The 57671-nt window shown below is 58.6% G+C and carries 55 protein-coding genes (2 of these 55 cut by a window edge); 40 read left to right on the top strand and 15 right to left on the bottom strand.

The annotated features are described in order from the left end of the window. The 12 genes from murD to CGERO_RS07190 all read left to right on the top strand — a co-directional run. Window positions 1-664, top strand: partial view of a UDP-N-acetylmuramoyl-L-alanine--D-glutamate ligase gene (murD, locus tag CGERO_RS07245; RefSeq protein WP_123934625.1) — the final stretch only. Its footprint begins 707 nt before the window's first position; only the last 664 of its 1371 coding nucleotides appear in the window; its start codon lies beyond the left edge, outside the window; its stop codon occupies window positions 662-664. A 9-nt stretch (window positions 665-673) separates the two neighbouring features. Beyond that, a complete protein-coding gene (locus tag CGERO_RS07240) occupies window positions 674-2098 on the top strand; it encodes an FtsW/RodA/SpoVE family cell cycle protein (RefSeq protein ID WP_123934623.1) in 1425 nt (474 codons plus the stop codon). After that, on the top strand, window positions 2099-3166 hold the full coding sequence (murG, locus tag CGERO_RS07235; RefSeq protein ID WP_123934621.1) for an undecaprenyldiphospho-muramoylpentapeptide beta-N-acetylglucosaminyltransferase: 1068 nt from the start codon (window positions 2099-2101) through the stop codon (window positions 3164-3166). It begins immediately after the preceding gene. A 57-nt stretch (window positions 3167-3223) separates the two neighbouring features. Further along, window positions 3224-4648, top strand: a complete 1425-nt coding sequence (gene murC, locus CGERO_RS07230; protein ID WP_123934619.1) for a UDP-N-acetylmuramate--L-alanine ligase — start codon at window positions 3224-3226, stop codon at window positions 4646-4648. Next, complete coding sequence (locus CGERO_RS07225) at window positions 4649-5296, top strand: cell division protein FtsQ/DivIB (RefSeq protein WP_123934617.1); 648 nt, start codon at window positions 4649-4651, stop codon at window positions 5294-5296. A 192-nt stretch (window positions 5297-5488) separates the two neighbouring features. Beyond that, on the top strand, window positions 5489-6715 hold the full coding sequence (gene ftsZ, locus CGERO_RS07220) for a cell division protein FtsZ (RefSeq protein WP_123934615.1): 1227 nt from the start codon (window positions 5489-5491) through the stop codon (window positions 6713-6715). A gap of 5 nt (window positions 6716-6720) precedes the next feature. Further along, complete coding sequence (gene pgeF / locus CGERO_RS07215) at window positions 6721-7440, top strand: peptidoglycan editing factor PgeF (RefSeq protein ID WP_123934613.1); 720 nt, start codon at window positions 6721-6723, stop codon at window positions 7438-7440. A gap of 173 nt (window positions 7441-7613) precedes the next feature. Then, the gene (locus CGERO_RS07210) at window positions 7614-8045 is read left to right on the top strand and encodes a cell division protein SepF (RefSeq protein WP_245998804.1); all 432 of its coding nucleotides are present in this window, start codon (window positions 7614-7616) and stop codon (window positions 8043-8045) included. Window positions 8046-8171: 126 nt separating this feature from the next. Further along, window positions 8172-8471: a YggT family protein gene (locus tag CGERO_RS07205; RefSeq protein ID WP_123934609.1), complete on the top strand. Its 300-nt coding sequence runs from the start codon at window positions 8172-8174 to the stop codon at window positions 8469-8471. 296 nt (window positions 8472-8767) lie between these two features. Continuing rightward, window positions 8768-9721 carry a DivIVA domain-containing protein gene (locus tag CGERO_RS07200; protein ID WP_123934607.1) on the top strand — a complete coding sequence of 318 codons (954 nt, stop codon included), beginning with the start codon at window positions 8768-8770 and terminating at the stop codon, window positions 9719-9721. 282 nt (window positions 9722-10003) lie between these two features. Next, window positions 10004-13150, top strand: coding sequence for an isoleucine--tRNA ligase (gene ileS, locus CGERO_RS07195; protein ID WP_164470317.1), 3147 nt, complete (start codon window positions 10004-10006; stop codon window positions 13148-13150). Between the two features lie 49 nt (window positions 13151-13199). Next, entirely contained in the window at window positions 13200-14540 is a 1341-nt protein-coding gene (locus CGERO_RS07190; protein WP_123934603.1) for a DNA polymerase IV, read from the top strand. Here the strand turns inward: CGERO_RS07190 and CGERO_RS07185 are convergent. Continuing rightward, complete coding sequence (locus CGERO_RS07185; RefSeq protein ID WP_123934601.1) at window positions 14537-15478, bottom strand: asparaginase; 942 nt, start codon at window positions 15476-15478, stop codon at window positions 14537-14539. The two genes, CGERO_RS07190 and CGERO_RS07185, sit on opposite strands and share 4 nt — an antisense overlap. 153 nt (window positions 15479-15631) lie before the next feature. On the opposite strand from CGERO_RS07185, the gene CGERO_RS07180 reads away from it, so the two are divergent. Further along, on the top strand, window positions 15632-16291 hold the full coding sequence (locus tag CGERO_RS07180) for a WKL family lipoprotein (protein ID WP_123934599.1): 660 nt from the start codon (window positions 15632-15634) through the stop codon (window positions 16289-16291). Window positions 16292-16368: 77 nt separating this feature from the next. Here CGERO_RS07180 and CGERO_RS07175 read toward each other — a convergent pair whose 3' ends face one another. Beyond that, a complete protein-coding gene (locus CGERO_RS07175) occupies window positions 16369-17301 on the bottom strand; it encodes a DUF6263 family protein (RefSeq protein WP_123934597.1) in 933 nt (310 codons plus the stop codon). Between the two features lie 126 nt (window positions 17302-17427). On the opposite strand from CGERO_RS07175, the gene lspA reads away from it, so the two are divergent. Genes lspA through CGERO_RS07155 form a run of 4 tightly spaced genes read left to right on the top strand, consistent with a single transcriptional unit; the run spans window position 17428 to window position 19687 of the window. Further along, window positions 17428-17940, top strand: a complete 513-nt coding sequence (gene lspA / locus CGERO_RS07170) for a signal peptidase II (protein ID WP_281271018.1) — start codon at window positions 17428-17430, stop codon at window positions 17938-17940. Then, on the top strand, window positions 17933-18856 hold the full coding sequence (locus CGERO_RS07165) for an RluA family pseudouridine synthase (RefSeq protein WP_123934595.1): 924 nt from the start codon (window positions 17933-17935) through the stop codon (window positions 18854-18856). Before lspA ends, CGERO_RS07165 begins: the two co-directional genes overlap by 8 nt. Window positions 18857-18913: 57 nt before the next feature. Then, window positions 18914-19123: a YgaP family membrane protein gene (locus tag CGERO_RS07160; RefSeq protein ID WP_123934593.1), complete on the top strand. Its 210-nt coding sequence runs from the start codon at window positions 18914-18916 to the stop codon at window positions 19121-19123. 24 nt (window positions 19124-19147) lie between these two features. Then, complete coding sequence (locus tag CGERO_RS07155) at window positions 19148-19687, top strand: hypothetical protein (RefSeq protein WP_123934591.1); 540 nt, start codon at window positions 19148-19150, stop codon at window positions 19685-19687. Here the strand turns inward: CGERO_RS07155 and rarD are convergent. Continuing rightward, a complete protein-coding gene (gene rarD, locus CGERO_RS07150; RefSeq protein ID WP_123934589.1) occupies window positions 19659-20519 on the bottom strand; it encodes an EamA family transporter RarD in 861 nt (286 codons plus the stop codon). The genes CGERO_RS07155 and rarD overlap by 29 nt on opposite strands. A gap of 109 nt (window positions 20520-20628) precedes the next feature. Between rarD and dnaE the strand changes: the two genes are divergently transcribed. Further along, window positions 20629-24189: a DNA polymerase III subunit alpha gene (gene dnaE / locus CGERO_RS07145; RefSeq protein ID WP_123934587.1), complete on the top strand. Its 3561-nt coding sequence runs from the start codon at window positions 20629-20631 to the stop codon at window positions 24187-24189. A 61-nt stretch (window positions 24190-24250) separates the two neighbouring features. Beyond that, the gene (gene ilvA, locus CGERO_RS07140; protein WP_123934585.1) at window positions 24251-25543 is read left to right on the top strand and encodes a threonine ammonia-lyase IlvA; all 1293 of its coding nucleotides are present in this window, start codon (window positions 24251-24253) and stop codon (window positions 25541-25543) included. Here ilvA and treZ read toward each other — a convergent pair. Further along, the gene (treZ, locus tag CGERO_RS07135; RefSeq protein WP_245998803.1) at window positions 25540-27219 is read right to left on the bottom strand and encodes a malto-oligosyltrehalose trehalohydrolase; all 1680 of its coding nucleotides are present in this window, start codon (window positions 27217-27219) and stop codon (window positions 25540-25542) included. The genes ilvA and treZ overlap by 4 nt on opposite strands. Window positions 27220-27259: 40 nt before the next feature. On the opposite strand from treZ, the gene CGERO_RS07130 reads away from it, so the two are divergent. The 3 genes from CGERO_RS07130 to CGERO_RS07120 are packed head-to-tail and all read left to right on the top strand — an operon-like array spanning window position 27260 to window position 28511. Beyond that, window positions 27260-27892, top strand: coding sequence for a YigZ family protein (locus CGERO_RS07130; protein ID WP_123934582.1), 633 nt, complete (start codon window positions 27260-27262; stop codon window positions 27890-27892). 20 nt (window positions 27893-27912) lie between these two features. Next, a complete protein-coding gene (locus CGERO_RS07125; protein ID WP_377017574.1) occupies window positions 27913-28140 on the top strand; it encodes a hypothetical protein in 228 nt (75 codons plus the stop codon). After that, window positions 28137-28511: an RNA-binding S4 domain-containing protein gene (locus CGERO_RS07120; RefSeq protein WP_123934578.1), complete on the top strand. Its 375-nt coding sequence runs from the start codon at window positions 28137-28139 to the stop codon at window positions 28509-28511. The genes CGERO_RS07125 and CGERO_RS07120 overlap by 4 nt, the downstream gene beginning before the upstream one ends. 4 nt (window positions 28512-28515) lie before the next feature. Here the strand turns inward: CGERO_RS07120 and CGERO_RS10810 are convergent, their stop codons facing one another. From CGERO_RS10810 to CGERO_RS07090, 7 genes are all read right to left on the bottom strand, one after another. Continuing rightward, window positions 28516-28638, bottom strand: coding sequence for a hypothetical protein (locus tag CGERO_RS10810; RefSeq protein ID WP_281271017.1), 123 nt, complete (start codon window positions 28636-28638; stop codon window positions 28516-28518). A gap of 64 nt (window positions 28639-28702) precedes the next feature. Beyond that, a complete protein-coding gene (locus tag CGERO_RS07115; protein ID WP_123934576.1) occupies window positions 28703-29722 on the bottom strand; it encodes a GTP pyrophosphokinase in 1020 nt (339 codons plus the stop codon). Window positions 29723-29737: 15 nt separating this feature from the next. Next, window positions 29738-32131, bottom strand: a complete 2394-nt coding sequence (gene treY, locus CGERO_RS07110) for a malto-oligosyltrehalose synthase (RefSeq protein WP_123934574.1) — start codon at window positions 32129-32131, stop codon at window positions 29738-29740. Between the two features lie 47 nt (window positions 32132-32178). After that, window positions 32179-32700, bottom strand: coding sequence for a hypothetical protein (locus CGERO_RS07105; RefSeq protein WP_123934572.1), 522 nt, complete (start codon window positions 32698-32700; stop codon window positions 32179-32181). A gap of 99 nt (window positions 32701-32799) precedes the next feature. Then, window positions 32800-34101 (bottom strand): 3'-5' exonuclease, encoded by a 1302-nt coding sequence (locus tag CGERO_RS07100; protein WP_123934570.1) that lies wholly within the window; start codon window positions 34099-34101, stop codon window positions 32800-32802. A 28-nt stretch (window positions 34102-34129) separates the two neighbouring features. Then, window positions 34130-36310 carry a glycogen debranching protein GlgX gene (gene glgX, locus CGERO_RS07095; protein ID WP_123934568.1) on the bottom strand — a complete coding sequence of 727 codons (2181 nt, stop codon included), beginning with the start codon at window positions 36308-36310 and terminating at the stop codon, window positions 34130-34132. Between the two features lie 3 nt (window positions 36311-36313). Next, complete coding sequence (locus tag CGERO_RS07090) at window positions 36314-36925, bottom strand: TetR family transcriptional regulator (protein WP_123934566.1); 612 nt, start codon at window positions 36923-36925, stop codon at window positions 36314-36316. 284 nt (window positions 36926-37209) lie between these two features. Between CGERO_RS07090 and CGERO_RS07085 the strand changes: the two genes are divergently transcribed. The 16 genes from CGERO_RS07085 to pyk all read left to right on the top strand — a co-directional run bounded on the left by CGERO_RS07085 (window position 37210) and on the right by pyk (window position 50753). Further along, window positions 37210-37887: an Rv0361 family membrane protein gene (locus tag CGERO_RS07085; protein ID WP_123934564.1), complete on the top strand. Its 678-nt coding sequence runs from the start codon at window positions 37210-37212 to the stop codon at window positions 37885-37887. Window positions 37888-38011: 124 nt separating this feature from the next. Beyond that, complete coding sequence (locus CGERO_RS07080) at window positions 38012-38530, top strand: hypothetical protein (RefSeq protein WP_123934562.1); 519 nt, start codon at window positions 38012-38014, stop codon at window positions 38528-38530. Window positions 38531-38633: 103 nt separating this feature from the next. Beyond that, the gene (gene hisD / locus CGERO_RS07075; RefSeq protein ID WP_123934560.1) at window positions 38634-39947 is read left to right on the top strand and encodes a histidinol dehydrogenase; all 1314 of its coding nucleotides are present in this window, start codon (window positions 38634-38636) and stop codon (window positions 39945-39947) included. Window positions 39948-39974: 27 nt separating this feature from the next. After that, the gene (locus CGERO_RS07070) at window positions 39975-41078 is read left to right on the top strand and encodes a histidinol-phosphate transaminase (protein WP_123934558.1); all 1104 of its coding nucleotides are present in this window, start codon (window positions 39975-39977) and stop codon (window positions 41076-41078) included. A 31-nt stretch (window positions 41079-41109) separates the two neighbouring features. Further along, window positions 41110-41709 (top strand): imidazoleglycerol-phosphate dehydratase HisB, encoded by a 600-nt coding sequence (gene hisB, locus CGERO_RS07065; RefSeq protein WP_123934556.1) that lies wholly within the window; start codon window positions 41110-41112, stop codon window positions 41707-41709. Further along, entirely contained in the window at window positions 41709-41912 is a 204-nt protein-coding gene (locus CGERO_RS07060) for a hypothetical protein (protein ID WP_206423889.1), read from the top strand. The genes hisB and CGERO_RS07060 overlap by 1 nt, the downstream gene beginning before the upstream one ends. Before the next feature lie 292 nt (window positions 41913-42204). Continuing rightward, on the top strand, window positions 42205-43437 hold the full coding sequence (locus CGERO_RS07055; RefSeq protein WP_342768161.1) for an MFS transporter: 1233 nt from the start codon (window positions 42205-42207) through the stop codon (window positions 43435-43437). Between the two features lie 27 nt (window positions 43438-43464). Further along, on the top strand, window positions 43465-44094 hold the full coding sequence (hisH, locus tag CGERO_RS07050) for an imidazole glycerol phosphate synthase subunit HisH (protein WP_123934552.1): 630 nt from the start codon (window positions 43465-43467) through the stop codon (window positions 44092-44094). A gap of 47 nt (window positions 44095-44141) precedes the next feature. Beyond that, window positions 44142-44870: a bifunctional 1-(5-phosphoribosyl)-5-((5-phosphoribosylamino)methylideneamino)imidazole-4-carboxamide isomerase/phosphoribosylanthranilate isomerase PriA gene (priA, locus tag CGERO_RS07045; protein WP_123934550.1), complete on the top strand. Its 729-nt coding sequence runs from the start codon at window positions 44142-44144 to the stop codon at window positions 44868-44870. Beyond that, the gene (locus CGERO_RS07040) at window positions 44867-45661 is read left to right on the top strand and encodes an inositol monophosphatase family protein (RefSeq protein ID WP_123934548.1); all 795 of its coding nucleotides are present in this window, start codon (window positions 44867-44869) and stop codon (window positions 45659-45661) included. The genes priA and CGERO_RS07040 overlap by 4 nt, the downstream gene beginning before the upstream one ends. Continuing rightward, window positions 45640-46416 (top strand): imidazole glycerol phosphate synthase subunit HisF, encoded by a 777-nt coding sequence (gene hisF / locus CGERO_RS07035; RefSeq protein WP_123934546.1) that lies wholly within the window; start codon window positions 45640-45642, stop codon window positions 46414-46416. The genes CGERO_RS07040 and hisF overlap by 22 nt, the downstream gene beginning before the upstream one ends. Beyond that, complete coding sequence (gene hisI, locus CGERO_RS07030; protein ID WP_123934544.1) at window positions 46413-46787, top strand: phosphoribosyl-AMP cyclohydrolase; 375 nt, start codon at window positions 46413-46415, stop codon at window positions 46785-46787. Before hisF ends, hisI begins: the two co-directional genes overlap by 4 nt. Beyond that, window positions 46784-47374, top strand: a complete 591-nt coding sequence (locus CGERO_RS07025; RefSeq protein WP_123934542.1) for a TIGR02234 family membrane protein — start codon at window positions 46784-46786, stop codon at window positions 47372-47374. The genes hisI and CGERO_RS07025 overlap by 4 nt, the downstream gene beginning before the upstream one ends. Window positions 47375-47453: 79 nt before the next feature. Beyond that, a complete protein-coding gene (gene trpC / locus CGERO_RS07020; RefSeq protein WP_123934540.1) occupies window positions 47454-48260 on the top strand; it encodes an indole-3-glycerol phosphate synthase TrpC in 807 nt (268 codons plus the stop codon). A gap of 43 nt (window positions 48261-48303) precedes the next feature. Continuing rightward, window positions 48304-49176, top strand: coding sequence for a prolipoprotein diacylglyceryl transferase (gene lgt / locus CGERO_RS07015; protein ID WP_123934538.1), 873 nt, complete (start codon window positions 48304-48306; stop codon window positions 49174-49176). Between the two features lie 158 nt (window positions 49177-49334). Continuing rightward, window positions 49335-50753 (top strand): pyruvate kinase, encoded by a 1419-nt coding sequence (gene pyk, locus CGERO_RS07010; RefSeq protein ID WP_123934536.1) that lies wholly within the window; start codon window positions 49335-49337, stop codon window positions 50751-50753. Between the two features lie 48 nt (window positions 50754-50801). On the opposite strand, the gene CGERO_RS07005 is transcribed toward pyk, so the two are convergent. From CGERO_RS07005 to CGERO_RS06995, 3 genes are all read right to left on the bottom strand, one after another. Beyond that, complete coding sequence (locus CGERO_RS07005) at window positions 50802-53174, bottom strand: glycogen/starch/alpha-glucan phosphorylase (protein ID WP_123934534.1); 2373 nt, start codon at window positions 53172-53174, stop codon at window positions 50802-50804. A 96-nt stretch (window positions 53175-53270) separates the two neighbouring features. Next, a complete protein-coding gene (locus CGERO_RS07000; RefSeq protein WP_123934532.1) occupies window positions 53271-54476 on the bottom strand; it encodes an amidohydrolase in 1206 nt (401 codons plus the stop codon). Window positions 54477-54548: 72 nt separating this feature from the next. After that, entirely contained in the window at window positions 54549-55853 is a 1305-nt protein-coding gene (locus CGERO_RS06995) for a DUF4921 family protein (protein ID WP_123934530.1), read from the bottom strand. Window positions 55854-55878: 25 nt separating this feature from the next. On the opposite strand from CGERO_RS06995, the gene CGERO_RS06990 reads away from it, so the two are divergent. Further along, window positions 55879-56262 (top strand): hypothetical protein, encoded by a 384-nt coding sequence (locus tag CGERO_RS06990; RefSeq protein ID WP_245998801.1) that lies wholly within the window; start codon window positions 55879-55881, stop codon window positions 56260-56262. On the opposite strand, the gene CGERO_RS06985 is transcribed toward CGERO_RS06990, so the two are convergent. Continuing rightward, window positions 56235-57320: a glycerate kinase gene (locus tag CGERO_RS06985; protein ID WP_123934528.1), complete on the bottom strand. Its 1086-nt coding sequence runs from the start codon at window positions 57318-57320 to the stop codon at window positions 56235-56237. The genes CGERO_RS06990 and CGERO_RS06985 overlap by 28 nt on opposite strands. A 149-nt stretch (window positions 57321-57469) precedes the next feature. Here CGERO_RS06985 and gdhA point away from each other — a divergent pair, with 149 nt between their 5' ends. Continuing rightward, window positions 57470-57671, top strand: the 5' portion of a protein-coding gene (gene gdhA, locus CGERO_RS06980; protein WP_123936024.1) for an NADP-specific glutamate dehydrogenase. 1142 nt of this gene lie beyond the right edge of the window; 202 of the gene's 1344 nt are visible here — the first part of the coding sequence; the start codon lies at window positions 57470-57472; the stop codon falls past the right edge of the window.

Here is a 57671-nt window from a genome sequence, read left to right as displayed (position 1 = left end):
ACCGGATGCTGGTGAGCTGGGGATCGCCGACGGTGCGCTGGTGAGCTGCGCTTTCGGTGATGAACACGTGTTTTTGGCGCCGGCGGAGGGCATTCAACCGGCTGGACCTGCGGGACTTTACGATGCCCTCGCCGCCGCAGCAGCGGCGCGCGCGATGGGCGTTGAGGCCGCTGCAATCGCGTCTGCCTTATCCGAATTCCAGGTCGCAGGGCACCGCGGCCAGCAGGTCGCAGGCTCAGCGCTGCGCGCGATAGACAACTCCAAGGCCACCAACCCTCACGCCGCTGACGCAGCACTTGCGGGCTTTTCGCGCCTCGTGTGGATTGCCGGTGGCCAGTTGAAGGGCGCGAGCGTGGATGAGTTGATCCGTACCCATGCGCACCGACTCAAAGCTGCCGCACTCTTGGGGCAGGATCGACGGATCATTGCTGATGCGTTGGCTCGATTGGCACCGCACGTCCAGGTGATGCTCAGTGATAGTGACGATCCTGATGTGGCGATGCGCGAAGTCACTCGATGGGCAGTCAAACAGGCAGGTTCAGACGATGCCATTGTGCTCGCTCCGGCAGCCGCAAGTTTGGATATGTACACCGGCATGGCACAGCGGGGAGATCTGTTCGCCCGATACATTGTTGAAGCACAAGGCGAATCCGCCGCAACTTAGGAGTTGGACATGGCACAGGCGCTGCAATCTATAGCCAAGCACGTTGGTCAACGCGTGGATGAAACGCGCCGTCGGCCGCTGGCGGATTACACCATCTTGGCAATCGTGGTTGGATTACTCACGATCATCGGCGTCACCCTTGTGGCCTCCAGCTCGATGACGTGGTCGATCTCCGCTGGCGGCAGCGCCTGGACTACGGCGGTGCGCCAGACCGTCATGGTGATTCTTGGTTTGGTCGCAGGCTGGTTCGCTCTGCGGATGCCTCTGCGCCTCCTGCGCAAAGCCTCTACCATCTTGCTGGGTTTTTCCATCTTCCTTCTTGTATTGGTGTTGTCTCCCTTAGGTACGGGTTACGAACAGGTTGGTTCGCAGTCATGGCTGGTACTTGGGCCTTTGTCTTTCCAACCATCTGAAATTGCACGCATCGCCATTGCTGTATGGGGCGCGAGTTATCTGGCTAACCGTGAGCCGGGCGAAAAGCTCCTGCCAAGGCACCTCTACATTTTCCTGGGAATCAGCGCGGTGATGTGCGCTTTGATCGCGGCGGAGCACGACACCGGCATGGCAGTGGCGTTTTTGATTGTCGTGTTTGCTCTTGCTGTCTTTGCTGGACTCGATAACAAGATCCTTTTCGCTGCAGTTGGCGCAGGCTTCCTTGTGCTGGTGGCTATTGCTCTAGGTGGTGGCTATCGGTCTGACCGTATCAGCGTGTATTTCGATGCCCTCACCGGAAATTTCCAGGACACTTCTGGCAAGGCGTATCAGTCCTACCAGGGTTTTCTTTCGCTTGCCGATGGCTCCCTAACTGGGGTTGGCCTTGGCCAGTCCCGCGCCAAGTGGTTCTATCTGCCGGAGGCTAAAAATGACTTCATCTTTGCAGTTGTAGGCGAGGAGCTCGGTTTTGTTGGTGCTGCCGTGGTGATCTTGCTCTTTGCTACTCTCGGCGTGATCGGATTCCGAACAGCCAAGCGCAGCTCCAACATGTACCTTTCGTTGCTGGCCGCTGCGCTGACGTCTTCAGTGGTGGTACAGGCCTTCGTCAACATCGGCTACGTCATCGGGCTCGTACCGGTGACGGGCATTCAGTTGCCATTGATTTCGGCGGGCGGCACCTCGGCGATTATCACGTTGACCGCGATGGGCGTATTGCTCAATTGTGCCCGACACGAACCTGAGGCGATCTCCGCGATGCGCTCATACGGTCGTCCCGCGATGGATCGCTTGTTGGGCCTGCCCGAGCCTTCGCTTGACGACGTCGTGTCGAAGAAGACCCCCCGAGAGCAAGCGCAAGACCGTGTTCGTCGAGCCCCGAGCCGCGACCCGCGTGCCGCTCGAAAAGGTGCACAACGGCCGCCAGCGACTCGCACTGGTAGCCTGAATAACCGTTCTGGTGGCCCACGACAGGCCCCACATCGTGATCGCAGGAGGCGCTAAATGCAACACCCAACTGTCGTTGTCGCCGGCGGAGGAACCGCCGGTCACATCGAACCCGCGATGGCCGTAGCCGAGGCGCTGCGTGATCGTGGATGTGAAGTGTTTGCCCTTGGAACCGAGCGAGGTTTAGAAACAAGCATCGTCCCCGAGCGGGGATTCAAGCTCGAGCTCATTGATCCGGTGCCCGTTCCTCGCAAATTGAATATGGATCTATTGCGTTTGCCGTGGCGCGTGGTCAAGGCGGTGCGCCAAGCTCGCAAGGCGATGAAGAATGCCGATGTTGTGGTGGGGTTCGGCGGTTATGTATCCGCCCCCGCCTATATCGCCGCTCGAACTCTCGAGATGCCGATGTTGGTACATGAGGCGAATGCGCGCGCAGGAATGGCCAACAAGCTGGGCGTGCGCCTCGGCGGTTTGGGTCTCAATGCTGCGCCGAAGTCTGGCATGGAGGGCGAAGTGGTGGGAATTCCCATCCGAAGCATGGATGACCCTGATGCCTTAACGCGAGCAGGCGAGCTTTGGGGGCTGGATACTGATCGTCCCGTGGTGTTGGTGACGGGCGGTTCTCAGGGGGCGGCTTCGATTAACCGCGCGGTGGCTGAAGGGATAGACCGAGTGCTTGATGCGGGCATCCAAGTGCTGCATTCCTACGGCAAGAAGAACGAGGCTCCGCAGGCGCAATCGGGATACGTTCCGGTCCCGTACATCGAAGATATGCCAGCGGCCTATGCCGTCGCTTCAATGGTGGTGTGCCGTGCCGGTGCTATGACCGTCGCTGAGAATACCGCTGCTGGTGTTCCCGCAGTGTACGTGCCGTTACCGCACGGCAACGGCGAACAGGGTTTGAATGCACTTCAGGTTGTTGAAGCAGGTGGGGCACAGCTTGTAGACGACGCCGATTTCGATGGCACCACCTTTGCCGACTACGTCACCGGCATCCTGGGAGACTCAACTCTGCGAAAGTCTATGGCTGAGAAGACGGCGGCGTCGGTTGGCGCGAACGCCGCTGAGCGCATCGCAGACCTGGTTTTGGCCATCACTGCGGACGAATCTGCAGCAACTCACTAGTGATCACATGTCCAAGGGCGCGCGTGAGCGTCGAAAAGCTTGAGAAAAGGAACCTTCATGATTGACCTTTCCCGTGTGCACCTCATCGGCATCGGCGGTGCGGGTATGTCTGGTGTTGCCCGTATTTTGCTCGCGCGCGGGGCCACCGTGTCAGGCTCCGACGTCAAAGACTCCCGACCGCTGCTGGCGTTGCGCTCGATGGGGGCGCACATCGCCGTGGGGCACGCGAAGGAAAATCTTGCATTGGCGGGTGAACTGCCGACGGTAGTGGTGACTTCCTTCGCTGCGATCCCACAATTCAACCCCGAACTCGTTGCCGCCCGTGACGCTGGAATTCCTGTGATTCGTCGTTCAGATCTCCTGGGCGAACTAATGGAAGGTCAGCGTCAGGTGCTCATCGCAGGTACACACGGCAAAACCTCAACCACGTCCATGACTGTGGTGGCGATGCAGGCGGCAGGCCTAGATCCCAGTTTCGCCATCGGAGGCCAGTTGAACAAAGCTGGCACCAACGCACATCATGGTACCGGTGATGCGTTCGTGGCCGAAGCCGACGAATCTGATGCATCGTTGCTTCGCTACAAGCCATCGGTCGCGGTAGTGACGAATATCGAGCCCGACCACTTGGACTACTTCCGTAGCGAAGAAGCATATTTCCAGGTATTTGACGACTTCGCGGCGCGAATAACCGATGGGGGCGCATTGGTAGTGTGCCTAGACGATGAACACGCGGCGCAGCTCGGAATGCGAAACAAAGATCGTGTGCGCGTGGTGGGTTATGGCACCGCAGATGCTGCAGAGCGATACCCGGATATCGCTCACACTGTTGTGGAATCGATTTGCATTGAGCCTGCTGGTACACGGTGTCGCATTCGAGTTGGTGATGAGCACAGCGAAGTGCTCATGCGCATCCCAGGCACGCACATGGTGCTCAACGCCGCTGCGGCGCTCACGGCTGGTGTGCTTGCTGGGGGAGACCTCAGCGCCCTTGCCCAGGGGGTTAGCGACTTCTCCGGTGTGCGACGTCGCTTCGAGTTCCACGGCGAGGTTGAATCGGGCCCCGCCAAGCGCTCGTTGGTCTACGACGATTATGCGCATCACCCCACCGAAGTTGAAGCAGTACTCACCGCAGCGCGTGAGCGGCAAGAGGCCATCGGCGGAAACAAGATCATTGCCGTGTTCCAGCCGCACCTATATTCGCGCACCATCGAATTTGCCGAGGAGTTTGCCAAAGCGCTATCGCTTGCCGACGAAGCCGTGGTCTTGGACATTTTCGGTGCACGCGAGGAGCCGGTCGAAGGTGTGAGCTCCAGAATCATCACAGAACAGATGAGCATCCCCACTGTATTTGAGCCGACCTTCTTGGACGTGCCCGAGCGAGTCGCCGAGATAGCAGGTGAGCGTGACATGATCTTGACCATCGGCGCCGGCAGCGTCACGATGCTTGCCGACGAGATCCTCAAGCGCCTAAGGGAAGCCTAAATGCGAAAGCGTGTCCTCATCGTCACCGCCATCGTCGCGGTCTTGGTGCTGGTACTCGGGGCCGTGGCTTGGTTCAGTCCGCTGATCAAGGTCACTAACATTGAAGTGACCGGAAATCAGCACACGAGCACGGAAGAGGTGCTGACTGCGGCAGACATTCCCAAGGAAGCGAAACTCCTGCCGCTGCCGAGCAAAGAGGTGGCGCAGCGGGTCAGCACCTTGCCCTGGGTAGCTAAGGTATCCGTTGCTAAGCGGCTGCCAGATACCGTTGGTATCGAAGTGCAAGAGCATGAGGCAGTTGGCTACGTGCCAGAAGATGATGGCCTGCACATTTTCGATGCTTCTGGCACGGTGTTCATGATTTCTGACGATCCCGCTGGAGCCACCCGCGTAAGCGTAAAAGATGATGCAGGACAGCAGGCTGCTGCTGGAGTGCTTGGTGCACTGCAGCAGGAGCAGCGCCCCTTGGTCAAAGAGATCGATGCGAACAATCCCGATGCCATCACGCTGAAGCTTGATGAGGGCAAAGAAATCTTCTGGGGTTCCACCGACAACATGCATAACAAGGCGGTGGCGATGAATGCAGCATTGTCGCGTGAGGAAAAGCGTGTGGACATCAGCGCCGCCCCGGACATCGCTGTGCGCTAAAAACCCCAGGTCAAAACTCTCAAGTTGTGGTTGAGGGTCTCGACACGCGGGGAAATGTCCGCCATTTTTGGGCATTCGTCGTTCAAGATGGTTGTAATGCATCACCGGGATGGTGCCAACGAGGTTGGTCGTGCCGGTAGGTGAAAAAACACATCAGCTTGAAAACATTGCTAAGAAAGGCGAGCCTCGCTCATGACTTCCCCAGATAACTACCTCGCCGTAATTAAGGTCGTCGGTGTCGGCGGCGGCGGCGTCAACGCCGTTGACCGAATGATTGAAGAAGGCCTCAAGGGCGTGGAGTTCATCGCCGTGAACACCGATTCCCAGGCACTCATGTTCTCTGATGCGGACGTGAAGCTGGACATTGGGCGCGAAGCCACCCGAGGCCTCGGTGCTGGTGCGAACCCCGAGGTCGGTCGCACCTCCGCTGAGGATCACAAATCGGAGATCGAAGAGACCCTCAAGGGCGCCGACATGGTCTTCGTTACCGCTGGTGAGGGCGGTGGCACGGGTACTGGCGCGGCTCCTGTAGTAGCGAGCATTGCCAAGAAGATGGGCGCGCTCACTGTCGGTGTCGTGACTCGCCCCTTCGGCTTTGAAGGCAAGCGTCGTACCCGCCAGGCCATGGAGGGTATTAAGGCGCTGCGCGAGGTGTGTGACACCCTCATCGTCATTCCGAACGATCGCTTGCTGCAGATTGGCGACGCCAACCTCACCATGGACGAGGCGTTCCGCGCGGCTGATCAGGTGCTGTTCAACGGTGTGCAGGGCATTACCAACCTCATTACCATTCCGGGCATGATTAACGTGGACTTCGCAGACGTCCGCTCCGTCATGGCTGACGCAGGCTCGGCTCTTATGGGTGTCGGTTCCGCCTCTGGCGATAACCGCGTGTTCCAAGCTGCACAGCAAGCCATCAACTCTCCGCTGCTGGAAGCCACGATGGAAGGCGCCACCGGCGTGCTGCTTTCTGTTGCTGGTGGTTCGGATCTCGGGCTCCAGGAAGTCAACGATGCTTCCAGCATGATCCAAGAGCTTGCCGACGAAGACGTGAACCTCATCTTCGGTACGATCTTCGACAACAACCTTGGTGATGAAGTCGTGGTGACCGTGATTGCCACTGGCTTCGACGGAGTGAAAAATGAGATTGCCAAGAAGGAAGATCAGAAGGCTGCGGATTCCCCAACGCCTGCTCCCGAATCCTCCTCGCTGTTCAGCAGTGACGACGCTCCCGCTCCTCGTCACGCGTTGAATGATGAGCCCGTGAGGGACACCCCGCGCAGTGAGCCTCGCGAAAGCTACCACGGGCGCTCCGGGTCGGGCTTGTTCACGAGTCGTGAAGAACGCCGCGACAATTATGAGGATCGTTACTCCCGTAACGACGACGACGACATCGACGTGCCGGACTTTCTTCGCTAATTACGATGCTGAAGGAAAATTCCCGCCCCGTCCGTAAAGTGTTCACCACGAAAGCGGGCGGGGTTTCCCGTGGCCCTTACGCTAGCTTTAACCTCGCAGAGCATGTGGGGGATGAGCAGCAGTGTGTGCAGGACAACCGAAAGCGTTTGCAACGCATTCTCGGTGTGCAGCACCTGCAATGGATGGAACAAATCCACTCCAATACCGTCCAGGAAGTCAAAGCGGTGACGGAGGAGCCGATCGCTGCGTGTGACTCAATAGTAACCACCCTGCGCGGCGTAGCCCTTGGGGTATTAGTGGCGGACTGCGTCCCCGTGCTGTTGAGTGATCACGAGGCTGGCGTGATTGCTGCGGTTCACGCCGGGCGTCTGGGCGCCCGTAACGGCATCGTTCAGCGTTCGGTGGAGGCTATGCGGGACCTGGGGGCGGTGCCTGAGCGAATTCACGCGCTTTTAGGGCCGGCCGCCTCTGGGAGGAACTACGAGGTGCCCGAAGCCATGGCTGCGGACGTAGAGGCTCGATTGCCGGGCTCAAGGGTTCTGACAGACAAGGGCACCCCGGGTCTTGATATTCGCCGAGGATTACTTGTGCAACTGCGCGGCCTCGGGGTGCATGCGATCCACGCCGATCCGCGATGCACCATTGAGGATGAGCAGTTCTTTTCCTATCGACGTGAAGGTGTGACCGGTAGATTTGCGGGTGTGACCTGGCTTCCCGACGTCTAGTTCGCGCCGAAGAGGAAAGATCGAAAAACTTTTAAACTTCAGCCGTGTCATTCACAACAATAGTGTGCGTTGGCAGCTAGGTTGAAGGGGAACAATTCAACGCCCCGCAAACATTGCGGCAACAACAATAGGCCTGGTAATCCAGGCGCTGAAAGGGACACACGATGTCGTTTATGAGGAAGACGAAGGAATTCTTCGGCCTGGACAACGAGGCTGTTGAATACGACGATGACGCGTACTACAACGACGCGGCATACGATGCGCCAGCCGCCTATGGTGCCGATCGTGAATATGCTCGCTATGACGCCTACGATCGTCGCGAAGCTCGAGCTTCCTACCCCTCGTCCATCGTGAACATCACCGCCCACTCCTACAGCGATGCAAAGCGTGTCGGTGAAGCCTTCCGCGACGGCGATGCGATCGTGTTGGATCTGCGTGATCTGCCCCGTGACGAGGCAAAGCGCTTCGTCGACTTCTCGGCAGGCTTGGTTATGGCCGTAGATGGCGATCTTTGGAAGCTGGACAACATGGTTTTCGGCCTGCGTCCTCCACAGGCGGACGACCTGCGTCAAGAAGATCTTCGTCGCTCGGTTCGCATGCTCTAATCAATAGCGAGCAGCGTTTCGCGCCCTCACCTCCTGCTGTGTCAGTGTCCCTCACTGCGCAGGTGGTGGGGGTTTTATCATGTAGAATCCGCCTTTGATTCACACTGACGATCACGAGGACACATATTGAATCTGTTATTTAGCATCTTGATTTTGCTACTGACTATCTACACCTGGGTGCTGATTGGTCGCATTTTGATCGAAATGATTCAGTCATTTTCCAGACGGTTCAGGGCGCCCCGCTGGTTCATGGTGGCCGCTGAAGTGCTGTTTGTATTGACTGACCCGCCGGTTCGACTTCTTCGCCGTTGGATTCCGCCGCTTCGCCTTGGCAATGTTGCACTGGATGTTTCAATTCTTGTGCTTTTCTTCGCCATTCAACTTTTGATCCTGGCGCTGCAGGTGATGCAAATTAACTTGGTCTAACGTGCGGCTTTGCTGACAGATTCTTGCTAGTTTTTCCTTAGTTACGCGCGGATTCTTTCTGGCTTCTGAAAAATTTTTCCGGCGGGGAGTAGGAATGCATGTAAATCGTTCGCTAAACTTTTAACAGACAACCTTTTATCGCTGAGGCGCGTAGCGCGTCGCAACGAAAAAATTTCGGTAGAGCCTGGGCAAATTTCACACAAATTTCATAATGTGCGATAGTTTGGACAGGTACAGAAAAGCTCCGGGTTCAGTATTGGCTCGGGGACGACATACATCTCGAAGGGAAGAGCTCCATGCCGCTGACTCCAGCCGATGTGCATAACGTCGCTTTCAGCAAGCCGCCGATCGGCAAGCGCGGATACAACGAGGACGAGGTCGATCAGTTCCTGGATTTGGTTGAAGACACGCTTGCAGAGATCCAAGAGGAAAACGATGATCTCCGCCAGCAGGTAGAGGAGCTGAAGGCAGAGGGCGGCCAGGCACGTTCCGCGTCGGTTGCTCAACCCGCCGCTTCCTCCGTTGACGAGGCCAAGATTCGCGAGGAAATCGAGGCGTCCCTGAAGGCCGAGTACGAAGGCAAGCTTGCCGACGCCCGCCGTGCCGCCGAACAAGCGCAAAGCGAGCTCGCTGAGGCTCGTCGCGACCTCAAGGAAGCTCAGAGCAACGAGAAGGTTCAGGACAGCCAGCCTAAGGCAGCCGCCGCCGTGCCCGCTGGCGACGAGCCCGCCACTGCGGAGACTCACATGCAGGCAGCCAAGGTGCTTTCTTTGGCTCAGGAAATGGCAGATCGCCTCACCAGCGATGCTCGCAACGAGTCCTCCTCCATGCTCGCTGAAGCACGCGACGCCGCAGAGAAGCGCGTTCGGGAGGCTGATGACCAGGCGGAGCGCACCATCAACGAGGCTGACCAGAAGGCTCATGCTCAACTGCAGGATGCCAAGCAGCGCTCTGAGTCCATGCTCGCTGAGGCTAAGCAGCAGTCCGAGAAGACCATTGCTGACGCTAACGCTCATGCCGAGGCCCAGGTACGCAAAGCCGAGGACAAGGCAAACGCCCTGCAGGCAGACGCCGAGCGTAAGCACACCGAGATCATGGCTACCGTCAAGCAGCAGCAGAACGCTCTCGAGACGCGCATTGCCGAGTTGCGCACCTTCGAGCGCGAGTACCGCACTCGCCTGAAGACGCTCCTGCAGAGCCAGCTCGAGGATCTCGAATCCCGCAGTAGCTCTGCTCCTGAAGGGCGCTAAGCAAAAAGGCTTCACGCAAAATCCCACCGCGCGATCAACGCTGTGGGATTTTTTATGGGTACGTTGGGCGTCGAAAAGCTTGGCAATGCGCTATAGTATTTGGGCATACGGCTTGGATCCGGCCATCACCGGGGAGCCTTCGGAAGAAAAGCAACATGCTGAGTAGAACCGAACGGGTGGGACCGTCACATCCTTCATAACGAAGCGGAGCGGAAGCTCAAGCAGGGTGGTACCGCGCAGGAAACTGCGTCCCTGCACACATAACAGTTATGAAGGAGCAGCATTATGGGTGAAGTTGGCGGCGTTTATCCGCGCACAGATCTTTCCGGCGGATCTTCAAAGTTCCCCGATATGGAACAGCAGGTACTCGATTATTGGAAGAGAGACGACACCTTCCAAGCATCGCTTGAGCATCGCAAAGGTGCGCCCGAGTACGTCTTTTATGATGGGCCGCCCTTTGCCAACGGTCTGCCACACTACGGACACCTGCTCACCGGGTACGTCAAGGACATCGTGCCGCGCTACCAAACCATGCGTGGACACCTTGTGCCGCGCGTTTTCGGCTGGGATACACACGGTCTTCCTGCCGAGCTTGAGGCGGAAAAGCAGCTCGGGATCAAGGACAAGGGCGAGATCGAGCAGATGGGTCTGGCCAAGTTCAACGACTATTGCGCCACCTCGGTGCTTCGCTATACCGAGGAGTGGAAAGAGTATGTGACCCGCCAGGCTCGTTGGGTGGACTTTGACAATGGTTACAAGACCATGGATCCCGGCTACATGGAGTCGGTGATTTGGGCGTTCAAGCAGCTCTATGACAAGGGATTGATCTACCAAGGCTTCCGTGTTTTGCCCTACTCTTGGGCTGAGCACACGCCGCTGTCGAACCAGGAAACCCGCCTGGACGATTCCTACAAGATGCGCCAAGACCCAACGCTGACGGTGACGTTCCCCATCACCGGTGTGCGCGAGGGATCCTCCGCTTCTCAGGATTTGGTGGGTGCTTTCGCACTCGCTTGGACCACCACCCCCTGGACCCTGCCCTCTAACCTGGCACTGGCGGTGAATCCCGATGTGGACTACGTGCTTCTTGCCGTAGGAGATAACGCAGTGGAGTCGCTCCAGGGCCAGCGCGTTCTGCTCGCCAAAGCGCTCGTGGGTGAATACGCCAAGGAACTTGGTAACTATGAGGAACTGCAAATCCTCAAAGGCTCCGATCTTGTAGGCCTGGAATATCAGCCGATCTTCGAATACTTCCAGGATCAACCAAACGCCTTCCAGATTCTCAGCGCAGAGTATGTCACCATCGAAGACGGCACGGGCATCGTGCACCAAGCACCGGCGTTCGGTGAAGACGACATGAATACCTGCAAGGAAGCAGGCATCGGTGTGGTCATCCCCGTGGACATGGACGGTAAGTTCACAAATGAAGTGCCCGAATACGCCGGTTCGTTAGTGTTTGACGCTAATAAGGACATCATCCGCGACCTCAAGGCAGCTGGTCGCGTGGTGCGCCACCAAACCATTGAGCACTCCTATCCGCACTCCTGGCGTTCCGGTGAGCCGCTGATCTACATGGCGCTGCCGTCCTGGTTCGTGAACGTGACCAAGATCCGCGATCGCATGGTTGAGCTCAATCAGGAGATCGAGTGGATGCCCGAGCACATCCGTGATGGCCAATTTGGCAAGTGGCTGGAAAATGCTCGCGATTGGAACATCTCTCGCTCGCGCTACTGGGGATCGCCGATCCCGGTGTGGGTTTCCGACAATGATGAGTACCCGCGTGTAGACGTCTACGGTTCGCTTGATGAGCTGGAAGCTGACTTCGGTGTGCGCCCAGAAAATCTGCACCGCCCCTATATCGACGAGCTCACACGCCCCAACCCGGACGATCCCACGGGCAAGTCCACGATGCGCCGAGTGCCCGACGTGCTCGACGTGTGGTTCGATTCCGGATCCATGCCCTTCGCCCAGTTCCATTACCCCTTCGAGAACAAAGAGTTCTTTGAGGAGCACAACCCAGCGGACTTCATTGTCGAGTACATTGGCCAGACTCGAGGCTGGTTCTACCTGCTCCACGTGCTCTCCGTTGCGCTCTTTGATCGCCCTGCGTTCAAGAAGGTCGTGGCACATGGCATTGTGCTTGGCGACGACGGCCTGAAGATGAGCAAGTCCAAGGGCAATTATCCGAACGTCAATGAGGTCTTTGATCGCGACGGCTCCGATGCGATGCGCTGGTTCCTCATGTCCAGCCCCATCCTGCGTGGCGGCAACTTGATCGTCACCGAGCAAGGCATCCGTGAAGGCGTGCGCCAGGCGCTGCTGCCAATGTGGAATGCATACAGCTTCTTGCAGCTCTATTCTTCCAAGCCAGCGCAGTGGTCTGTGGATTCAAGCAATACCTTGGATCGCTATATCCTTGCCAAGCTGCACGATCTGGTGGCCAACACCACCGAGGCTATGGACAACACCGACATCGCGCGTGCTTGCGATGAGGTGCGATGGTTCTGCGACGCCATGACGAATTGGTATGTCCGCCGTTCCCGCCAACGCTTCTGGGAGGGCGACGATGCGCACCCAGAAGCCTTCAACACCCTCTACACCGTGCTGGAGACGCTCACCCGCGTTGCAGCCCCCTTACTTCCGTACATTACCGAGGTGATCTGGCGCGGACTCACCGGTGAACGCTCCGTTCACCTGCAGGATTATCCGAAGGCTGCCGATTTCCCAGCCGACGCCGATTTGGTGGCGGCGATGGACGATGTTCGTAAGGTCTGTTCCGCAACGAGCTCGGTGCGTAAGGCGAATAAGCTGCGCAACCGCCTGCCACTGTCCACGTTGACAGTAGCCCTGCCGCAGGCTGAACGCCTGGAGCCTTTCGTGGGCATCATTGGCGATGAGGTCAACGTGAAGAAAGTGCTGCTGACTTCCGATGTGGATTCGGTGGGACGCTTCGAGGTTGCCGTGAATGCCAAGGTGGCAGGTCCGCGCCTGGGCAAGGACGTGCAGCGCGCTATCAAGGCTGTGAAGTCCGGCAACTATGAGCGCCAAGGTGACGTGGTGATCGCCGACGGCATCGAGCTGCGGGAAGGGGAGTTCACTGAACGTTTGGTGGCCGCTAACCCGGATCACACCGCCCGCATCGATGGCGTCGATGGCCTCGTGGTGCTCGATCTCGAGGTCACGGAGGAGCTCGAGGCGGAAGGCTGGGCTGCGGACGTCATCCGCGGACTCCAGGATGCCCGCAAGGCGAAAGGTCTGGAGGTTTCTGACCGCATTGAGGTGGAACTCTTTGCGGACAAGCCCTCGTGGGCGAAGCGTCATCAGGATCTCATTGCGAAGGAGGTGCTCGCTACTTCCTTCAGCATCGCAGAGGGAGAGGGCGAGTATGCGGTGATCGATGGCGTGAGTGCTAACCTGCGAAAGGCATAGCCTTCGATATTGTGTTCGACCCAGTGTTGCGAGTAGCCTGAAAGGCGCTATGCGACGCTGGGTTTTGCACATCGACATGGACGCGTTCTACGCCTCCTGCGAGCAACTCACTCGTCCCACGCTTCGGGGGCGTCCCGTCCTCGTTGGCGGTGTGAGCGGCAGGGGAGTCGTGGCGGGATGTTCCTATGAGGCTCGCGCGCTGGGGGCTCATTCCGCCATGCCGATGTACCAGGCGCGTGCCCTCGTCGGCTACAAGGGGGTGACGGTGGCGCCTCGGGGTGATCTATACAAGCACCTTTCGCGTCAGGCATTCGAGGTGTTCAAGGAATTCGGCGGGGTAGTGGAGCAGGTGTCCATCGACGAGGCCTTCCTCGAGCCCGCCGACATCCAAGGTTTCGCGCCTGATGAGGTGCGTAAGTGGGTGGAATCCATGCGTAGCGCGGTTCGGGAGCGCACCGGACTTGCGGCATCGGTGGGCTGCGGGCCAGGCAAGCAGATAGCAAAAATTGGCTCCGGGCTGGCTAAGCCGGACGGGGTTGCGGTGATTCCTGAGCAGGATCTCACCCGGATCATCCACCCATTGCCGGTGGGTAAGCTCTGGGGCGTAGGGCCTGTGACACGTCAAAAGCTCAGCACCCTCGGTGTGCAAACAATCGGCGACTTGGCGCAGATGAGCGAAAAAGAGATTGACATTTCCCTTGGGCCAACGGTGGGGCGCGCGCTGTGGTTGATGGCTCGTGGCATTGATGAGCGTCCTGTTGCGCCCCGGAAAATTGCCAAGCAAATATCTGCCGAACACACCTACCCAACGGATCTCACTACGCGCGCCCACACCAGGGCCGCGCTGCTGAGGGCTTCGAAAGATGCGCATAAGAGATTACTTGTCGACGGCCGCGGGGCAAGAACCGTAAGCGTAAAGCTGCGCATGGCTGATTTTCATATCGAGTCACGCTCTGCCACCTTGCATTACGCCACGGATAACCTTGAAACGCTGCAGGCCACGGCGCTGAAATTGCTGCGCTACCCCGATGACGTTGGCCCAATCCGTCTGGTGGGAGTGAGTTATTCCGGTTTGGAGTCCGCGCGTCAAGACGTGTTGTTCCCGGAGTTGGACCAGGTAGCGCACACTGAAGAAGAAATTGATTATGAGGTAGGTGTGCGAGACCATGCCGAGCCGGAACATGTGGAGGTCGAGGCGAAAAGCAGTGGCTGGAGGCCCACCCAAGATGTGTTCCACCCAGAATTTGGGCACGGTTGGATTCAGGGCATGGGTCTAGGAAAGATCACCGTCCGCTTTGAAACCCGCAGCACAGGAAAAGGAAGAGTGCGGACGTTTGATGCCGACGATCCCAGGCTCGAAGCAGCCAGCGCGCTGGAGAGCCTGCGCTAGAACAACGTGGCGGGATGAACGCCACTGGCAATGGCAATGGCGAGCAGAACCCGTGCTTGTCCTGCGCGGAAATAAGTGGATCCGATGGCTCCCTGCGCGGCAAGCGTTGCGCCACCTCCGGCGCCGCCGTAGTGTCCCATGACTTCCCCTCGCGGCACCCGGGTGGTGATGACTACGGGAACGTTTTGCTCCAATGCAGATTGCAGGGAGGCAGCCATGGCGGTGCCGACGTTTCCGGAGCCCATGCCTTCAATGACCAGCCCTTGGGCACCAGCGTTGAGCGCGGCTTGCACCGCTGATCCGTCCGCTCCAGGATACGCGCTGATGATCTCAACGCGTACATCGGCGAGCAGGTGAGGCGCCACGGGATCTGCGCGTCGAGGTTCCTCGGGGCCGTTGGTGGCGAAGGCGAGGTCGTCTTGGGCATGCCACTTCACGCAACCTCGCGCTGGCAACACTGCGTGCCCAAACACCACCAAAACGCCAATGTCACGAGCTGAAGTATCGGAGGCCACCATCACTGCCTCAAAGAGGTTGCCGGGACCATCAGATTGGGGGTGGTTATAGGGCTTTTGCGCGCCGGTTAATACGATTGGGCGAGCATCTTGATGGAAAGTGTCCAGAGCAATGGCCGTTTCTTCCATCGAATCGGTGCCGTGAGTTACCACAACGCCGACAACCGCATCGTCTTCCAGTGCGTCGTGGCAGGCTTCCAGGATCTCATCGATGTCCGCAAAGGTCATCGAGGATGAATCCAAGCGGGTCAATTCTCGTACCTCGAGGCCCAGGGCATCACCAAAGCGCTCCGCCACCGGGGCGAGCAGCGTTTCGCCATCAACGGTGGGGACCAGTGCACCATCGTCGTTGGCGGTGCAAGCGATGGTGCCACCAGTGGTGATCACTACAACTTTGGGTTGCTTCTGTTCCGCTTCACTCATGCTTTGAGCTTGCCATAGGTAGCTGTGATGGTGGGATAGCAGGGTAGGATTGATGAGTATTTCGCGCGAACAAGCTAGGCTTTGTTCGTGGAATGTGCGTCGGCGCACCTGCTTGCGTATCGATAGCCACGACAGTGCTTTGAAGGAGAATTCGTGAAGATTGCTAAGACATTCGCGGTGAGCGCCGCTGTGAGCATGGCCCTCACCCTGGCCGCATGCTCGAATGACGACAATAAGGCTGCGGAAACCAGCAGTAGCTCCGCTAGCTCGAGCTCCCAAGCAGACGCACAAGCACCGATGCCAACGGCTGCTGATCTCAATGCCATTGTTGCGATCGTGACTGACCCCAATGCGCCCATCGAAGAAAAGCAGCAAACCTTGCAGGGTGAAGATGTTGATCCTGTGTTGTTTGATCAGCTCGTCCGCTCGAAGCAGGAGAGTGGCGCGGAAATCGTCGTTGTGGATCCGGTGCTGCCGGGTTACACGCCGAACTCTGTGTTCGCCACCGTGAACGTCAACCTCCCCGAGAGCGATCCACAGGTCGCCGATGACGTGGAGTTTGTGTATGAAGATGGCCGCTGGAAGCTGACCCGGCGATGGGCATGCACCTTGCTGAAGTTCTCCGTGCCGCAGGAACAAATGCCGCAGATGTGCCTCGCAGAAGCTGCCCCTCCGGTGAATCCTCCGGCCGATGCTGCACAGCCCGCGCCAGAGGGTGAGCAGCCAGCCCCTGATGCCCCACCGGCACCGGAGGCACCAGAAGCACCTGCGCCGGATGCCCCGGCACCCGACGCGCCCGCTCCAGCTCAGTAACACGTCTGCGAAACAGCGGCGCACCCCGTTAGGCCCCGAATATGGGGTGGGGTGCGCCGCTGTTGGCGTCGAAAAGCTTAAGAGTATTGCACTGCGGTAGTGAAGTCTTGGAGCACTCTCAAGGGGGAGGAATCCTGGCCATAGATCACCCGAGTGGTCGCGGCTATTAGACCGGCGCTAGGCAGCGGCTTGCGCAGATCAACGCTGATGTGCGACTTATTGGTGGTGGTCGAAGCGAGCACTTCGAGCGTGGTATCGCCATCTTCAATCGCGCCTTCGGAGGGGCGACGTTGCACCTCAGCATCTAGTTCGATGACGTCACCATCGATCGCGGTGATGGTGTAGGTGGTGGTCTGCAGCATGTTTGCCCCCAAGGTCACTCGGGCTTCAACGCTCCATTGAGCGCCTACTCCCAGCGGCTGCTCGGGAAAGACCACCTGAGAGGACATCAAGGTTCGCAGATAATCTTCGGTGATTCCACGTCCGCGATCGGTAGCTTCCGCTGGCGCCGCGAAGTTCACCGAGCTCACTTTTCCTGTGGCATCGCTGAACCAAGCTGCTTGGAAACCTTCCGTCGAAGCGACGTCTTGGGCAACTTCCAAATCATCAATCTTCGGCGCATCCAACACCACCAACACCGATCGAGCGTCCTGATCGAAGGTAGCGGTGGCTTTCGCCTGTGATTTCAGCGTGGTCACCTCACCGCCAGCAGGAGCCTGTGGATCAAATTCACCGGTATTTGCGGTGGTATTGCTGAACCCGCTGCTCATTTGAATGTTGATGTTCTGCTCCGCTCCATCATCTTGATAGCGAAGCTCCCGCCCAGGCTGAGCTCCCGGTTCAAGCACGGTGACTTTTGGCGCTTCGACGGTTACGCCAACAGCGTCTTCGACGTTGGTGGAATCTTGTGAACCGCACGCGCTTAACACTGCGCCCAGCAGCAGGGCGGCGCTCGCTCCCGCTACGGCGCGAAGATGGTGCTGAGTGCTGAAAGTTTTGGTGTGCCACACGTCCCAAAACGTTACCCGAAGCTTGCTGTTCTCCCGCGCGCTACGCCGCCGAACTACTGCCACACTTGAGCCGATTTGTCCGTCCCAGTTGGAACTTTGTGGTGTGCATTTGCAAAGATAAGGCTCGTGACGCGAAGCGATAGGAGTACTCGTTCTTTTTTCTGGTTGATGATCCCGATCATCGCCGTAGTAGCCATGGCTGATCAGCTTGTGAAGCATTTGATGCTCAACAGCCTCAGCGTGGGTGAAGTGCGATACATCATTGGCGAGTGGTTCCGCTTCCGCCTGCTCTTCAACTCTGGTGCCGCGTTCTCGTTTGGTGAGGGCGCGACCTGGGTATTTACCTTTATTCAGCTAGCATTCGTGTTGGCGGTGTTGGTACTTGCATCCAAGGTGCGTGATCACTGGTCTGCCGTGGGGTTGGCGCTGATGGCCGGTGGGGCTCTCGGCAACGTTATTGATCGGCTCTTCCGCGCGCCGGGATTTTTTGTCGGCCATGTCGTGGATTTCATTTCTGTGGGAAATTTCGCCGTATTCAACTTGGCGGATGCCGCAATCACCTGTGGGGTAGTGGTATTCGTCATCGGTATGTTCATCGCCGAGCGTCGGGGCGCCAACAAGGGTGAAACTCATGCGTGATCAGCGCCAACTGTTCATTCCCGAGGGCCTCGCTGGCATGCGAGTTGATCAGGCTCTCTCAAAACTCCTGGGCATTTCGCGCACCGCTGCTGCTGATTTGGCGCAGGCGGGGGATGTGCTTGTCGACGCCACCCCGGCCTCCAAATCCGACCGCATCCGCGAGGGGGCCTGGCTGGAAGTCACCTTGCCCGAGACTCCAGATCTCACGCCCAAAGAGGAATTGATTGAGGGCATGGACATCCTCTATTCCGACGAGGATCTCATCGCCGTGAACAAACCCGTAGGCGTGGCCGCACACCCGACACTGGGGTGGGAAGGGCCAACGGTGATTGGGGGCCTCGCCGCCGCCGGTTTCCGCATCTCCACCTCGGGCCCCCCAGAGCGCAAGGGCATCGTGCAACGGCTAGACGTGGGCACATCGGGCGTGATGGTGGTGGCTGCAAGCGAACGCGGCTACTCGGTCCTCAAACGCGCCTTCAAGGAACGCACGGTTTCCAAGACATACCACGCTCTGGTGCAAGGCCACATGGATCCGCTGCAAGGCACCATAGACGCGCCAATTGGGCGCCACCCTTCCGCCGGTTGGCGCTTCGCGGTCACTACCGACGGCAAACACGCCGTCACCCACTACGAAACCATCGAGGCCTTCGCTGAAGCCTCCTTGCTTGAAATCCATCTGGAAACAGGCCGAACACACCAAATCCGCGTGCACACCTCCGCATTGCATCATCCATGCTGCGGTGACCCCATGTACGGGTCTGATCCCAACCTCTCTCAACGCCTGGGGCTGATTCGCCAGTGGCTCCACGCAGTCAGCTTAGGTTTTCATCACCCCGCCGACGGCCGCTGGATGGAAATCACCTCGCCATATCCTGAGGACCTGCAGTACGCGCTGGACGTGCTGCGCGCCGGGTAGCCAGAATCACACTAGGATGCGCCATCGCAACCGGGTAGCACTTCTTATGCTGTGAGCATGAAGCGAAACGAAAACAGCACAGACCGAGTCTTGCGCGCTGGCGGTGCGGTTGTCGCAGGTATCGCCGCCGCAACCGCCTTCAATAACGACAGCTCCACCCTTGGTGTAGTGCTCGGCGTTGTCACCGTGGTGCTTGCCGCCACTGCCGTCACCGGTTTTTGTCCCGCGTACACGCTGTTCGGCGTGAATACCTGCAAGCGCAAGTAATGCAGGGCACTAAGATTGGCGGGCGTGGAACGTACTGACCGCGCTCGCTTTCTCATTGCCATCGCCAGCCTGCTCGCCCTCATCGTGCTCCTGGGATTCTTAGGAAGCCGCAGTGCTGGATCCTCGCATCCCCTGCACAACGGCGACGTGCTCGGCCAGGAACGCGAGGAATCCTTTGGCGAGTACCAACGGCGTGCCAACGCCACGTTAGAAGGGGAGGCCGAGCGCTTTGCGCTGGTCACTTTCCGAAACAGTCTTGATCCGAGAGCAGCTTCGGACGCGCTGCGCACGGTGCGGCGGGTCAACGCGATTGTGGTCAATGGATTTGCCCCACTCGCAATCCCAGAGCCAACGGGTGAGGAAGATCGCGCAGACGTAATCACGCGTTACCAGCGGATTGCCCAATTCCCAGAGGCGCCGCTGGATTCCGTGGTGGTGTTCGAGCGCTCCGGCACGCTGCGGGAGCTTTCCGAAAATCCAAAGATCGTAGCAGTTGAAGCCCTCCCAGATGGTGCCGCGTGGGGGCACTTCGGGATCAAGCCTGTGCGCGTTGGCGCTGTTTAAGCATCAGGTCGAAGAGGTAGAGCGCTACCGAAATCCAAATAACAACAAAGCCAATCCAACGAATGTGGCTCAAGTGCTCGTGCATCACCAAAACTGCCCACAACATCTGCATCGTCGGCGTGATGTACTGCAGCATTCCTATCGTAGCCAGAGGAATCCTGCGCGCCGCTGCACCGAACAGTAGGAGAGGGATGGCGGTGACAACTCCTGCTGAGATCAGCAACATCGCATGTCCTGGACCTGCCGTGCCAAAGGTGCTGTGGCCTTGAAGATGAAGCCACAAAAGGTAGCCCAGTGCGAATGGGGCCGTCACCAACGTTTCGGCCGTTACGGAGGCTTGAGCTGAAACCGTTAAGCCCTTCTTCACCAACCCGTACAGGCCAAAGGAGAACGCCAACAGCAAACCCATCACCGGCGGCTGTCCGCCCACGATGGTCAGAAGCAACACCGCAGCGGAGGCAATGAGCACGCTGATGGTCTGCAAAGGACGCAGGCGTTCGTGCAAAAACACCACGCCCAACAGCACGCTGACCAGTGGGTTGATGAAATAACCAAGGGCGGCGTCGGCGACGTGGCCGGAGTTCACCGCAATTACGTAGACCAACCAGTTGATAGCAATGAGCAAGCCGGCCAGAGTCAAACGTTTCCAGGTGTGTGCTGATGCGCGCCGCAATTCTCCCCAGCGGCGCGTCAGAGTGAGCAGCGCCGTCATGAACACCAGCGTCCAAATAATGCGGTGCGCGATGATTTCCACAGGGGAAGCAGGTTCCAGCAGAGGGAAATAGGCGGGGAAGAGCCCCCAAAGCAGATACGCGGAGATGCCAAAGAACACGGTCTCAAGTTACTACTACGCCTTGAGGTTGTTGGCGGGGGGGGCGTCGAAAAGCAGGGTTGCGCTGGGCAATAAGGGCGAATTGCCAAGGGAAGTACACTGACTAACCATGGCGAAACAATCCTCCTTCGTACACCTGCACAATCACACCGAGTATTCAATGCTCGACGGGATGGCGAAGGTGGACATGCTCGCAGAGGAAGTGTCCAGGCAGGGGATGCCAGCAGTGGGCATGACGGACCACGGCAACATGTTCGGTACCGACGCCTTCTACCGCGCCATGTGCGACGCTGGGGTCAAGCCCATCATCGGCATCGAGGCCTATATGGCGCCCGAATCGCGATTCAATAAAGAGCGCATTCGCTGGGGTGAGCCGCACCAAAAAAGTGACGACATTTCTGCATCCGGGGCTTACCTGCACCAAACCATGCTGGCGGAAAATGCTGAAGGCCTCCACAACCTCTTTTATCTTTCCTCCATGGCCTCCTATGAGGGCCAGCTTGGCAAGTGGCCGCGCATGGACGCCGAACTCATCGCCGAGCACGCCTCCGGCATCATCGCCACCACCGGCTGCCCCTCCGGTGATGTGCAAACCCGCCTACGCTTGGGGCAATTCGACGCCGCGCTTGAAGCCGCTGCAATGTGGCAGGACATTTATGGCAAAGACAATTACTTCCTCGAGCTCATGGATCACGGACTCGATATTGAGCGGCGTGTGCGCAACGAGCTGCTTGAAATCGGTCGCAAACTGGATCTGCCGCCGCTGGTGACCAATGACTGCCACTATGTTCTGGAATCCCAGGCCAAAGCACACGAGGCAATGTTGTGCGTGCAAACCGGCAAAACACTCAACGATCCAGACCGATTCAAGTTTGACGGCACCGGCTACTACATCAAATCCGCCAAGCAGATGCGCGAGATTTGGGACGACACCGTGCCGGACGGGTGCGACAACACCCTGTGGATCGCCGAGCGGGTACAAGACTACGGCGAGATTTGGGAATCGCATCCACACGATCGCATGCCCATCGCCGATGTGCCCGAAGGGCATACACCAACCACCTGGCTACGCCACGAAGTTCTTGAAGGGCTCAAAGAGCGTTTCGACGGCGGCGAGGTGCCCAAGGAGTACATCGATCGCGCTGATTATGAGATCGACGTGATTGACATGAAGGGCTATCCCTCGTACTTCCTGATCGTGGCCGAGCTGATCAAGCACGCGCGCTCCATCGGCATCCGCGTGGGACCCGGCCGTGGATCTGCAGCTGGTGCGCTGGTGGCGTATGCGCTGACGATCACCAACATTGATCCCATCGAGCATGGTCTCCTCTTTGAGAGGTTCCTCAATCCCGAGCGCCCCTCTGCTCCCGATATTGATATTGACTTCGACGATCGTCGTCGCGGTGAAATGATCCGCTACGCCTCAGACCGATGGGGTGAGGACAAGATCGCCCAGGTGATCACCTTCGGCACGGTGAAAACTAAGCAGGCGCTGAAGGACTCCGCCCGCGTGCAATACGGCCAGCCCGGCTACCAGATTGCAGACAAGATCACCAAGGAACTCCCACCGCCGATTATGGCCAAAGACATCCCTTTGTCTGGCATTAAGGATCCGAATCATCCGCGCTATGCCGAAGCTGGCGAGGTGCGCAAACTCATCGAGACCGACCCCGATGTGCAGAAGATCTACGACACTGCAGTGGGGCTTGAAGGCGTAATTCGCCAGCCTGGCGTGCACGCCTGTGCGGTGATTATGGCGAGTGTGCCGCTGCTGGATCACATCCCAATGTGGAAGCGCGCCGCCGACGGTGCGCTGATCACGGGCTGGCCATACCCAGCCTGCGAGGCTATCGGTTTGCTGAAGATGGACTTCCTGGGCCTTCGAAACCTCACGGTGATCGGCGATGCCTTGGAAAATATCAAGGCCAACCGTGGCGAAGAGATCGACCTGGAGGCTTTGGAAACCGATGATCCAAAGGTGTACGAGCTGCTCTCCGGTGGCCACACCTTGGGCGTGTTCCAGCTCGACTCCGGCGGTATGCAGGAACTGCTCAAGCGCATGCAGCCCACCGGCTTTAATGACATCGTGGCATCACTGGCGCTGTATCGCCCGGGCCCGATGGGCGTGAACGCGCACAATGACTACGCGGATCGCAAAAACGGCCGCAAGCCGATCGAGCCAATTCACCCAGAGTTGGAGGAGGCACTCAAGGACATCCTGGAGGAGACCTACGGCCTGATCGTGTATCAGGAGCAGATCATGGAGATCTCCCGCAAGCTCGCCAATTACACCGCTGGCGAGGCCGATGGCTTCCGTAAGGCCATGGGTAAGAAGAAGCCCGAAGTGCTGGCTAAGGAATACGCCAAGTTCTCACAGGGCATGTTCGATAACGGTTTTTCCAAGGCGGCGGTGGATGCGCTGTGGGGCACCATTGAGCCCTTCGCCTCCTACGCGTTTAACAAGTCGCACGCCGCTGGCTATGGCCTGGTGTCTTATTGGACGGCGTATTTGAAGGCCAACTACACCGCTGAATACATGGCGGCACTTTTGACCTCAGTGGCCGATAAGAAGAACAAGTCGGCGCTGTACTTGGCGGACTGCCGACACTTAGGCATTTCGGTGCTCTCACCGGACGTTAACGAGTCTGGCTTGAACTTCATGCCCGTTGGTGAGCGCATCCGTTTCGGCCTCGGAGCTGTGCGCAACGTGGGCGCGGACGTGGTGGAGGCCATTGTGCAGGCGCGCGAGGAGCACGGCCACTTCAAGGATTTCTCCGATTACCTGGACAAGGTGCCCACCGTCGCGTGTTCCAAGCGCGTGATTGAATCGCTTATTAAAGCAGGGGCCTACGATTCCTTGGAACACCCGCGCAAGGGGCTCATGCTGATTCACGAAGAGGCCGTGGACTCGGTGTTGGCTACTAAGAAAGCGGCGGATAAGGGGCAGTTTGATCTTTTTGCGGGGCTCGGCGACGCAGGAGAAGAAGCCCCTAACGTCTTTGCCGTGCAAGTGCCGGATCAGCGTTGGGATCGAAAACACGAGCTTGCCCTAGAGCGCGAAATGCTCGGCCTGTACGTGTCTGGCCACCCCCTGGACGGATTCCAAGACGCCCTTGACGCGCAGACGGATACGCCGCTGACCACGATTTCTGAAGGGGAGCTACGCCACGGCACTGAGGTTGTGATCGGCGGCATCATCGCCGGTGTGGATCGCCGCGTGAGCAAGAAGGACGGCTCCCCCTGGGCGATCGTTACAGTGGAGGACTACAACGGCGCGCAGGTGGAACTGCTGGTGTTTAGCCGCCTGTACGGGATTGTGGCTCCGCAGATCGTCGAAGACAACATCATCGTTGCCAAGGCGCACATCTCCATCAAGGATGACCGCACCTCGTTGTTCGGCGACGATCTCAAGGCCGCCGAGCTTGGACCAGGTGGAGGTGCTGGGTTGCCGCTGCGCCTGACCATGCGTACCGATCAGTGCTCGTTGGAAAACATTGCCAAGCTCAAAGCGGTGTTGGCGAATAACAAAGGCGAGTCTGATGTGTATCTCAACATCGTCCACGGCGAGGAATCGCGCCTGATGATCCTCGGCGAGCACTTGCGCGTCGAGCGCTCGGGCAGCCTCATGGGTGACCTCAAAGCCACCATGGGTCCTGGCATTTTGGGTTAGCTTTTCGACGTCCCACGTCATCGTCCTCAACGATCTTGGCGTGGGCTAGACTCTGTAGTCCATGAGTGAGAATGCACAGTCGATCCCGGACGCAAACGTTCATGCAGCTGATATCCAAATGGCGCAGGCACGAATTTCGGCATCGATTGCGCCCACGCCGCTGCAGTTTTGCCCACGGTTGTCTGAGCAAACCGGTGCCGAGGTGTACCTCAAGCGCGAGGACTTGCAAGACGTTCGCTCTTATAAGATTCGCGGCGCGGTGAATGCCATTTCTCAGCTCACACCGCAGCAGCGCGAACGCGGTATCGTCACCGCCTCAGCAGGCAATCACGCCCAGGGTGTGGCCTTCGCCTGCCGGACCATGGGCATTCAGGGGCGGATCTATGTTCCGGCGGCTACGCCAAAACAGAAGCGTGATCGCATCATGGTGCACGGCGGCAGCAATGTTGAGCTCGTTGTGGTGGGCGCGAACTTTGACGAGGCCTCCGCCGCAGCGCACGCGGACGCCGAGGCCACCGGCGCCACCATCATTGAGCCCTTCAATGATCGCAACACGATCATTGGTCAAGGTACCGTCGCTGCTGAGGTGCTGGCGCAACTGACCAGTATGGGCAAGTCCCTAGATTCCATGGTGGTGCCGGTAGGTGGCGGCGGGCTGATCTCTGGCATCTTGAGCTACCTGGCAGACATGGCGCCACGGACCTCTGTGGTTGGTGTGGAGCCTGAAGGTGCCCCCTCGCTCCGCGCAGCGCTTGAGGCCGATGCGCCCGTGACTTTAGAAACGGTCAATCCCTTCGTGGATGGTGCCGCAGTGAAACGTCTTGGCGATATCAACTTCGCCATCATCGAACAAAACAAAGGGCGCCTGCACAACCTCACGGTCAGTGAGGGGGCGGTGTGCACTGAGATGTTAGACCTCTATCAGAACGAGGGCATCATCGCTGAGCCCGCGGGCGCGCTTTCGGTGTCTGCATTGAAGGAACTCAAATTCAAGCCGAATCAGGTGGTGGTCTGCATCATCTCCGGTGGCAACAACGATGTGCTGCGCTACGGCGAAATCATGGAGCGCTCGCTGGTTCACCGCGGATTGAAGCACTACTTCTTGGTGAACTTCCCGCAGGAGCCGGGGCAGCTTCGCACGTTCCTCAATGACATTCTGGGGCCTGACGATGACATCACGCTCTTTGAATACCTCAAACGCAACAATCGCGAAACCGGCACCGCGTTGGTGGGGCTGCAATTAGGTCGCGCCACTGACCTTGAGGGGCTGATCCAGCGAATGGACGCCTCGCGCATTGAATGCCGCCGCCTGGAGCCCGGAACGGCCGAGTATTCCTACCTGGTATCGCTCTAAAGCTCAGTGATGCGATATTCCCACGGCGAAAGGCCGTGGGCTTTGTCGTCCGTACTGGAGCAATTCGCCTCAAGCGCCAGCGTGGGATAGCGCAGCGTGAGCACTATCCCTTCGGTTTCCACGCTGAAATCATCGAAGTCGATCTCATTGAGCCGGTGCTTTTTCCGCAGCGCAATGAGCTCCCGGTAGGCCTTGAGTATCTGCGCCTGTGATGCATCGAAAACCCAGTTGAGCTTGGCGGCATCAAACGTTGCGGGATCCGCCGGGTCCATTACAAGGTCTGGAGCCCAGCCGTGTGCGGCAAACTCAGCGAGACGCCCTCTCCGGGTGGCCTCGTTGAGTTCTTCTCGTTCGTGGGAGCAGAAGAACGGAAATGGCGTTTGCGCAGCAAATTCTTCACCCATAAACAGCATAGGCACATAGGGACTCAGCAGCACCAACGCGGCTTTCAAGCGCAGCTGTTCCTCGCTGAGGTTTTGGGATGGGCGATCACCTTGAGCCCGGTTTCCGGTCTGATCGTGCGTCGTGGTGTAGGTCACCCCAGCCTGTGGGCGGATATCGGAAGTGAGAGGGCGGCCGTGGGTGCGTGCGCGGAACGTCGAAAAGCTTCCCTGGAAGAAGAACATCTCGGCCATCGTGCGACGAAGCCCCTCTATGCCCGCCTTTGCATAATCGGCATAATAAGCGTTGTCCTCCCCAGAAACGAGCGTGTGAATGCAGTGGTGAACGTCATCAACCCACTGGCCTGCCAGCCCAAAGCCTGAAGGCGCAATCAGCTTTGGGTCATTCAAATCGCTCTCGGCGATGAGGTACTTATGCGCGCCACTTCGCTTTTCGACGTCCTCCGCAACCTCCTGCAACTGCTCCATGATGGAGTAAGCTCCACGATCGTCATAGGCGTGCACGGCGTCGAGGCGTAGCCCATCAATGTGATAGTCCTCGAGCCACTGCCTGGCTGCGTCCAAACAATAGCGGCGCACCTCATCAGAATTGGGTCCGGAATAGTTCACCGCCTCACCCCAGCCTGTTGTGCCATTGCTGAGGTACGGCCCAAATGCGGGCAGGTAATTGCCGTCGGGGCCGAAATGATTGAAAACCACGTCCAAAATCACGCTCATGCCCCTGGCGTGACAAGTTTCGACCAGGTGTTGCAGGCCAGCAGGACCACCGTAGCCTTCGTGCACTGCGAACCATGACACGCCGTCGTAACCCCAATTGCGATCGCCTCCGAAAGGCTGCACGGGCATCAACTCGATCGCTGTCACACCAAGTTCTTGGAGGTAATCCAAGCGCGTTTCCACCGCCGCAAACGTGCCCTCAGGGGTGAAGGTGCCCACGTGGAGCTCATAAATCACCTCATCCTCCAGCGGCCTGCCCTTCCACTGCTGGTCATGCCACTGAAAGTCCGCCACCGGTGCGCTTAGCCCATGAATGCCGTCCGGCTGGCGGCGGCTGCGGGGATCCGGCAACGCCGGGCCGAAGTCTTCCTCATCATGCCTGCGCAGACGAAAACCGTAGCGCTGGCCAACGGCGACCTGCGCGTCGCAAGCGAACCAACCTGCTTTGCCAGCACGCATAGGGATGCGTCGTCCTTCTAGCTCTAGTTGGACCTCGGCGGCATGCGGTGCCCACACGGAGGTCGGCGCGTCTGGTTGCATCGATTCAGGCACAGTCATGTCTTCGTAGTCTAGGTCGGTGCAATTACACTGCGAAAGCATGTACCTGTGCCCGGCCGAAGAAGAATGCACGGCAGAACTGGAAATTAAGCGCTCGAAGTTTCTCACCTTTATCACGCGTGCGACCGACGAACAAGCAGCCCGCGACTACATCGCGGAGATCAAGAGCCGGTATCCAGACGCCCGACACCACTGCAGTGCCTTCATCTGCCACCAGGTGGGGCAGACCGCGATCGAGCGTTCATCTGACGACGGCGAGCCATCCGGCACGGCTGGGCAGCCGATGCTCGACGTCTTGCGAGGCAGCGGAGTAGAAGACATCGTTGCGGTGGTGGTCCGCTACTTCGGCGGCATCAAACTTGGCGCAGGTGGGCTGGTGCACGCCTATTCAAACGCCGTGAGTCTCGGCTTGGAATCACTCAGCACATGCACCAAAAAAGAAGTGTTGCTGTATCAGCTGCCGCTGCCACATTCGCAGGCTGGGCAAATAGAAGCGCGGCTTCGAGCATCTGAGATCACGATCATTGACACTGAGTATGCCCGCGACGTCACGCTCACCCTCGGGGTGGCGCCGGGCCAACAGGATCGCCTCGAAGGGCTGATTGCAGAACTCACCTCAGGCGAAGGGCGTCTGCTGGAAGCGGGAAGTACCTGGGTCGAAGCTGCCAACTAGTTACAATGGGCTGCGTGACTATGCAACGACGCCCCCTGAATCCCATCGAGCACCGCAAAGCGCAGGTGCGCAAGTATTCGCGTACCGCGGCTATCGGCGTAGGCGGTGGCGCCGGACTAGTGATCCTCGGCATTCTCACGCAGGCGTCCATGCTCATCACGATGGGCATGGTCTTGGCGGTGGTGATGGGCGGCTTTGGCGTGTGGAAGGTTCGCGAGATCATCAACCATAAAGACCCAGAGGCATGAGCGAATCAGTGCGCATCGACGCATGGGTATGGGCAGTACGTTTGTGCAAGACCCGTTCTCAGGCTGCGGAGGCATGCAAAGCAGGACATATCAAGCTCAATGGGGCTGCTGTCAAACCATCGCAGCAAGTGGTGATTGGTGATCGCGTGCGCGTGTGGGTGGATCACCGCGAAAAGCGGGTAGAAGTTACACAGCTCATTAGAAAACGCGTTGGTGCTGCCCTGGCGAGGGAGTGCTACATAGACCACTCGCCTGCGCCACCGCCGAAAGAAATTTTGGCCTCCATGCCCAAGCGCGAGCGGGGAGCAGGAAGGCCGACGAAAAAAGAGCGCCGCGAGACCGATCGTTTGCTCGGCAGGCGCTCCAGGTAGTTGCTTAGAGGTTAATCCACGCTGGTGGGAAATCGATACCGAACTGACGGAATGCGTCAGCAACGGCGAGACCCCACACGTGGATGGCATCGGCAAGCTGGGGGAATTGTTCCAAAATGACGTGCATGGCATTGCTCCTTCAATTTCGCGAGTGCTGTGCACGCCACCTTAGCGTGCGCCGCTCACCTTGGCTAGCGCTCGAGTACCTGGGCAATCGAGGGATCAGCCTGGCGCGCCCTGTTGAGCGCGTCAAGTCGATGACGTAAACGAGGGGCTCGCTGTTGGGGGTGTGCGCCTGTTGCTGCCGTTTTTTCGATATGTGATTCGCCGAAGGTGAGCAGGAGGAGATCGTCGATAAGCCTGATTTGTCCGGGCTGGAAACGGTAGGACAAACCATCGCGGACAAACGCGATTTGTTTGGGATCGAGTAAGTGCCTCAGCTGCGTGGCTGTTGTGATGTCGTGGGCATGGAGCAGCTCTTCAAGCCACTGGTAGTGTTCGCTGCGCGAAGGCGGAACAGTGTTTCCCACGATCATCGCGATCATGCCGGGCAAGGTTTCTGCGGAGAAAGCGACGTCTTCTTGAGTAGCGGGACTCGGTTCGCGAATGGCCGCGATCTGGTCGAATTGCTGATCGGCGAGTTCGATGAGCCCTGCCGTGAGCGTGAAAGCACGATCAATCTGTGGGTCTAATTCGGTAGCGCGCTTATAGCGAATGTCGTGCTCGAATTCGGCCCAAGCATGCTGCAGCACGGTGCGGACTTGCACTTCAAAAAGCTGCCCCTGATAATCGCGCAGACGCTCGGCGCGCTCATCAACGCGCAGAATCAAGTGGTGCGATCCATAACCAAAACCGCCGGAAACCCGTGTTTGGGCAGTTTTATCCACCGACCGCACCACCTGGAATACGTCGTCGATCGCGTCAATGACGTGTGGAATTTCAGTGGAGTGCAAGGTTGTGATCCGCACACCGATGATGTCGTGCACATCCTCCCAAGGATCGGGATACAACCAGGTACCCTCCGCCTTCTTGTTTGCTTTCGCCTTCAGCGATGCCCACTTCTTCACACGAGCGGACACTCGATCGTAGGTCAAGCCGGCGTCTGCCAAGACGTCTTCGAAGGCATCAACAAAATCTTCTGCCGCATCTGGGTGTGCTCGATTGAAGGCACGCAGTTTTCCACTCAACTGCGTGATACGTTTTGACCCCACCGTCCGCGACCTCTCCTAAACATCCTTGAGCAACAAACAACAAGGCAATGTAGCAAAAAGCTCTGCACAATCAATGGTGCCGCTCAGCGTTCTGCCACTGAGTGCGTCACGCCACACACCGGGTGGGAGCGTCACCGTGGTGTCGGTCCAGCTTGTTGGGTCATTCCAGCCGGCAGGTTTTCTCACCGCAAAGCTGATGACGGTATGACCCTCGGCTTGCGTGCCGCGAGCAAAACCGATGCATCGCGCCTCGCCAGGACCTTGTGCAAACACGGCTTGATAGGTGCCGCCGACAAAGCTCTCCGGGAACTCGGCTCGGGCTTGCAGTACTGCCTGTGTGATTGCCAACTTTGCGGCGTTAGGATCTTCAAGCAGATCAGTCTTGTTCTGTTCCAGCATTTGTCGCCTGCGGGTGTAATCCACAAAGCGACGGTTGTCCGGATCCACGAGGGAGTCGTCGAAAAGCTCGGTGCCTTGATAGATATCTGGAATACCGGGCGCCGATAATTGTAAAAGCTTTCGGCCCAAAGAAATCGGAATAGCTGCCTGGTCAAGCGCTGCTACAAAGTTCGTGATGAAACTCGACGCCGGTCCTGTGAGGAGCGCATCAACCCAGTCCAGCACGCTACGTTCGAAGTGCTCATTGGGGGCCGTCCATGAGCTCTTGACGCCGGCTTCGCGCACCGCCTTTTGGGCATATTCGGCCATGCGATCGCGAAATGCCTCCGTGATTTCACCATCGCCTGGCCAAGTCCCCAAGAGGTTTTGCAGCAGGAAATGCCCGGTGGCTCCGTCTGGAGCAGGGACAAGTTTGTGCAATTTGTGGGTGAGTTCAACAAATTCGGCAGGATTGAGGCTGAGCGCAAGAATTCGCGCACGGACGTCTTCGCTGCGTTTCGTGTCGTGAGTGGAGAGCGTGGTCATCGTTTTGGGCCACAATTTTGCTCGCTCTTGCTGGAGCAGATGGAATTCGGCGGCGGACACCCCAAAACGGCCCGGCGCACCGCCCACTTCCTGCAGCGCCACAAGGCGGCACGCGCGGTAGAAGGTTGTGTCCTCCACACCTTTGGCCATCACCGCGCCGCATACCTGGGCAAAACGGGTGGCCGCTTCACCTTCGGCAAGCATTGCCGCAGCGAAGACATCCAACGCCGCCCGTCGTGTGGGAAAACGACGGGAGTGATCAGCAATGACGGTGGCTGTCAGCCTGGACAGGGAAAGGTAATCCGCGCGGTACACGGGCATCTCCGCGATCAGTTCCACGATGGTCTGCCGCAGTAGCTCATCACTGACTTGGCGCCCGGCGGTGGAGAAGTTGTCGGCTCGAACTGCTCGGACGAGTCTGCGCACTTCCGCGGAGAGCTCTTCTTCAGCCACCTCAGCTTTCAAAACATGCTCAGTGGCGTGAACGGCGGTGTCGTTCCAGGTGGAGCCCGACTGCTCCAATGCCAACATACTCAGTGTGTCCTCGGCGCTGCGATGAACAAACACACCATCGAATTCCCGCAGGCTGTCGTACCCGGTGGTGCCGTCCACCGCCAGGCGTGGGTCTAGAGGTTCCTCCACGCCCAAGATCTTCTCTATCACCAACCAACGATCACCGATGAGGCGGCGCAGTTGCTGCAGATACTTAAATGGATGAGCCAGACCGTCCGGGTGGTCGACGCGAACACCATCAATCAAATCTTCCTCAATGAGCTGCTGAATCATTCGATGCGAACGTTCGAAGACTTCTTCGTCCTCCTGGCGCAAACCTGCGAGGTCGTTGACAGAGAAGAACCTGCGATAATTTCTCACCTCGGTGCGCCAATCAAGTAGCGCATAATGTTGGCGCTCATAGGTCGCGATCGCCGTAGCTTCCTTGGTGCCGGGTGTGATCGGGAAGATGTGTTCGTAGTAGCGCAACACGTCTTGGCCGTCGAAGGTGTCAAAGACCAGCTGCTGCTCATCTCCGGCGGTACCTAAAACCGGCAAGGCAATTTTTCCTCCGGTGCCATTGTCCTCGCGGAAGTCAATATCGAAGAAGTGTGCAAATGCGGAGCCTTGACCAAAGCGCAGTACGTCCCACCACCAGGGGTTTTCCTCGGGCTTTGCGACGCCAACGTGATTCGGCACAATGTCGATGATGATCCCCATGCCCAAGGATTTGGCTCGGCGTGCCAGGCTGCGAAGCCCTTCGAGACCACCGAGTTCCGGATTAATCTCAGTGGGATCCACAACGTCATAAGAGTGGGTAGAGCCGGAACGTGACCGCAAGATGGGGGAGAGGTACACGTGGCTGATTCCAAGGGCGTGCAGATAGTCCAGCACTTCTTCGGCCTCGGCAAAGCCGAAAGCTCGACCATTGGGATCGGCGTTAGAACCACGAAGCTGCAGGCGATACGTTGCGGTGATATTCACGTTTCCCACCCTAGGTCACCATTGGCCGCGAGGGGGCGTCCGTAGGGTGGGCGTGGTTACGATGCGGCCAATTGTCTCGGAGCAATAGGGTTGACGGCCCCGTAGCGTTGGCTAATCCAGTGCTCCAGCAAGGGGCAGGGTGTTGCACTCAGCAACACCAAGGTGTCATCTGGGGCGTAGAAGATAGGAGTGCTGCCAAGGAGCTGGGCGAAGTGGCGCTCCAAGATTCTATGGAGGCGCGGGTGGGCAAGCCATCCAGACGGTAATGAGCCCGGGGTATCGATCTGCAAACCTGCGGAAGGCATGTTCGTGAGGAATTGGCTCGGCCTGGCGCGTATGGCGAGCCCATGGCCTTGCGTTGCTAAACGGATCGCGTTTTCTGCTGCGATATCCCACGCTTGATTGTTGTTGAGCCTCATGCGCCGGAGATCGTGAATCTCGAGTACACGTCCGCGTGCGAGGAACTGCGCGGAGCGATGCTCGTCTATGAGAACCTGGGCTCGATTTTCGGCTTGTGTTTCGCCGTGGTGCAAGCGAAGCAATAGTTCGGTGCGGGCAATGGGAACCGCTTTTGACATCGTGAATCCTCCCCGTAGACGTTGTGAGCCTTCACTGGATATTTGACGCAAAAGCTCAAGGGGAGGTTCCCAAAGAGGCAATACTGCCGCTAGATGGGGTTAAAACGGGGGTGCTTCATCCAACCCAAGCTGGGTGACGAGTTCTTCTTTGCTCCAAATAGCAAGATCTTGACCTTTTGCTTGGAGCTCTTCCGCGCGCTTCAGCTTTGATGTTTTCCCTTGCCATGGGCCGGATACCAAGATGGTGGTCTTCTTGGTCACGTTTTTCGCCACTGTCGCGCCTTGATTGGCAATGGCAGCCCACAATTCGCCCTTGGAATAAGGCTCAAAATCGCCCGAAAGCACGACCGTCTGCCCATAGAGGTTGCCGTTGGGATCTGCCTCGGAATTCGGCTCCGGGATTTCATCAGGCGTTGCCACCTTTGCCCACGGCTGGCGCGGTTGAGCCTGTCGCTGTTCCTGCTGGGAGCTCACCGCTTCGATTTCAACGTCATTGGCACGATGCTTTGAGCGGTCACGCAGCACCGGGTACACGCGGTCGGCATCGAGCGTGCCGGTATTGAACCCCAGGGCGTGCATGACGTCCGCGAAGGAACCCTGTGCGTCGGCGCGCTGCGCCAGGGCGATGATGATTTCGGCACATGCGCGTGCGTCGGCACCCGCATCGTGGTGTTTGAGCAGGTCGGCTCCCAAGGCCTTCGCCACCGTGGGCAGTTTGTGATTCGGCACGTCGAGCTTGGCGGCGCGAGCCAGCGCCAAGGAACAACCGAAGGTTGCCGTAGGGGTCGCTATGTCAGCGGCGATGGTGGCACGTCGAAAAGCCGTCATGTCGAACTGCGCGTTGTGCGCGGCGAGGGGGAGATCCTCACAGAACTCCATCGCCTGAGCAAAGGCCTGATCAAACGGCATGGCCTCAGCAACATCCTCGGCGGTGATGCCGTGAATGGCGATGTTCGCGGGCTCAAAAGCGTCGATGCTGGCCGGGGGCTTGCAAAGCCAAGTCTGCTCATCAACGACAGAGCCGTCGATCACCTTACTCACACCAATTTGGCAGATCGAACCCCAGTCGGCGTTGGCCGTTTCCACATCCACTGCCGCGAAGTGCAACCCGGGAACCTGCGCGGCTGCCGGAGCTTCGCCCCGAAGTGCAGCCTCAACAGCACTCACAAAACGGCGCTGCTCGTCCGCAGTTCCGGGAGCAAAACGCACCCGCAACGCCCCTGCGTCCACATGACCTTGAAGAGCCGGGGTAGCAAGGCGAACGCTTGGAGCATCGAGCTTATCCACGGGTACCTCGTGATCCCGTTGCCCCAACGCCTTCTGCAACACTGAGTAGCGCAAGCTGACAGCTTGAGCGTGCACCGCGATCAACGCGCCGTGGGCTTGGAATTCTGCAGACAAAGTGTGGCTCCTTGAACGTTTGCGGCAGCTAGCTGCTGTATTCGTCGGCTGGCTTCTTCGGTTCGTCTTCGACCATACGCAACAGCATTGAGGTCCGAGGAGGCAGCTTGATGGTGCCGCCCGCAGGGGTCACCGAGGCGACTCCCGGGTGCCCGGTTTCTTGATCCGTGTCCACGATAAGTTTCCAGCTTGGGCCATATTGCTCGCCGGGCAGCGTGAAGGTGATCGGCTCGTGGTAGGCGTTGAACATCAAAATGAAGGAATCGTCTTCGAGCCGTTGACCACGCATGTCGGTTTCAGTGATGGCTTGGCCATTCAGGTACACCATGAGGGATTTGCCAAACGCGAAGCCCCAATCGTCTTGCGTCATCAAACGTCCAGCCGGGGTCAGCCACGCGATGTCGCGATCTCGAACATCGGCTCCGAGCGGCCCACCGGCGAGGAATCGACGGCGACGGAACACCGGGTGATTCTGGCGAATGCGGATGAGGCGCTTGGTGAATTCCACAAGCTTGTCGTTTTCATCGGCCTGCTGCCAATCAATCCAGCTCAGCTCATTGTCCTGGCAGTACACGTTGTTGTTGCCATGCTGGGTGCGTGCCATTTCATCACCGTGGGCAATCATTGGCGTGCCCAGGCTCAACAGCAATGTGGTGAGGAAGTTTCGGCGTTGGCGTTCGCGCAATTTCAAAACGCGCTCATCGTCCGTTTCGCCTTCAACGCCACAATTCCAGGAGCGGTTATGGCTTTCACCATCGCGATTACCCTCGCCATTGGCGCTGTTGTGCTTTTCGTTGTAGCTCACCAAGTCATTAAGCGTGAAGCCGTCATGCGCGGTAACAAAGTTGATGCTGGCGGTGGGGCGGCGCCCATTGTTGGCGTAGAGATCCGAAGACCCCGTAATTCTGGAAGCGAACTCGCCAAGGGTGGCTGGCTCGCCACGCCAGAAGTCACGCACAGTGTCGCGGTATTTACCGTTCCACTCGGTCCACAGTGGTGGGAAGTTGCCCACCTGGTAGCCGCCCTCGCCCACGTCCCAAGGCTCGGCAATGAGTTTGACTTGAGAGACCACCGGATCTTGCTGGACGAGGTCGAAGAATGTGGCGAGTCTGTCCACGTCGTGCAGCTCGCGTGCGAGCGTAGACGCGAGGTCAAAGCGGAAGCCATCCACGTGCATTTCCGTCACCCAATAGCGCAGAGAATCCATGATCATCTGCAGCGGATGCGGGTCACGCACGTTCAGGGAGTTACCTGTGCCGGTGTAGTCCATGTAGTGCGCCGGGTCACCGTCGACAAGCCTGTAGTAAGCCTCATTATCGATGCCGCGGAATGCAATGGTTGGGCCCAGGTGATTGCCTTCAGCGGTGTGGTTGTACACCACGTCCAAGATGACCTCGATGCCCGCCTCGTGGAAGCTGCGCACCATGCCCTTGAATTCGCTGACGGCACCCCCAGGGTTCCGTGCCGCTGCATAGTCTTGGTGCGGCGCGAAGAAACCGAAAGTGTTGTAACCCCAGTAATTGCGCAAACCAAGATCGCGCAGGCGATCGTCTTGGAGGAACTGGTGTACGGGCATCAGCTCGATGGCGGTGATGCCCAGGTCTTTGAGATACGCAATAATCGCCGGGTGCGCCAGGCCTGCGTAGGTGCCACGCAGTTCCTCGGGGACGTCCGGGTGGGTCATCGTCATGCCCTTGACGTGGGCTTCGTAGATTACCGATTCATTGAAAGGAGTCTTCGGTGAACGGTCGGCGCCCCAATCAAAGAAGGGGTTGACTACCACGGACTTCATCGTGTGCTCGAGGCTGTCTTCGGTATTGCGGCCGTTTGGATCCTCGGGATTGTTCACATCGTAGCTGAACAGCGATGGATGCCCATCGAATTCACCATCGAAGGCGCGGGCGTAGGGGTCCACCAGCAGCTTTGTTGGGTCGCAGCGCTTGCCGGAAGCTGGATCGTATGGGCCGTGGACCCGGTATCCGTAGCGCTGACCTGGGGTAACGCCCGGTAGGTAGCAGTGCCACACGTGAGCGTCGACCTCTTTGAGCTCGATGCGTTCTTCTCGATCGTCTTCATGGATGAGGCACAGCTCTACTTTGTCTGCAACAAAGGAAAAGATTGCAAAGTTCGTACCTGCGCCGTCATAGGTGGAGCCAAGCGGGTACGCCTCGCCTGGCCAGATTTGGCGTGCCGGTGCAGTGTCAGTCATGTCTTAGCACTCTAGCGCGCGCAGACCAGAATCAATCAAGCGCACGCCCGCGAGGAACTGATCGGAAGAAGCGTCACATTCAACGGTTGCTTGTGACGTCCCAGTTGTTGCGTTGTCGTTGCTGCTCGCCTCCACACCCTTGGTGCATTGTGCACTCACTGCCGCAGGATCGAGGCCCGCTTGAGCTGCCTTTGCCTGTTGTTCAGATTGAGTGATGGCGGTGGAGCCCAGTACATAGTGCAACGCGGTAGTAGCTCCAATGTTGGCGTTGGTGCCGGTGATGGTGCTGGCTAGTACCTGTGAGAGTTCATCTCGTAGATCGGGATTGCTGACTGCGGCACCTACGAGCTCGGCCCCGTCACGGATGCCGAGCATCGCCTGACGTAGCGCTAAGCAGGCTTCGGGAAGTGTGGCGAAGCCGGTGCGGAGCCACGGTGCCAAAACGTGGCGCGCAGTGGCGTCGATCAACGCTTGTTTATTTTTGAAGTGCCAGTACAAAGCGCCTGGCGCTACGCCGAGCTGAGCCGAAACACGCCGCATAGTCATATCCGCCAGCCCGTAGTTGCGAAGAATGTCCAGACTGGTATCGACGATCAAGGCTTTGCTTAGCTGCACGTTCTTTACTGTAGTCAATTCCGTGCTCCCCAGGTGCCGCGCAGTACCCGCGGAATACAGGACGAGGAGTCGGGGAAAGCGTGAGTGGCGGTAGTGAGCAGGTGCCCACGAGCTGCTCGAACTGGCAGCAACGGCCTCTCTCGCGGGCTCGGTGTTAAACTTTCGGATACTGAAGCGATCACCGGGTGCAAGCCCAAATCGACTAACTATCGATTCACCACCGATAGGAAGTGGATCTGCCATTGGTGACAGCAAATTTTTCTTCGAGGAGACGAGACCACACCGTGCGCCTACAACATCCAACGTTTTTCAAGGCCATTATCGCGATTCCCGCTGCCGCAGCATTGCTGGTGGCGTGTGGATCCAAGGACGAAGAAGCGAAGCAGACGACGTCGAGTGTCACCACCACCAAGACTTCAACGTCGACGGCGTCTGCCGTCTCTTCATCTGAACAGCCGAGCTCTGAGGCGCCCACTTCTGAGCCCGAAGACGATGAGAAGGTCACCGATGGTCCCACCGTCGGCCCGACGGCAGCCGACGCCCCACCGCTTGAGGTGCAAAAGCCCGAGGGTATCGCAGCGCCGGAGGGAGTGGACTTCCAGCCAGTTGAAGGCGGAAATCCAGCGAGCGAGAAAGATCGCGCGGAAATCGAGGCGCTGGTTCGCGGACAGGATGAGCAGGTGGGCTTCCGTGATTACCTCAGCTACATTCCGAACCGCACCTGCAAGCGCGTGAAGGATCAAAGCGATCCCTCGGCGTATGACTTGTCCAATCTGCCCAACACCCCCATCCGCGAAAACCCTGAATTTGCGGCTGGTGATCCGCACACGGAGTCGATCAGCGACGTAATGGTCAATGGCGACGAGGCTTCTGCAACGGTTGTGGCTGTTTCCAATGGTGAGCCCAAGACCCAGACCATGCGTTTCCACCGCGAAGGTGGCAAGTGGACCTTCTGTAATTAGCTTGGAGCTTTTCGACGCCCCCGCCCGGACCTACAAGCCCTGGGACGGGGGTGCTGCTGCGAATGGCTGAGTGCGGTAGTTTTGGACACTTGAACCAGCCTGGAGCCAGGGAAGAAGGTAAAGCATGAAGCAACGATCGTGGATCCACCCGATGTTGGGCGCGCTGGCGGGCTGGTCGGCGCTGATTCTGCTCGCATTCATTGTGTTGGGGCTGCTCTGGACGCCGCTTCGTCCAAGTTTGAGCGGCACGTTGGAGCAGGATTACAGCATCGCGCTCGATGGCGCTGCTCAAAATATTCAATTCAGCTCCTGGATTTCCTTCATTGCGATTTCCACTATTGCGTCCTTGGTGTTCACTTGGTTGGTGATCAAGCGCTTTCCGCTGCGGGTTGGTGTCCTTGTGTGGCTGATTGCCACCTTGTTCCTCGCCGGAGTCAGTATGGTGTCTGCAAGCGATGTTCTTGCGCAGTTTTTCCTCAGAGACACGCAGCCTGGCGAACACCTTGACTATGTGCCCCCGCTGCGCCTTGGAGCTGGCGCGCTAGTGGGGCCGTGGGTGGCGTCGCTGGTGTATTTCCTATTCATGTTTGTGCGGGTGGAAGATGACCCGGCGGAAGAACTATTAATGACGAGCGCCAACTAGGGACGTAAACACGGTGGATGATTCGCAAAAACGTGGATACTGGCTATAATTTGCGTATCTTTATTGGATCCCAATCTGCAATAAAAAGGAACGCCCTCACGTCATGCTGAAGCGAATCGACCTCCGAGGCACCCCGACCACTCAACAACGCCTGCGAACCGCGCTGCCACGTGGTGGCACTGATGTGCAGTCGGTGCTGGAAAAAGTCGCGCCCATCGTGCAGGCGGTTAAAGATGGTGGTGCCAAGGCTGCGCTGGACTACGGCGAGCGCTTTGATCAGTGCCGTCCCGATCAAGTGCGGGTTCCGCAGTCCCGCATTGACGAGGCGGTAGCCGCGCTCGATCCCAAGGTGCGTGAGGCCATCGAGGTCTCAATCCAGCGCGTGCGCAAGGTGCACAGTGATCAACTGCCGCAGGAACACACCACTGTTTTGGCGGAAGGGGCAAAGGTAACGGAAAAGTTTCTGCCCGTCGAGCGCGTGGGGCTGTATGTGCCGGGTGGCAACGCCGTGTATCCATCGTCCGTAATCATGAACGCGGTACCGGCACAAGAAGCCGGAGTCCACTCCCTCGTGGTGGCCTCGCCCGCCCAAGCCCAGTTCGGTGGTTGGCCGCATCCGACGATCCTCGCTGCTTGTGGTTTGCTGGGAGTAGATGAGGTGTGGGCTACAGGTGGAGCCCAAGCCGTGGCGTTGCTGGCATACGGTGATGAAGAAGGTCAGTTGGACCCCGTGGACATGATTACCGGTCCCGGCAATATTTTCGTCACGGCAGCCAAGCGTCTAGTGCGTTCGGTGGTGGGAATCGATTCAGAAGCGGGCCCAACGGAGATCGCGATTCTCGCTGATGCTTCGGCAGATCCGGTGTGGGTGGCGTACGACCTCATTAGCCAGGCCGAACACGATGTGATGGCGGCGTCAGTGCTGATTACGGATTCCGAGGCGCTGGCGGATGCAGTCGACGCTGAGGTAGAACGACGCTTCCACATCACCCGCAACGCCGATCGCGTTGAAGAGGCGCTTCGCGGTTCCCAGTCGGGCATTGTGTTGGTGGATGATCTCCACGCCGCGATCGCTGTGGCCAACGCTTATGCTGCCGAGCACCTGGAAATTCACTGCGAAGATGCCCATGCAGTTGCGGGGCAAATTCGCCACGCAGGTGCTGTGTTCATCGGCGGTTTCAGTCCGGTGCCGCTCGGCGACTATTCTGCCGGATCGAATCACGTCTTGCCCACCTCAGGTAGCGCCCGGTACAGCTCTGGACTGTCGACCCACACCTTCTTGCGCGCGGTGAACTTTATTGATTACGACGAAGCAGCGCTGAAGGAAATCTCTGAGCACGTAGTGAACTTTGCCGACGCCGAGGACCTTCCCGCGCACGGAGAAGCCATCCGCTGCCGCTTTGAAGAATTAACCTAAAACCACCGCGACTTGTTGAAAAGAATCATGAGCAAATCGAAACTCAGCTTGAACGATCTTCCCCTCCGAGAAGAGCTTCAAGGCGAGCACGCCTACGGAGCCCCGCAGCTCAACGTTGCAGTTCGCCTCAATACCAATGAAAATCCGTACCCGCCTTCGGATGCTTTGATTGAAGAACTCGCGCATGAGGTGGCACAGCAGGCACATGAGCTCAATCGCTATCCAGAGCGCGACTCAGTGGAATTGCGCAAAGAATTGGCGAAGTACGTCTCGCGTCAAACCGGCGTGAACGTGACCTATGAGCAGGTATGGGCGGCTAATGGTTCCAATGAAGTGCTCCAACAACTGCTTCAAGCCTTCGGCGGCCCCGGGCGCAGCGCACTGGGTTTCCAACCGAGCTACTCGATGCATCCCATCTTGGCCAAGGGCACGCAGACGCAATTTCTCAACTGCCCTCGCGGAGAGGATTTCCGCATCGATGTGGATGCGGCGTTGGCGTCGATAAGCCAAAAACAGCCCGATATCGTCTTCATCACCACGCCAAACAATCCCACCGGTGATGTCACGCCCCTGGAGTCCATCGAGAGAATCCTCGAGGCGGCGCCGGGCATCGTGATTGTGGATGAGGCCTATGGTGAGTTCAGCTCGCAACCTTCGGCAGTGACGTTGCTTGAGCGCTATCCGGGCAAGCTCGTGGTATCGAGAACCATGAGCAAGGCCTTCGATTTTGCCGGAGGAAGGCTCGGTTACTTCATCGCGGATCCTGCTTTTGTGGATGCCGTCATGCTCGTGCGTTTGCCGTATCACCTCTCGGTGCTGTCCCAAACAGCGGCGATTGTTGCACTGCGTCACAGCGAGGAAACACTGTCCACCGTGGCGATGCTCGCCAAGGAACGGGAACGTGTGGCCGAGGCACTTAACAACATGGACTATGACGTGGTTCCAAGTGAATCGAACTTCATCTTCTTCGGAGATTTCGCAGATCAGCATGAAGCATGGCAGGCATTCCTGGATCGAGGCGTGCTCATCAGGGACGTTGGCGTCTCGGGCTACTTAAGGGTGACCATTGGGCTGCCGGAAGAAAACGACGCCTTCATCGCGGCAGCCTCGAGTGTCCGTGACGCGAAATAGACTCAAGGTGAACACAACACGAAGGAGCCACATGGCACGCCAAGCAAGCATCACCAGAACCACCAGTGAATCCGACATCACCGTGAGCATCAACTTAGACGGCAGCGGCAGCGTAGACATTGACACGGGAGTGCCGTTTTTCGACCACATGCTCACCGCCTTCGGGGTTCACGGTGCTTTCGATCTGAAAGTGCATGCCACAGGAGACACCCACATCGATGCCCACCACACCGTGGAAGACACCGCCATCGTTCTGGGCCAAGCAATTGCAGAAGCGGTGGGGGATAAGAAGGGCATTCGACGCTTCGGGTCATTCCAATTGCCCATGGACGAGACGCTGTGCGAGGCGATTGTGGATTTCTCCGGCCGGCCCTATTTTGTGATGCGTGGCGAACCAGATGCGATGACGCACACGATTATCGGCGGGCACTATGCAACGGTGATCAATGAGCATTTCTTCGAGTCACTCGCGCTGAATGCGCGTATCACCCTCCACGTGCTGTGCCACTATGGCCGGGATCCGCACCACATCACCGAAGCAGAGTTTAAAGCTGTGGCTCGCGCTATCCGTGAAGCGGTATCTCCAGACGGGCGCTTGGAGGGCATTCCTTCCACGAAGGGCGCACTGTAATGACCATGCTGAGTGCACAGGAAACGCCGACTACCGGCAATGTCGTCCTGATCTACATTCTGTTCCTGCTGGCCGGTTTATTAGCGGGTGGAGCGTGGACGGTGTTTCGCAACCACTCGAAGTTCCTCGGCGTGGCGCTGGGCGGCTGCGCAGTGATGGCGGCTGCGGCTGGCGTCATGTGGGCGATTGATTTCTACAACTAGGCACGCCGGTTTCTTCGCATCGAACGTGCCGCGGCGGACGCATTTGGGGGGCTTTATCGCTCTTGGCGTTGACATTCCGTTTTGGCACGATATGGTCGAAAGTTGCAGCTTGTTTCACGGCTCCGAACACACTTCGGGGTCATAATTTTTGCCCTCATATCCCCGCGTTCGCGTGCGCCCGTCGGTGCATCGCCTACGCCTCATGTCCTCCGGAGGTGACCCCATCGCTACCACCGTGCAAGAACGCACCGAACGCTCCACTGCCCTCGGCGTGCTGAAACTGCCCGGCCTGATGCCCACGATCATCGCTGTGGCTGCGGCCTTCGCAACTTTTTCCATTCTCTTGCCGGTGATCCCATTGGCGGTGATCTCTAACGGAGGCACTGAATCGCTGGCTGGCATGGCCACCGGTGTGTTCATGGCCATCACGGTGCTCTCGCAGCTCAACACCAATAAGGCGGTGCAGTGCTTCGGATACCGGCCAGTGATGCTTGTAGCGGCGTTACTGCTGGGGCTGCCCTCCTTGTGGCATATTGTCAGCTTCGATCCCGTCTCGGTGTTGGTGGTGGCTGGGCTGCGCGGCGTTGGTTTCGGGGCCTTGTGCGTTGCGCAGTACTCCCTGGTGGGGCAATTGGTGCCCGCCGGCATGCTCGGTAAAGCGTCTGGACTCATTGGTGTGTTCGTTGGCACCTCGCAGATGCTGTTTCTTCCCGTTGGTCTTTGGCTTATCGACGTCGGCGTGCCCATGGCCATAGTGCTCAGCCTCGCTGCGGCGGCGGCATTCGTGGCTGCGGTGATGTGTATTTGGATCCCAAGTGTGGAACCGGAAAAGCCTCAACAGTGGACACCGGAGATGGATCCGGCCACCACCAAGGTGTCGCTGAGAAGGCGAGTGACCATGCGCGTGGTCCGCCGTCCGCGCGCCAACGGCATGAAGGTCACGATCGCGCCAGCCATTGCTTTGGCGAGTGTTTCCATGGGTTTTGGTGCCGTCTCGAGCTTCCTGCCCGCATCTGTGCGTGAAGCCGACCCGGTAAGCGGTGCCTCGGTGGCGGGCATGATGTTGTCCATCGTCGGCTTTGCACAACTGGTTTCGCGCTACATCTCGGGCAGCATCGCTGATCGCCAGAACAAGGCGGGCCTTGGCATGCTGCCGGGCTTGGCACTGTCCTCACTGGGTATGCTGGGCATGTGCGTGGTGCTGGTGTACTCCCTGCCATTTTTCCTGCTGGTGATCGCCGCGCTGGCATTTGGTGCGGGGTTCGGGTTGGTGCAAAACGATGCCCTGTTGGAGATGTTTTTGCGAGTGCCTCGTGAACGCCTCGGTTCTGCATCAACCGTGTGGAACGCCTCCTTCGACGCAGGGACGGGCGTCGGTGCGATCGTGCTGGGCATGGTGGCGCACGCGCACGGATACGTTGGCGCCTTCTTGGTGGGCGCGCTGCTCGTTGTGATCGGCATCGTTGCCGAGGTTGTTGACCGTATTCGCAGGAAACGCGCATTGCTCGCGGCTGCGCAGCAGTGATGGATTGCTTCGGTAGGATTTGCGCTTATGAAACATGTCGCGCTGCTTGACTACGGTTCCGGAAACCTTCGCTCCGCCCAACGCGCCCTTGAGCACGTTGGTGCCACAGTGACGGTCACGGCAGATCCCGCAATAGTGCTTGAGGCGGATGGCCTTCTGGTTCCCGGTGTGGGTGCCTACGCGGCGTGCATGAAGGGGCTGCGCGAGGTGTACGGCGATAGGATGATCGGCCAGCGCTTGGCGGGCGGAAGACCAGTCATGGGTATTTGTGTTGGCATGCAGATTCTGTTCGATCGAGGTGTTGAACACGGCGAGCAGGCTCAGGGCACTGGGCAATGGCCAGGCGTGGTGGAGGAACTCCAAGCGGCGGTGCTGCCGCACATGGGGTGGAACACTATCGAGGTAGGTGAGGGCAGCGAGATGTTCGCCGGCATTGAAGACGAAAGGATGTACTTTGTGCATTCCTACGGGGTGCGTCGCTGGGAATTTGAAGGCGATGAACTCACCACGCCGCCGTTGGTGAGTTGGGCTAAGCACGAGGATGATCGTTTTGTTGCCGCAGTAGAAAACGGGGCCTTGTGGGCTACGCAGTTCCACCCAGAAAAGTCCGGTGACGCGGGAGCACAACTTCTGCGTAATTGGGTGGAAACGCTCTAGGGGCACCTGGCTTAGCTCATATGGCGGCTGACGCTACACTACGTTGCATGACCTTTACGCTCCTACCAGCAGTTGATGTGGTGGACGGCCAAGCCGTGCGCTTGAATCAGGGTGAGGCTGGCACAGAGAAGTCCTATGGCACCCCCCTCGAGGCCGCGCTGCGTTGGCAGGAAGAAGGCGCAACGTGGTTGCACTTCGTGGATCTCGATGCCGCGTTTGGTCGAGGTTCTAATCATGAAATGATGGCGCAGGTCGTCGAAAAGCTTGATCTCAAGGTAGAACTGACCGGCGGTATTCGCGACGATGCCTCGCTGGAGCGTGCGCTGAGCACCGGTGCACAACGCGTCAATATCGGCACCGCTGCGCTGGAACAACCCGAATGGATTGCGAAGGTGCTGGGGGAATACGGTGATCGCGTAGCGGTGGATCTTGCTGTCAAGCTTATCGACGGCGAATGGCGCACTCGTGGAAAAGGCTGGGTGTCCGATGGTGGCGATCTTTGGGAGGTGCTCGAACGCCTCGATGCCGCCGGTTGCCAGCGCTTCGTGGTAACCGATGTTTCCAAAGACGGCATGCTCTCGGGACCCAACGTGGAGTTGCTGCGTGATGTTGCCGCAGCCACCGACGCGAAGATCGTGGCCTCAGGCGGCATTAGCACCCTGAATGACATTCTTGAACTCGCGAAATACGAAGATGAGGGCATTGACTCCGCCATCGTGGGCAAGGCACTGTATGAAGGCACGGTAGATCTCCGGGCGGCACTGCAGGCACTATGAGCCGATACTCAGCGTTGCTCGATATCGCACTGGAGTGCATCAACGAGGCCGAAGTGCTCTTCGTAGAAGGCCACGGTGCTCAACCGGCTGTTCGTAAAGGCGAGGGAGACTTCGCCACAAAGGTCGATCTCAACATTGAAACGCTGCTTCGTGAGCGGCTCCAGACACGCACCGGTATCGCGGTGGTGGGTGAAGAACTCGGCGGGCAGCAGGCAGAACGCATGTGGGTCATCGACCCAATTGATGGCACCTCCAATTATTCGGTGGGCAATCCCATGTCCGCGATCTTGTTGAGCTTGATTGAGGACGGTCAACCGAAGGTAGCTGTCACCTCGTTGCCTTTGGCCGGCCAGCGCTTCGCCGCCTGCGAAGGTGAGGCACTGCGCTGCCCTGCTAGTGCCGGCGGCAAGGACGTCAGCCACGTTGGCTTCTCCACGATCACCACGCGCACGAAGTCGCCGGTGCCTCAGGTGATGCGTATGGACATTCTCGGTGCGCTGGCCTGCTCCAAGTTGCGCCCGCGCATCACAGGTTCGGTTGGTGTGGACCTGGCGTACGCCGCCGCCGGGGTGTTTGCGGTCGGAGTCTCGCTCAGCCCAAATGTCTGGGACAACGCAGCAGGCGTGCTTCTTGGCCGAGCCGCTGGCAAGACGGTGACAGACATTTGGGGTAACCCCTGGCACCTCGGCGCCGTCGGGGCAGTGATCGGTGACGCCGAGGCTCACGACATTGTCATGGAAATAATGCAAACCCAAAGTAAGGAGTCCCAGTGGGCGTCGCAATTCGAGTAATCCCGTGCCTCGACGTGGACCAAGGACGCGTAGTCAAAGGCGTGAACTTTCAAGGGCTTGTCGACGCAGGCGACCCCGTCGAGCTCGCCTCGCGTTACGACGCCGAGGGCGCGGATGAGCTCACGTTTCTAGACGTCTCAGCCTCGAAGGACGGACGCGGCACCATGCTCGAGGTCGTTCGCCGTACTGCGGATCAAGTGTTCATTCCTCTGACCGTTGGCGGGGGAGTGCGAAGCGCCGAGGACGTGGATCAACTGCTTCGAGCAGGCGCCGACAAAGTCAGCGTGAATACCTCCGCCATCGCGCGCCCAGAGTTGCTACGCGAGCTGTCCAGGCGTTTCGGCTCCCAGTGCATTGTGCTTAGTGTGGACGCACGCCGGGTGCCTGAGGGGGGTCTGGAGCAGCCCTCGGGCTTTGAAGTGACCACGCACGGTGGCTCGCGATCGGCGGGCCTGGACGCCATCGAATGGGCCAAGCGTGGCGAAGAACTCGGAGTAGGGGAAATCCTGCTCAACTCGATGGACGGCGATGGCACCAAAGCTGGTTTCGATCTCGAGCTGCTACGCGCCGTTCGAGCAGCTGTGCACATCCCCGTTATCGCTTCGGGAGGCGCCGGAGCGGCGATGCACTTCCCGCCTGCTGTTGAAGCCGGTGCCAACGCGGTGCTAGCCGCATCAATTTTCCACTTCGGAGAGGTGAGCATCGCTGAAGTGAAGACTGCGATTGCCAATGCTGGATACGAGGTGCGCCAATGAGCGAGTCGCAGCCTCAGCGCCCAGAAGACGCCGAGCTCGCGCCGGAGATCCTTCACAGGGTTCGATTCAATGACCAAGGGCTGGTGCCTGCCGTGGTGCAGTCACTCGACGGCGAGGTACTGATGATGGCGTGGATGGACGAGCATGCTCTCGCGTACACGCTAGCCACCCGAAAAGGCACCTATTTCTCGCGTTCGCGCAATCAGTACTGGGTCAAGGGGGAAACTTCCGGTCATACGCAGTTCGTGCACGAAGTCCGCCTTGATTGCGACGGCGATACAGTATTGCTGAAGATCACGCAAATCGGTGCTGCGTGCCATACGGGCACTCGCACCTGTTTTGATTCAGACCTCATCCTAGGAGACGAATGAAAAGGCTCGCCTGCCTGTTGCTGGCACTCGCCGCCGGATTGCTGGGAGCCTCCGCCTCCCTCCCGTGGTATCGCGTCAACGCGCTCGACGATAAGACCGGCGCCGTCGAGACGATGGTTCGTGGTGCAACCTGGTCGAAGGAGCTCACGGCGATTGCCTTGGCGCTCGGCGCCGCCTGTATCGCGGGACTCGCGTTAAGGCGTACTGGGCGTCGAATCATCGGCGCTGCGGCTGCGATCGTAGGGGCACTCGGTGCCCTGCCGGTGATCCAAGCGCTGAGCACCGAGGCGAGTGTGGAACGCATGCACAAGCTGTTGGTAAAGCGCGACGATCAAGGCGTTGCGGTGCTCACCTCGTGGGCGCAGATCACCGACATCGCGCTGCAGCCCCTGGCCCCGGTGTTGGGACTGTTGGGTTGCGCGATCGCCGTGTTCGGCGGAGCACTGTTGGCGTGGCGGCCTGGTAAGGATCAGCGGGATAAGTACCAGCGTTCGGAAGTTACGCAGGAACAATTGGATCAAGATCCCGACTCCGAGCGTGCCTTGTGGGATGCCATGGACGCCGATATTGACCCGACTGATCGCTAGTACCTAGCGATTTCCTTCCCACAGTCTGCTCACAGTACCCTGGTTAAAAGCGCCCATATCTACACTCGGGAAGATCGACATGACTTCGGTGTTTCACCAGATCATCAGCGACGCTCAACGTGACGTCGCTGCCCGAGAAGCGCGCGTAACTTTTCAAGACATCAAAGCCCGCTCGCGCGCCTGCAGCCCTCCGCGCGATGTCATCCACGCGCTTGAACAACCCGGTTGCGAGGTTATCGCGGAAATTAAACGCGCGACACCGGTTCGTGGCATGCTGGCTGCAATTGACCAGCCGGTGGCTCTGGCTCAAGAGCTCGTTGCCGGAGGTGCCGCAATCATTTCCTGTCACACCGATCCACGCCGCTTCTTGGGCTCACTCGAAGAGATGGCGGCGATTAGCGCGGCGATTGAAGTACCGGTGTTGTGTCGAGACTTCATTGTCGATCCGTACCAGATTCACGAAGCGCGTTGCTTTGGCGCGGATATGCTCACCCTGCGCCCTGCCGTGCTGAAGCAAGCCCACCTCGCGGCACTGATTGATCGCACAGAATCGCTCGGGATGGTGGCTTTGGTCGAGGTGAGAAATCCAGAGGAAGCCGACCGGGCCCTGAGTGCGGGCGCCAAGGTGATTGGAGTGAACGCCCGCGATTTTTCCACCATGGAATTGAACATGGAGGCATTTGGAATTATCGCGCCGGGTTTGCCGGAAGATATTTTCCGCATTGCGCTTTCTGGTGTGCGAAGTGTGCGTGAGCTCCTGGGCTATGCGGCAAGCGGCGCGGATGCGGTGGTGATTGGCGAAAGCATTGTCACTGCTGCGAACCCTCGTGAAGCATGTCGGGTGCTCGTTGCGGCCGGGCGTCACCCGGCCTGCCCTTCCCGCTAGAATCCCCTTCGACGGTATTGAAATCTACGCGGAGTAAAGAATTGTGACTTCCCACTTGCTTGCCTCTATCCCATCACCACCGCAGGGAGTGTGGATGCTCGGGCCTATTCCCATTCGCGCCTATGCCATCTGCATCATCATCGGCATTCTTGTGGCTATCTGGGTTTCGCAGCGGCGCTACGCAGCGCGCGGCGGTGATCCAACGGTTGTTACTGACACTGCCATTGTCGTGGTAATAGCCGGCATCATCGGCGGTAGGCTGTATCACGTCATTACGGACCATCAGAAATATTTCTGCGATACCTGTAATCCAGTGGATGCCTTGAAGATCACCAATGGTGGGTTGGGGATCTGGGGCGCAGTTGCACTCGGAACCCTTGCGGTCTTCCTTTATCTGCGGCACAAGGGTGTCCCTTTTGCTCCTTATGCTGACGCAGTGGCACCTGCGGTGATCCTGGCTCAAGCTATTGGGCGTTTGGGCAATTGGTTTAACCAAGAACTCTACGGCGGCCCAACATCCTTGCCGTGGGGCCTGGAGCTGTATCAGCGCATGAACGAGGCTGGCCAGTATGCGCCGCTGACTGGGCACTCCACAGGGCAGGTTATTGACGTGGTACATCCGACCTTCCTCTACGAGCTGTTGTGGAATCTCCTGGTTTTCGCCTTCTTGCTGTGGGCGGATCGTCGATTCAAGCTCGGTCACGGTCGAGTCTTTGCACTTTACGTTGCCGGTTATTGCCTTGGCCGGTTCTTTATCGAGCATGTCCGGGTGGACGAGGCCACGCTGATCTTTGGTGAGCGCGTGAACGTGGTCGTCTCTGCGGTCGTCTTCTTGGTCGCCCTCATCGTCTTCTTCCTCTTGCCCAAGGGGCGTGAGTCGAAGGCGGAAGTGCGTGGCGAAACCACGAAGGTGTGACAAAAAACACTCCCGTGTTAATTCCGTTGGATTTTTTCTGACTATGCCCGCTCATGTCCGGTTTGGTCTGATTTTCCACGAGTGCTGTGCAAATGCTTCGGCGGGCGGTCTTGCGCACTAAAGTGCAAGCCTTTGACGAGGCGGTTATCGTTTGAGTCATGGAACGTCGCACCAAAATCGTTTGTACGCTCGGCCCGGCAGTCGCCAGTGCCGAAGGAATTCAGGGACTCGTGGAAGCCGGCATGAATGTCGCTCGCATGAACATGTCGCATGGCGACCACGCAGATCATGAGCAGAACTACAAGTGGGTTCGCGAAGCCACGGACAACACCGGAAAAGCCGTGGGCATCCTGGCTGACCTCCAAGGCCCGAAGATCCGCCTGGGTCGCTTCACCGACGGCGCCACCGTGTGGGAAGAAGGCGAGATCGTTCGCATCACCGTCGAAGACGTTGAAGGCACCCACGATCGCGTCTCCACCACCTACAAGAACCTGGCCAAGGACGCCAAGACCGGCGACCGCCTGCTCGTCGACGACGGCAAGGTTGCCCTGGAATGCGTCGACGTGGAGGGCAACGACGTTGTTTGCCGCGTAGTTGAAGGCGGCCCTGTTTCCAACAACAAGGGTGTCTCGCTGCCCGGCATGGACATTTCGGTGCCCGCACTGTCCGAAAAAGACATCCGCGACCTGCGTTTCGCCATCAACCTCGGCGTTGACATCATCGCGTTGTCCTTCGTGCGCTCGGCTGCAGACGTTGAGCTTGTTCACCAGATCATGGATGAAGAAGGCCGCCGCCTTCCCGTGATCGCGAAGCTGGAAAAGCCTGAGGCAGTCGATGGCCTCGAGTCCATTGTGCTGGCCTTCGACGGCATCATGATTGCCCGCGGTGACCTTGGCGTCGAATGCCCGCTGGAGCAGGTGCCGCTGTTCCAGAAGCGTGCCATCCAGATCGCCCGCGAAAATGCTAAGCCGGTGATCGTTGCAACGCAGATGCTCGACTCCATGATCGAGAACCTCCGCCCAACTCGCGCAGAGGCCTCCGACGTAGCCAACGCCGTGCTCGATGGTGCAGATGCCGTCATGCTCTCCGGTGAGACTTCCGTGGGTATTGATCCCCAGAACACCGTGCGCACCATGTCTCGCATCGTGTCCTACGCCGAGGTCGATGGTCGCGTACCGGATCTCGCCCACATTCCGCGCACCAAGCGCGGCGTGATTTCTTATTCTGCACGCGACATTGCAGAGCGCCTCAACGCCAAGGCCATCGTCGCCTTCACCACGTCCGGTGACACCGCGAAGCGCATCGCTCGTCTGCACTCCCACCTGCCATTGCTCGTGTTCACCCCGAATCAGGCCGTGCGCTCGCAGTTGGCACTCACCTGGGGTGCAGAAACCTTCCTCACCCCCGAGGTGAAGGACACCGACGAGATGCTTGCACAGATCGATGAGCAACTGCTCGCGATGGATCGCTACCACCGCGACGACATGATTGTGCTCGTCGCCGGTACTCCTCCCGGAGTTTCTGGCAACACCAACATGATCCATGTGCACCTGCTTGGAGAAGACCTCCACATCTAAGGGCACGAAAAAGCGGCGGTGCAATGGCACCGCCGCTTTTGTTATTGCCTAGTGAATCGGAGAGGGATCAAGCTTCCACACCTCGCGGGCATAGTCGTTGATCGTGCGGTCGGAAGAAAAGCGGCCGGATTCACAGATGTTGATCCAGCACTTGCGAGCCCAGGCGAGTTTATCGGCGTAGTCTTCGGCCATGCGGTCGCGGGTCTCGCGGTAGGATTCGAAGTCGCCCAGGACATAGTAGACGTCAGGGGTTTCCCAGCCGTTGCCGTCGAGAAGCGAACCACGCAGATCGTGGAACCAGCCGGAGCCGTTGTCGTTGAGGGTGCCGTCGACAAGCGCATCGATTGCTCGCTTGAGCCCGGGCACCGTTTCATAGAGCGCCTGTGGGTTGTAGTGAGCCTTGAGCTCGGGGAGTTCCTCGACCTTTGCGCCGAAGATGTAGGCGTTGTCCTCGCCAACGGAATCGACGATTTCCACGTTGGCGCCGTCGAGGGTGCCGAGCGTGAGTGCACCGTTCATCATGAACTTCATGTTGGAAGTACCCGATGCCTCCTTGCCGGCAGTGGAGATCTGCTCGGAAACGTCGGAGGCGGGGATAATGTGCTCGGCGGGGGAGACGTTGTAGTTCTCTACGAACACCACTCGCAGTGTCTTTGATACCTCTGCGTCGTTATTGACCAAGTTCGCGATCTCGTTGATGAACTTGATAATGGCCTTCGCGCGGATATATCCCGGCGCAGCCTTGGCGCCGAAGATGAAGGTGCGGGCAGGAACCTGCTCGCCTTGCTTCACGCGGTAGTAGAGGTCCAAGATGTACAGCGCGTTGAGCAATTGGCGCTTGTACTCGTGCAAACGCTTGATTTGGGTGTCGAAGATGGAGTTGGGATCAACCTCAACGCCGTCGCGTTCCAGAATCCATCGAGCAAAATCAGCCTTATTGGCTGCCTTGATGTCCATGAGTTCTTCCATCACGGCGTCATCTTCGGCAAAGTGGCGAAGCTTCTTGAGCTCATCGAGTTCGGTGACCCAAGCATCAGAGCCGGACAGGCGGGTGAGCAGGGAAGCGAGGCGGGGGTTGCACATCTTCAACCAGCGGCGAGGGGTCACGCCGTTGGTCTTGTTGTTGAACTTCTCCGGCCAAAGCTCGTGCCATTCCTTCAGCGTTTCGGCCTTGATGATTTCCGTGTGCAGCGCGGCCACGCCATTGATGGAATAGGCGGCGTAGCAGGCGATCCACGCCATGTGCACGTTGCCGTTGGAAACCGGTGCCATGTAATCGATCCGCCCCTGATCCAGGCCGAGCTGCGCCATGTGCTCGCGGAAGCGGCGGTCGATCTCCTGCGTGATTTCCCACACGCGGTAGAAGAGCTGCTGGAAAATGGTGACGTTCCACTGCTCTAGCGCTTCGGCCAACACGGTGTGGTTGGTGTAGGCGAAGGTCTCGCAGGTAACTTTCCAAGCGTCGTCCCAGCTCATGCCGTGATCGTCGAGCAGTAGACGCATGAGCTCGGGAATGGCGAGCACCGGGTGGGTGTCGTTGAGCTGGATGCAGTTGTACTTGGCGAAGTCCCGCAGATCCTCGTGGTGAGCCAGGAAATTGTCGATCATTTGCTGCAAAGAAGCAGAGACAAAGAAGTACTGCTGGCGCACACGCAACACTTTGCCGGCGTAGGTGGTGTCGTTGGGGTAGAGCACGCGGCAGATGTCCATGACGGACTCGCGTTCCACGATGGCGTCGGTGAAACGCTGAGAATTGAAGGCGTCATAGTCGAACTCCGCCATGGGCTCGGCCTTCCAGAGGCGCAGGGTGCCCACGTTGTCGGTGCCGTAGCCGGTGATCGGCATGTCGTAAGGGGTGGCACGCACGGTCATATCGTCGAAGCGAACGATGCGCTGTTCGTTGTCACGGCGGATGGTGAAGGGGTAACCGTCCTCACGCCAAGCGTCGGGTTCTTCAGCCTGGAAGCCGTTGTCGAAGGTTTGCTTGAACAGGCCGTAGCGATAGAGCAGGCCGTAGCCGGTAACGGGGTAGTTTTGGGTTGCGCAGGAGTCGAGGAAGCACGCAGCCAAACGCCCGAGGCCGCCGTTGCCGAGTGCAGCGTCGTTTTCGGCCTCGAGGACGTCGGAAAGTTCGTGCCCGGATTCGCGGACTGCCGCTGCAACTTCATCCTCGAGTTCGAGGTTGGTGAGGTTGTTCAACAGCGCGCGTCCCATCAGGAATTCTGCTGAAAGGTAGTGCTGCTGGCGGGTGGCGTTGTAGGCCTTGGTGGTTTCTGCCCAGTCTTCGGCGAGCGCGTCCATGACAGCGCCGGAAAGGCCGAACCAGAATTTGCGGTCCGTGGCGTCTTCCGGGGTGGTGCCGGATGCGCTGCGCACGAAGCCCGCGATGCGCTGGGTTAGATCTGAGGAAGATTCCCTCATGTAGCTCTCCTTGAATGATCAGCAATGCAAAACATGGCTCATGCTACCGGTGGTTGAGGGAATCTTTCGGTTTCTTGCTTTTCGACGTGGTGCATCTCATTGATGACGCAAATACGTCATCGCAGCGACAATCGTCGCTTTCGTGCACGCTTCAAGCGTTGGCTCGTAGTCAGGAAGGAACGTCGCCATGTGATTCACGGGGATGTCCTGGCCGATGGTGTCGCTTGCTTCAGCCGCCTCCCACTGTTCGTGTGGCGTGCACCCGACGGTCCAATACAAGTAGGGAACACCGAACGCGGAGGGGATGTTGGCGAAATCCTCAGACGCAGTCCAGCGGTTGGCGGTCCGTGATTCTTGAGCGAACGCTGCGTCGAAGTTAGCGCGCACCCGGGCAAAGACGTGGGGATCATTGTCCGTGAGCGGGCCATGGGCGAAATAGCGGAAGGTTGGCGGGTGGCATCCGGAGGCGGAGCATTCGCCACGAACCACACGCTCGATGGCGGCGTAGAGCTTTGCCTTCACCTTTTCGGAATAGGTACGGCAATTCACCACGATGCGGGCTTCGCCTGGGATGGTGTTGTTCGAGTGCCCAGATTCCAGTGTCCCCACAGAAATAACGGCAAAATCTTGGGGAGCGATTTCGCGGCCGACGATGCCCTGTAGCCTGACAACGATCATCGCTGCGGCGAAGGTGGGGTCAACTGAATTGTGCGGCATCGATCCGTGGGCGCTTTTACCTTGGATGCCAATCTCGATGGAATCGCAGGCGGCAGCGGCCGCACCCGGCATGGAAAACACCCTGCCGGCAGGCCCGGCCACTACGTGTTGGCCGAAGCAAACGGTTGGTGTGGGGATCTTGTTTACCAGGCCGTCGGCGACCATCGTTTGGGCACCGGTGCCGTTTTCCTCTGAGGGCTGAAACAGCGCGATGAAGGTGCCGGCCCAATGATCACGGTGGGCGTCGAAAAGCGAAATGGCGCTCAACAATGCTGTGGTGTGCATGTCGTGACCGCAGGCGTGCATACGGCCCTCGACTTTCGAGGCGTAGCGTGCGCCACTTTGCTCAGTAACGGGCAGGCCGTCGAAGTCTGCGCGCATCAACACGTGTGGGCCCTCGCCATTGCGAAGCACCGCAACGATGCCGTGGCCGCCGATGGGGCTGATCACTTCGCAATCAAAGCGTTCCAACTGTTTCAGAATCATCGCGGCGGTTTGACGCTCCTGCCCAGAGAGCTCGGGCTGACGATGCATCGCCTCATAGAACTCGCGCTGCCAGGATTGATGTTGAAACTCGTTCAGCATCCTTTCGATGCTGTTACTCACAATTCACCTCAGATTCGTCAAGTGACAAAACACTTTCCACGCTAGCAAGCCTTAGCCAAGCAGGGGGTTATAGCGCAAAGAGTTTCGTTCCACCTTACATTCCTCCGCGATGCGCAACCCCCGAATGTGCCCCTGATCCCGCAGCTCATAGAGGCGGGGCACCACACGATCCCGGACATCCCACGGCGAGAGCGTGTTCAGGTAGATCTTTGTGCCGCCCTCGAAACCGGCCAGCGTGGATACGCGCCACTTAATCATCACCCGCCACGGCATCGGGATATCGAGCCCGATTGGCTTGTGGTGCCACTCTTCATTGCACGGCACATCGGGACCTGCCGCCGCATGACATGCGTGGAGGAGATCGCTCATGGCGCGCACTTCTTCGGGGGATTGCAGCCAAGGCTCGGGTGTCGCGGACTTTGAGAACACCTCGAGGGTGGGGTAGCGGTGGCCAAAACCGGCAAAACACACGGCGTGATCATTTTCGGCGATCACTAAGTTCCTCGCTGAGGCGTAGTCCACGGCCCACTCGTTATACATATTGGGATTTTCGCGAAGCCTGCGTATTTCATTTTGCGCAGCTACGCCGCGATCATCAATCGCTACCAGCTGCTTGTGTAGGTGGTCAAAGGAAGCTCCCGCGGGCTTGAGCCAGTTCTGGAACACCGCAACGTACTGGGCATATCGATTGCGCCGGTACAGATCCGCCATGGAATCAATGGTGAATCGGATAAGATCGGCGTGCTCATCGGCGCTCAGAGTGCCGGCCGATGCTAATTCATCGCTGGTCTCTGCATCGTCTCGGAAGTGTCGACGGCCAATGATGACGTCGTGACCACCGCCAAAGAATGCCTCGCCCTGTTTCAAAAGCGCAGCTTCCTCTACGTCAGGATTCTGCCCTGCGGCACGGCGCTTTGCCTGCACCGTTTTCATGACGTGTTCGCGACCGAGGTCACTATCAAGGTACTTGTTCATCCACTGAGCCGAGTCAGCGTCCATGGTGTAGCCATAATTCTCACGCCAATAGTCATAGGTGACAATTTCAAAAAGGTTCGGGACCCTCCTGAAATCTGCGGAGCCGTCGAGCTGTTCCGGGCGCACACGGAAGATCTTGCCTTCGGAGATGCGAGATTTTTCCGGCGGGGTTTCAAAGACGCGCTCACTGCAGAAAGCGCAGAACGTGGTGTGATCGTGGGGTTCGAGAATCTTGGTGTCGGCCTTTGGTTGCGTGAGTGGGCGGTTTCCTCGCCCTGGCACTGTCCACACCTCGGTCCCGGAGAATGGGTTGATCTGTTTGATCGTGCCGTCGGCCATCGTCTGGATAGGGGCAATGCGAGAAAACATCTGACCACTCATAGCAACAAGCGTATACCCTTGCCCCATGCACAACGCCCGATTGCACTTCGATTGCCTCATGCCCGAAACAGCCGCCGAGCTTATGGGTGCCAGGATCAATACCCTCAGTGAGCTGCTGATTCGAGACGGCATGGTCGCTGACGCTTCGTTGGAACACAGCAAGCCGAGCGACGCCCCCGAAGCGGAACTGCGGGCAGTCTATTTAGAGCAACACGACGAGCTTTCCTTCGACACGGTTCATCGATTCAGTATTCAAGTCCGTGGTGCTGGCAGCCTGAACCAGGTAGCGATGCTCTACTCCAAGCTCTTTACACCACCCGCCGCTCTGCCGAAAGACCCGGCGGCACTTGAACAGGAATCGAACTTTGAAACGACGAGCCCCTACCCCTGGTTCCTCTCCATTGCGTGACGCTGATACCACCCAGCCACCTCACGACCTGCGTTCCGGAGCTGATCGCGAACCTCGCCGGCGCCGAGGGTGACCTGCACGGCCCCCGCCTCGGCCTCGTGTGCGCCAGCGACAATGGCCACGGGGGTGGCGTCGGCAAGCTCCAGGATTGACCCGACGACCTTCCCATGCAGCGACTGATCGTCGAATTTGCCTTCCCCGGTGACGATCAAGTCGGCGTCCGCGCCAACGCCAGCGGACTGTGCCACGACTTTCGCGCCGGGAAGGAAACACACTTTGGGTTCGCCATAGATCAGGCTGGATAGCCAGGTAATGCCTATGCCAATGCCACCAGCGGCTCCCATGCCAGGAGTGCTCGGATCAACGCCAGTGACCTGGCACAGGTGGGCGAGGCCACGATCAAGTTTTTCGACGTCCCCCGCGTCCGCTCCCTTCTGCGGAGCGAAGATTGCGGCCGCACCACGCGGGCCAGTGGCGGGATTGTCCACGTCGCTGAGCAGCACCCACTCAACGCCCGCGGCGGGAATGTTCAGCATGGCAGTATCGATCGTTTCAAGCTGGGCTAACGATCCGCCGCCCTGGGGCAAAGTTTGTTGCTGTGCATCGAGGAGCTGCGCCCCCAAAGCGACTAAGATGCCGGTGCCTCCGTCGGTGGTTGCGGTGCCACCGAGGCCAAGAACAATTCGGGTCGCCCCGCGGGATTGAGCATCCGCAATCAGCACTCCGGTTCCGTAGGTATCCGCAATCAGTGGGCGGTGATCCTCCACGAGCGTGATACCGGATGCCGCGGCTGCATCGATATAAGCCGTGGCACTGGCGGAATCAAAGCGGTAGGTGGCCTCAATGAGGGCACCGTTGGCGTTCGTCGTGGGAAGGGTAATGTCCTGGCCTTGAAATTTGGCGGCAGTTCCCTCGCCGCCGTCTGCCATGGGCGCGAGAGTGATCTCGCAATCGAATGCCTCAGCGATACCTTCTGCTAGATATTCTGCTGCTTCTTCGGCGCTTGCGGTGCCCTTGAAAGAGTCGGGCGCAACAATGATGTGGGGGCGGTGCTTCATTGGCTCATAGTCTCATACCGCGCCGATGAGATGAACCTTCGAAGGTGAAAAATATGTCCTTCGAGTTTCATCTATCTATCTATCGGCTTATAGTTAATCAGGTACCTGAGCCACTCCAGGTGGTGAGTCAACAAGATTGGATCGAGCATATGGCGATTGAAGAAAAAGTTTCAGCTATTTATGACGAGTTGCTCAAGCGCAATGCGGGAGAGCCGGAATTCCACCAGGCAGTGGCGGAGGTGCTTGATTCCCTCAAAATCGTTTTGGAAAAGGACGCTCACTACGCAGACGATGGTCTGATTCAGCGACTCTGCGAACCTGAGCGCCAGCTCATCTTCCGCGTTCCGTGGA

It is taken from the genome of Corynebacterium gerontici (assembly GCF_003813985.1).
GTDB classification, from domain to species: Bacteria; Actinomycetota; Actinomycetes; order Mycobacteriales; family Mycobacteriaceae; genus Corynebacterium; species Corynebacterium gerontici.
This window is presented reverse-complemented; position numbering and strand designations above follow the sequence as displayed.

Excerpts from the sequence above, each read along its gene's own strand:
- CGERO_RS07240 (WP_123934623.1), top strand. The coding sequence starts at position 674 with ATGGCACAGGCGCTGCAATCTATAGCCAAGCACGTTGGTCAACGCGTG.
- murG (WP_123934621.1), top strand. The coding sequence starts at position 2,099 with ATGCAACACCCAACTGTCGTTGTCGCCGGCGGAGGAACCGCCGGTCAC.
- murC (WP_123934619.1), top strand. The coding sequence starts at position 3,224 with ATGATTGACCTTTCCCGTGTGCACCTCATCGGCATCGGCGGTGCGGGT.
- CGERO_RS07225 (WP_123934617.1), top strand. The coding sequence starts at position 4,649 with ATGCGAAAGCGTGTCCTCATCGTCACCGCCATCGTCGCGGTCTTGGTG.
- ftsZ (WP_123934615.1), top strand. The coding sequence starts at position 5,489 with ATGACTTCCCCAGATAACTACCTCGCCGTAATTAAGGTCGTCGGTGTC.
- pgeF (WP_123934613.1), top strand. The coding sequence starts at position 6,721 with ATGCTGAAGGAAAATTCCCGCCCCGTCCGTAAAGTGTTCACCACGAAA.
- CGERO_RS07210 (WP_245998804.1), top strand. The coding sequence starts at position 7,614 with ATGAGGAAGACGAAGGAATTCTTCGGCCTGGACAACGAGGCTGTTGAA.
- CGERO_RS07200 (WP_123934607.1), top strand. The coding sequence starts at position 8,768 with ATGCCGCTGACTCCAGCCGATGTGCATAACGTCGCTTTCAGCAAGCCG.
- CGERO_RS07190 (WP_123934603.1), top strand. The coding sequence starts at position 13,200 with ATGCGACGCTGGGTTTTGCACATCGACATGGACGCGTTCTACGCCTCC.
- CGERO_RS07185 (WP_123934601.1), bottom strand. The coding sequence starts at position 15,478 with ATGAGTGAAGCGGAACAGAAGCAACCCAAAGTTGTAGTGATCACCACT.
- CGERO_RS07165 (WP_123934595.1), top strand. The coding sequence starts at position 17,933 with ATGCGTGATCAGCGCCAACTGTTCATTCCCGAGGGCCTCGCTGGCATG.
- CGERO_RS07160 (WP_123934593.1), top strand. The coding sequence starts at position 18,914 with ATGAAGCGAAACGAAAACAGCACAGACCGAGTCTTGCGCGCTGGCGGT.
- dnaE (WP_123934587.1), top strand. The coding sequence starts at position 20,629 with ATGGCGAAACAATCCTCCTTCGTACACCTGCACAATCACACCGAGTAT.
- ilvA (WP_123934585.1), top strand. The coding sequence starts at position 24,251 with ATGAGTGAGAATGCACAGTCGATCCCGGACGCAAACGTTCATGCAGCT.
- treZ (WP_245998803.1), bottom strand. The coding sequence starts at position 27,219 with ATGACTGTGCCTGAATCGATGCAACCAGACGCGCCGACCTCCGTGTGG.
- CGERO_RS07130 (WP_123934582.1), top strand. The coding sequence starts at position 27,260 with ATGTACCTGTGCCCGGCCGAAGAAGAATGCACGGCAGAACTGGAAATT.
- CGERO_RS07125 (WP_377017574.1), top strand. The coding sequence starts at position 27,913 with ATGCAACGACGCCCCCTGAATCCCATCGAGCACCGCAAAGCGCAGGTG.
- CGERO_RS07120 (WP_123934578.1), top strand. The coding sequence starts at position 28,137 with ATGAGCGAATCAGTGCGCATCGACGCATGGGTATGGGCAGTACGTTTG.
- CGERO_RS10810 (WP_281271017.1), bottom strand. The coding sequence starts at position 28,638 with ATGCACGTCATTTTGGAACAATTCCCCCAGCTTGCCGATGCCATCCAC.
- CGERO_RS07105 (WP_123934572.1), bottom strand. The coding sequence starts at position 32,700 with ATGTCAAAAGCGGTTCCCATTGCCCGCACCGAACTATTGCTTCGCTTG.
- glgX (WP_123934568.1), bottom strand. The coding sequence starts at position 36,310 with ATGACTGACACTGCACCGGCACGCCAAATCTGGCCAGGCGAGGCGTAC.
- CGERO_RS07080 (WP_123934562.1), top strand. The coding sequence starts at position 38,012 with ATGAAGCAACGATCGTGGATCCACCCGATGTTGGGCGCGCTGGCGGGC.
- hisD (WP_123934560.1), top strand. The coding sequence starts at position 38,634 with ATGCTGAAGCGAATCGACCTCCGAGGCACCCCGACCACTCAACAACGC.
- CGERO_RS07070 (WP_123934558.1), top strand. The coding sequence starts at position 39,975 with ATGAGCAAATCGAAACTCAGCTTGAACGATCTTCCCCTCCGAGAAGAG.
- hisB (WP_123934556.1), top strand. The coding sequence starts at position 41,110 with ATGGCACGCCAAGCAAGCATCACCAGAACCACCAGTGAATCCGACATC.
- CGERO_RS07060 (WP_206423889.1), top strand. The coding sequence starts at position 41,709 with ATGACCATGCTGAGTGCACAGGAAACGCCGACTACCGGCAATGTCGTC.
- CGERO_RS07055 (WP_342768161.1), top strand. The coding sequence starts at position 42,205 with ATGCCCACGATCATCGCTGTGGCTGCGGCCTTCGCAACTTTTTCCATT.
- hisH (WP_123934552.1), top strand. The coding sequence starts at position 43,465 with ATGAAACATGTCGCGCTGCTTGACTACGGTTCCGGAAACCTTCGCTCC.
- priA (WP_123934550.1), top strand. The coding sequence starts at position 44,142 with ATGACCTTTACGCTCCTACCAGCAGTTGATGTGGTGGACGGCCAAGCC.
- CGERO_RS07040 (WP_123934548.1), top strand. The coding sequence starts at position 44,867 with ATGAGCCGATACTCAGCGTTGCTCGATATCGCACTGGAGTGCATCAAC.
- hisI (WP_123934544.1), top strand. The coding sequence starts at position 46,413 with ATGAGCGAGTCGCAGCCTCAGCGCCCAGAAGACGCCGAGCTCGCGCCG.
- CGERO_RS07025 (WP_123934542.1), top strand. The coding sequence starts at position 46,784 with ATGAAAAGGCTCGCCTGCCTGTTGCTGGCACTCGCCGCCGGATTGCTG.
- trpC (WP_123934540.1), top strand. The coding sequence starts at position 47,454 with ATGACTTCGGTGTTTCACCAGATCATCAGCGACGCTCAACGTGACGTC.
- pyk (WP_123934536.1), top strand. The coding sequence starts at position 49,335 with ATGGAACGTCGCACCAAAATCGTTTGTACGCTCGGCCCGGCAGTCGCC.
- CGERO_RS07005 (WP_123934534.1), bottom strand. The coding sequence starts at position 53,174 with ATGAGGGAATCTTCCTCAGATCTAACCCAGCGCATCGCGGGCTTCGTG.
- CGERO_RS07000 (WP_123934532.1), bottom strand. The coding sequence starts at position 54,476 with ATGCTGAACGAGTTTCAACATCAATCCTGGCAGCGCGAGTTCTATGAG.
- CGERO_RS06995 (WP_123934530.1), bottom strand. The coding sequence starts at position 55,853 with ATGAGTGGTCAGATGTTTTCTCGCATTGCCCCTATCCAGACGATGGCC.
- CGERO_RS06990 (WP_245998801.1), top strand. The coding sequence starts at position 55,879 with ATGCACAACGCCCGATTGCACTTCGATTGCCTCATGCCCGAAACAGCC.
- CGERO_RS06985 (WP_123934528.1), bottom strand. The coding sequence starts at position 57,320 with ATGAAGCACCGCCCCCACATCATTGTTGCGCCCGACTCTTTCAAGGGC.